Annotated in this window: 52 protein-coding genes, 1 tRNA gene and 1 pseudogene (1 of these 54 running past the window's edge); 15 read left to right on the forward strand and 39 right to left on the reverse strand. The window is 38.7% G+C overall.

Annotated features, from left to right (window positions below):
- Positions 1–401, forward strand: a pseudogene (locus OS138_RS05240) (LysM peptidoglycan-binding domain-containing protein); the annotation flags it as partial.
- A gap of 371 nt (positions 402–772) precedes the next feature.
- Here the strand turns inward: OS138_RS05240 and OS138_RS05245 are convergent.
- A tRNA-Leu gene (locus OS138_RS05245) sits at positions 773–856 on the reverse strand.
- Positions 857–1382: 526 nt separating this feature from the next.
- On the opposite strand from OS138_RS05245, the gene OS138_RS05250 reads away from it, so the two are divergent.
- The gene (locus OS138_RS05250; RefSeq protein ID WP_325069769.1) at positions 1383–1883 is read left to right on the forward strand and encodes a GNAT family N-acetyltransferase; all 501 of its coding nucleotides are present in this window, start codon (positions 1383–1385) and stop codon (positions 1881–1883) included.
- Positions 1884–2072: 189 nt separating this feature from the next.
- Here OS138_RS05250 and OS138_RS05255 read toward each other — a convergent pair whose 3' ends face one another.
- Positions 2073–2417 (reverse strand): metal-sulfur cluster assembly factor, encoded by a 345-nt coding sequence (locus tag OS138_RS05255; protein ID WP_002289113.1) that lies wholly within the window; start codon positions 2415–2417, stop codon positions 2073–2075.
- Positions 2418–2570: 153 nt separating this feature from the next.
- Complete coding sequence (locus OS138_RS05260; RefSeq protein ID WP_002289114.1) at positions 2571–3491, reverse strand: YitT family protein; 921 nt, start codon at positions 3489–3491, stop codon at positions 2571–2573.
- Between the two features lie 186 nt (positions 3492–3677).
- On the opposite strand from OS138_RS05260, the gene OS138_RS05265 reads away from it, so the two are divergent.
- Positions 3678–4169: a YajQ family cyclic di-GMP-binding protein gene (locus OS138_RS05265; RefSeq protein WP_002289115.1), complete on the forward strand. Its 492-nt coding sequence runs from the start codon at positions 3678–3680 to the stop codon at positions 4167–4169.
- A 23-nt stretch (positions 4170–4192) separates the two neighbouring features.
- On the opposite strand, the gene OS138_RS05270 is transcribed toward OS138_RS05265, so the two are convergent.
- The gene (locus OS138_RS05270; protein WP_325069770.1) at positions 4193–6568 is read right to left on the reverse strand and encodes an ATP-dependent DNA helicase; all 2376 of its coding nucleotides are present in this window, start codon (positions 6566–6568) and stop codon (positions 4193–4195) included.
- 325 nt (positions 6569–6893) lie between these two features.
- Here OS138_RS05270 and OS138_RS05275 point away from each other — a divergent pair, with 325 nt between their 5' ends.
- The 8 genes from OS138_RS05275 (at position 6894) to rpsT (ending at position 13383) form a co-directional block, all read left to right on the forward strand.
- Positions 6894–7520: an MBL fold metallo-hydrolase gene (locus OS138_RS05275; RefSeq protein ID WP_325069771.1), complete on the forward strand. Its 627-nt coding sequence runs from the start codon at positions 6894–6896 to the stop codon at positions 7518–7520.
- 22 nt (positions 7521–7542) lie between these two features.
- The gene (locus tag OS138_RS05280) at positions 7543–8247 is read left to right on the forward strand and encodes a histidine phosphatase family protein (RefSeq protein ID WP_002339351.1); all 705 of its coding nucleotides are present in this window, start codon (positions 7543–7545) and stop codon (positions 8245–8247) included.
- Positions 8248–8438: 191 nt separating this feature from the next.
- A complete protein-coding gene (locus OS138_RS05285; protein ID WP_002298973.1) occupies positions 8439–9272 on the forward strand; it encodes an undecaprenyl-diphosphate phosphatase in 834 nt (277 codons plus the stop codon).
- 196 nt (positions 9273–9468) lie between these two features.
- Positions 9469–11397 carry a heavy metal translocating P-type ATPase gene (locus OS138_RS05290; RefSeq protein WP_325069773.1) on the forward strand — a complete coding sequence of 643 codons (1929 nt, stop codon included), beginning with the start codon at positions 9469–9471 and terminating at the stop codon, positions 11395–11397.
- A gap of 137 nt (positions 11398–11534) precedes the next feature.
- Positions 11535–11990: a DUF441 domain-containing protein gene (locus OS138_RS05295; RefSeq protein WP_002289123.1), complete on the forward strand. Its 456-nt coding sequence runs from the start codon at positions 11535–11537 to the stop codon at positions 11988–11990.
- A 79-nt stretch (positions 11991–12069) separates the two neighbouring features.
- Positions 12070–12198: a hypothetical protein gene (locus OS138_RS05300; RefSeq protein ID WP_002295511.1), complete on the forward strand. Its 129-nt coding sequence runs from the start codon at positions 12070–12072 to the stop codon at positions 12196–12198.
- Between the two features lie 261 nt (positions 12199–12459).
- Positions 12460–12729: a hypothetical protein gene (locus OS138_RS05305; protein WP_002289125.1), complete on the forward strand. Its 270-nt coding sequence runs from the start codon at positions 12460–12462 to the stop codon at positions 12727–12729.
- A gap of 399 nt (positions 12730–13128) precedes the next feature.
- Positions 13129–13383 carry a 30S ribosomal protein S20 gene (rpsT, locus tag OS138_RS05310; RefSeq protein ID WP_002292188.1) on the forward strand — a complete coding sequence of 85 codons (255 nt, stop codon included), beginning with the start codon at positions 13129–13131 and terminating at the stop codon, positions 13381–13383.
- An 86-nt stretch (positions 13384–13469) separates the two neighbouring features.
- On the opposite strand, the gene holA is transcribed toward rpsT, so the two are convergent.
- The 23 genes from holA to pdhA form a co-directional block, all read right to left on the reverse strand.
- Positions 13470–14516: a DNA polymerase III subunit delta gene (gene holA, locus OS138_RS05315; protein ID WP_325069852.1), complete on the reverse strand. Its 1047-nt coding sequence runs from the start codon at positions 14514–14516 to the stop codon at positions 13470–13472.
- A gap of 37 nt (positions 14517–14553) precedes the next feature.
- On the reverse strand, positions 14554–16827 hold the full coding sequence (locus OS138_RS05320; RefSeq protein ID WP_325069775.1) for a DNA internalization-related competence protein ComEC/Rec2: 2274 nt from the start codon (positions 16825–16827) through the stop codon (positions 14554–14556).
- On the reverse strand, positions 16820–17359 hold the full coding sequence (locus OS138_RS05325; RefSeq protein ID WP_002295503.1) for a ComE operon protein 2: 540 nt from the start codon (positions 17357–17359) through the stop codon (positions 16820–16822). The genes OS138_RS05320 and OS138_RS05325 overlap by 8 nt, the downstream gene beginning before the upstream one ends.
- Positions 17360–17494: 135 nt before the next feature.
- Entirely contained in the window at positions 17495–17713 is a 219-nt protein-coding gene (locus tag OS138_RS05330) for an esterase (protein WP_002295502.1), read from the reverse strand.
- Positions 17710–17922: an SGNH/GDSL hydrolase family protein gene (locus OS138_RS05335; protein ID WP_325069776.1), complete on the reverse strand. Its 213-nt coding sequence runs from the start codon at positions 17920–17922 to the stop codon at positions 17710–17712. Before OS138_RS05335 ends, OS138_RS05330 begins: the two co-directional genes overlap by 4 nt.
- A 148-nt stretch (positions 17923–18070) precedes the next feature.
- A complete protein-coding gene (locus OS138_RS05340; RefSeq protein ID WP_325069777.1) occupies positions 18071–18799 on the reverse strand; it encodes a helix-hairpin-helix domain-containing protein in 729 nt (242 codons plus the stop codon).
- A 158-nt stretch (positions 18800–18957) separates the two neighbouring features.
- Entirely contained in the window at positions 18958–20001 is a 1044-nt protein-coding gene (locus OS138_RS05345) for a SepM family pheromone-processing serine protease (RefSeq protein WP_002295493.1), read from the reverse strand.
- On the reverse strand, positions 19991–20482 hold the full coding sequence (gene coaD, locus OS138_RS05350) for a pantetheine-phosphate adenylyltransferase (RefSeq protein WP_002295492.1): 492 nt from the start codon (positions 20480–20482) through the stop codon (positions 19991–19993). The genes OS138_RS05345 and coaD overlap by 11 nt, the downstream gene beginning before the upstream one ends.
- Positions 20479–21039 carry a 16S rRNA (guanine(966)-N(2))-methyltransferase RsmD gene (rsmD, locus tag OS138_RS05355; RefSeq protein ID WP_325069778.1) on the reverse strand — a complete coding sequence of 187 codons (561 nt, stop codon included), beginning with the start codon at positions 21037–21039 and terminating at the stop codon, positions 20479–20481. Before rsmD ends, coaD begins: the two co-directional genes overlap by 4 nt.
- Before the next feature lie 129 nt (positions 21040–21168).
- The gene (locus OS138_RS05360; RefSeq protein WP_002295490.1) at positions 21169–21507 is read right to left on the reverse strand and encodes a YlbG family protein; all 339 of its coding nucleotides are present in this window, start codon (positions 21505–21507) and stop codon (positions 21169–21171) included.
- The gene (locus OS138_RS05365) at positions 21491–21937 is read right to left on the reverse strand and encodes a YlbF family regulator (RefSeq protein ID WP_002298984.1); all 447 of its coding nucleotides are present in this window, start codon (positions 21935–21937) and stop codon (positions 21491–21493) included. Before OS138_RS05365 ends, OS138_RS05360 begins: the two co-directional genes overlap by 17 nt.
- Positions 21918–23042 (reverse strand): CAP-associated domain-containing protein, encoded by a 1125-nt coding sequence (locus OS138_RS05370; protein ID WP_002295486.1) that lies wholly within the window; start codon positions 23040–23042, stop codon positions 21918–21920. The genes OS138_RS05365 and OS138_RS05370 overlap by 20 nt, the downstream gene beginning before the upstream one ends.
- 20 nt (positions 23043–23062) lie before the next feature.
- Entirely contained in the window at positions 23063–26491 is a 3429-nt protein-coding gene (locus tag OS138_RS05375; protein WP_086300114.1) for a pyruvate carboxylase, read from the reverse strand.
- 25 nt (positions 26492–26516) lie between these two features.
- Complete coding sequence (locus OS138_RS05380; RefSeq protein WP_087625752.1) at positions 26517–27680, reverse strand: FtsW/RodA/SpoVE family cell cycle protein; 1164 nt, start codon at positions 27678–27680, stop codon at positions 26517–26519.
- Between the two features lie 2 nt (positions 27681–27682).
- Positions 27683–27985, reverse strand: coding sequence for a YlaN family protein (locus OS138_RS05385; protein ID WP_002298990.1), 303 nt, complete (start codon positions 27983–27985; stop codon positions 27683–27685).
- 113 nt (positions 27986–28098) lie between these two features.
- Positions 28099–29871: a DNA helicase RecQ gene (gene recQ, locus OS138_RS05390; protein WP_325069779.1), complete on the reverse strand. Its 1773-nt coding sequence runs from the start codon at positions 29869–29871 to the stop codon at positions 28099–28101.
- 260 nt (positions 29872–30131) lie between these two features.
- Positions 30132–31961 (reverse strand): translational GTPase TypA, encoded by a 1830-nt coding sequence (gene typA, locus OS138_RS05395; protein WP_002288735.1) that lies wholly within the window; start codon positions 31959–31961, stop codon positions 30132–30134.
- 167 nt (positions 31962–32128) lie between these two features.
- On the reverse strand, positions 32129–32896 hold the full coding sequence (locus OS138_RS05400; protein ID WP_002295483.1) for an inositol monophosphatase family protein: 768 nt from the start codon (positions 32894–32896) through the stop codon (positions 32129–32131).
- Positions 32897–32901: 5 nt separating this feature from the next.
- Positions 32902–33177: a UPF0223 family protein gene (locus OS138_RS05405; protein WP_002292206.1), complete on the reverse strand. Its 276-nt coding sequence runs from the start codon at positions 33175–33177 to the stop codon at positions 32902–32904.
- Positions 33178–33338: 161 nt separating this feature from the next.
- Positions 33339–34745: a dihydrolipoyl dehydrogenase gene (gene lpdA / locus OS138_RS05410; protein ID WP_002289686.1), complete on the reverse strand. Its 1407-nt coding sequence runs from the start codon at positions 34743–34745 to the stop codon at positions 33339–33341.
- A gap of 7 nt (positions 34746–34752) precedes the next feature.
- Positions 34753–36396 carry a dihydrolipoyllysine-residue acetyltransferase gene (locus OS138_RS05415; RefSeq protein ID WP_002300399.1) on the reverse strand — a complete coding sequence of 548 codons (1644 nt, stop codon included), beginning with the start codon at positions 36394–36396 and terminating at the stop codon, positions 34753–34755.
- Between the two features lie 24 nt (positions 36397–36420).
- Positions 36421–37398 carry an alpha-ketoacid dehydrogenase subunit beta gene (locus tag OS138_RS05420; RefSeq protein ID WP_002289688.1) on the reverse strand — a complete coding sequence of 326 codons (978 nt, stop codon included), beginning with the start codon at positions 37396–37398 and terminating at the stop codon, positions 36421–36423.
- Positions 37399–37400: 2 nt separating this feature from the next.
- The gene (gene pdhA / locus OS138_RS05425) at positions 37401–38510 is read right to left on the reverse strand and encodes a pyruvate dehydrogenase (acetyl-transferring) E1 component subunit alpha (protein WP_002289692.1); all 1110 of its coding nucleotides are present in this window, start codon (positions 38508–38510) and stop codon (positions 37401–37403) included.
- Between the two features lie 161 nt (positions 38511–38671).
- On the opposite strand from pdhA, the gene OS138_RS05430 reads away from it, so the two are divergent.
- Positions 38672–38929, forward strand: a complete 258-nt coding sequence (locus tag OS138_RS05430) for a hypothetical protein (protein WP_016628355.1) — start codon at positions 38672–38674, stop codon at positions 38927–38929.
- Between the two features lie 41 nt (positions 38930–38970).
- On the opposite strand, the gene OS138_RS05435 is transcribed toward OS138_RS05430, so the two are convergent.
- The 5 genes from OS138_RS05435 to chvE form a co-directional block, all read right to left on the reverse strand.
- Positions 38971–40395 carry an aminotransferase-like domain-containing protein gene (locus tag OS138_RS05435; protein ID WP_325069781.1) on the reverse strand — a complete coding sequence of 475 codons (1425 nt, stop codon included), beginning with the start codon at positions 40393–40395 and terminating at the stop codon, positions 38971–38973.
- A gap of 134 nt (positions 40396–40529) precedes the next feature.
- Positions 40530–41507 carry a GMP reductase gene (guaC, locus tag OS138_RS05440; RefSeq protein ID WP_002287992.1) on the reverse strand — a complete coding sequence of 326 codons (978 nt, stop codon included), beginning with the start codon at positions 41505–41507 and terminating at the stop codon, positions 40530–40532.
- A 256-nt stretch (positions 41508–41763) separates the two neighbouring features.
- On the reverse strand, positions 41764–42969 hold the full coding sequence (gene mmsB, locus OS138_RS05445) for a multiple monosaccharide ABC transporter permease (protein ID WP_325069783.1): 1206 nt from the start codon (positions 42967–42969) through the stop codon (positions 41764–41766).
- Position 42970: 1 nt separating this feature from the next.
- Complete coding sequence (gene mmsA / locus OS138_RS05450; protein ID WP_002287995.1) at positions 42971–44497, reverse strand: multiple monosaccharide ABC transporter ATP-binding protein; 1527 nt, start codon at positions 44495–44497, stop codon at positions 42971–42973.
- A 53-nt stretch (positions 44498–44550) separates the two neighbouring features.
- A complete protein-coding gene (gene chvE, locus OS138_RS05455) occupies positions 44551–45639 on the reverse strand; it encodes a multiple monosaccharide ABC transporter substrate-binding protein (RefSeq protein ID WP_325069784.1) in 1089 nt (362 codons plus the stop codon).
- A 219-nt stretch (positions 45640–45858) separates the two neighbouring features.
- Here chvE and OS138_RS05460 point away from each other — a divergent pair, with 219 nt between their 5' ends.
- From OS138_RS05460 to OS138_RS05470, 3 genes are read left to right on the forward strand one after another with little or no spacing between them, the layout of a single operon-like run.
- Complete coding sequence (locus OS138_RS05460; protein ID WP_325069785.1) at positions 45859–46875, forward strand: ABC transporter substrate-binding protein; 1017 nt, start codon at positions 45859–45861, stop codon at positions 46873–46875.
- 13 nt (positions 46876–46888) lie between these two features.
- A complete protein-coding gene (locus OS138_RS05465; protein ID WP_325069786.1) occupies positions 46889–48340 on the forward strand; it encodes a sensor histidine kinase in 1452 nt (483 codons plus the stop codon).
- Positions 48333–49901 (forward strand): response regulator transcription factor, encoded by a 1569-nt coding sequence (locus tag OS138_RS05470; protein ID WP_325069787.1) that lies wholly within the window; start codon positions 48333–48335, stop codon positions 49899–49901. The genes OS138_RS05465 and OS138_RS05470 overlap by 8 nt, the downstream gene beginning before the upstream one ends.
- A gap of 129 nt (positions 49902–50030) precedes the next feature.
- On the opposite strand, the gene OS138_RS05475 is transcribed toward OS138_RS05470, so the two are convergent.
- The 7 genes from OS138_RS05475 to purL form a co-directional block, all read right to left on the reverse strand.
- Positions 50031–50945, reverse strand: a complete 915-nt coding sequence (locus OS138_RS05475) for an aldo/keto reductase (protein WP_002288005.1) — start codon at positions 50943–50945, stop codon at positions 50031–50033.
- Between the two features lie 122 nt (positions 50946–51067).
- Complete coding sequence (purD, locus tag OS138_RS05480) at positions 51068–52342, reverse strand: phosphoribosylamine--glycine ligase (RefSeq protein WP_325069788.1); 1275 nt, start codon at positions 52340–52342, stop codon at positions 51068–51070.
- Between the two features lie 15 nt (positions 52343–52357).
- Complete coding sequence (gene purH / locus OS138_RS05485; RefSeq protein WP_325069789.1) at positions 52358–53893, reverse strand: bifunctional phosphoribosylaminoimidazolecarboxamide formyltransferase/IMP cyclohydrolase; 1536 nt, start codon at positions 53891–53893, stop codon at positions 52358–52360.
- Entirely contained in the window at positions 53890–54468 is a 579-nt protein-coding gene (purN, locus tag OS138_RS05490; RefSeq protein WP_325069790.1) for a phosphoribosylglycinamide formyltransferase, read from the reverse strand. The genes purH and purN overlap by 4 nt, the downstream gene beginning before the upstream one ends.
- Positions 54465–55517 carry a phosphoribosylformylglycinamidine cyclo-ligase gene (purM, locus tag OS138_RS05495; protein ID WP_002306859.1) on the reverse strand — a complete coding sequence of 351 codons (1053 nt, stop codon included), beginning with the start codon at positions 55515–55517 and terminating at the stop codon, positions 54465–54467. Before purM ends, purN begins: the two co-directional genes overlap by 4 nt.
- Positions 55518–55539: 22 nt before the next feature.
- On the reverse strand, positions 55540–56979 hold the full coding sequence (purF, locus tag OS138_RS05500; protein WP_002299010.1) for an amidophosphoribosyltransferase: 1440 nt from the start codon (positions 56977–56979) through the stop codon (positions 55540–55542).
- Positions 56964–57671: the 3' end of a phosphoribosylformylglycinamidine synthase subunit PurL gene (gene purL / locus OS138_RS05505; RefSeq protein WP_325069791.1), read on the reverse strand. It continues 1515 nt past the right edge of the window; 708 of the gene's 2223 nt are visible here — the last part of the coding sequence; its start codon lies off the right edge, out of view; its stop codon occupies positions 56964–56966. The genes purF and purL overlap by 16 nt, the downstream gene beginning before the upstream one ends.

Genomic DNA, 57671 nt, shown 5'->3' on the forward strand with positions numbered 1-57671 from the left:
GCTCTGCACAAGCAGCTGCTGAACCTCAAGCAGCCGTTCAAGAAGCACCCGTCCAAGCTGAACCTGTTCAAGCTGAACAACCTGTTGTACAAGAAACGGTTCAAACGGAAACACAAGCAGCGCCTGTTGCTGAAACACAACCTGCTCCTGCTGTAACAGAAACTGCTGCTACTCCAGCAAGCACAAGCTCTGCAAAAGAATGGATCGCACAAAAAGAATCAAGCGGTTCTTACACAGCAACGAACGGACGTTACATCGGACGTTACCAATTAGATTCTTCTTACTTAAATGGTGACTACTCTGCTGCAAACCAAGAAAGAGTAGCAGAACAATATGTTACTTCACGTTATGGTTCTTGGGAAGCGGCGAAAGCATTCTGGGAAGCAAACGGTTGGTACTAAGATTCATTATTTGAACGTTTAAACACATTCAAAATATAGTAAGAGGTCATGCGATTTATTCTTTCGCATGACCTCTTTTTGAGTTTAAGTTTAGTCTTTATTCCTTAACTATCGTTTGCCAGTATTTCTTGTATCAGAATCTATAAATCTACTATTTGAATCAATCTATTAGGTTTTAAACTGTCCCACCTTCACACAAATTTTTTTTGATTTATTTGAATCTGGTTCCGTTGTTTAAAATTTTTCCTATATTCTTTTAGATAATATGTTATTTTCTTTCTCATCGCTCCAGGTGTACCTTCTCTTTATAAAAAAAGATATCAACAGAGAAACTCCGTCGATATCTTTTTTCCTTCTCAAAAAACAAATTATGCGGCTAAGAAGACTCGAACTTCCACGAGGTCACCCTCACTAGCGCCTGAAGCTAGCGCGTCTGCCAATTCCGCCATAGCCGCATCACATCTTTTAGTTTAGGATTACATGTGTTTTTTGTCAAGAACATATTTTGTTCTTTTTCATTTCTGTACGCCCTCCCTTATGCCATCTACACAAATAATTCATCCGAGCAATTCCATCATCTATTGAGGGTTGGTGAAAAAATCTGTTTTATCCATATTATCGATTTCAATGTTAAACGAACGACTCTGGGATTAGTAACTATTTTATTTTTTTCTTCATTTCTTTTTTCCTCTTTTTCTCGATTCAGCTATCTTCTTTCATTTGGATATTGATTATTTCTTCTGTTGGTTACTATCCTTCTGGAATTCTAGACGCTGAAGTAATTCACGTTTTCTTTCTTCTAGAGATCATAAGTAACGAATGAACGAACTTCAAATAATTTTTTTATTGTAATTCATATTTATATTGTTCGATGATTCTTAATACGATATGACACAATAAATAAAAATAGGCATGGCTATTTACAACAATAGTGCTATAGTAGAAAACAAATGAATAAGGTTACTTAAAGAGGTGAATACGATGAAACTGATCAAACTATGGGAAGCAGATTTAAAGAAAGCTTATCAGCTACAAACTAGCTTTGGACCAAATGAGAATGGATTTATCAACAATGCTTATAGCTATACATTTGCTGAATTTTTAGATTATGTAAAAAAATGCGAAAAAAAGTCTTTAGGAATCGATCTTCCTGAGAGTTACGTTCCCGCAACCGTCTTTATTTTAGAAAGTGATGAACATGAGTATGTAGGAATTTTTAATTTGCGCCATAAACTGAACGAAACATTAAGAAACGGCGCTGGCCATATTGGTTACGGCATCTCCCCTAATTATCGTAAAAAAGGATATGCCACACAAGGATTAGCATTAGTACTACAAGAGGCAAAAAAAATCGGCATTGATGAGGCACTTTTGTCTGTAAATAAAAAAAATCTTGGCAGTCTTAAAGCACAACAAAAAAATGGGGCTGCGATTTATCGTGAAGATGAGAAAGAATACTATACGAAAATCAAACTGATGTAAAAAAGAAGGATTCCAAAAGGAAAGGGATTTGAATGTCCTTTATCAATAGAACACATTTATTTAATTAACTTATAATATAGCAGACAAAATTTTATAAACAAAGAAACCTTTTATCTCTTTTCTTCTAGAAAGGATAAAAGGCTTTTTTGTTTTTCCTATTTGCTTCTCATAGCTAGTCAGCCAAGATTTCTATCGTATCCCCAGCGCAATCCGTGCATAACGGCTCATCTTATCTGTCGTCCATGCTGGATACCAGACTAGTTTGACTTCTGCTTTCGTTACTTCTGGCACTTCTTTTAATGCGTCATGGATAGATTCTGTTAAAATATCTGCTAATGGACAGCCCATAGTTGTTAAAGTCATCTTAATGACTGTTTCTCCATTTTCAGGATTGAATTCTATATCATAAATCAAGCCTAAATTGACGATGTCGATTCCTAATTCAGGATCAATCACCATTTCCAAGGCAGCAAGAATACGTTCTTTGATTAGTTCTATTTCTTGTCCAGACCGTTCTTGGTTTGCTTCGCTCATCGTACGACACTCCTTAACACGATTTTTATTTATCATACTCTTTTTTTAGCTGCTTGTAAATGAGAATTTAGAAGGAAGATTCTCGTTTAAATTTATAAAAATGTTCTTATTAGATGTAATAGATTAAATTTATTCTAAAATAAACCTGATTCCTCATTTTTTTTGTGAACGATTTTTTATTTCTGGCAATACGCCAGTTGTTCGATACATTTTTTGTTCGTTTTCATTTGCAAACCGGCCAAATACTGAATGAGTTGGTAAAATATTGATAAATGCATCGTCGTCGATTTCATGAACGATCTGATCAAGATCATACATTTCGTAGCGGGTGATGACCATCATGATCATGTTCCCTTGTTTTTTTGAATAGCCACCGACAGACGGCAGTAATGTCATTCCACGTACCATCCGTTTTGCTAGTTCTTCTGTTACCTCTTCTGGCTTGACGGTAACGATCATTGCTGTTACTTTTTGATGACTCGTGTGGATGGCATCAATTACTTGAGTCATTGCATAAATGGAAATAATCGTATACAAGGCACTTTCCCAGTTAAAGAAGAAGCCTGCGATGACTACAATGATACCATTTAGAATCAGCATGTAGTTTCCGACTGTTTTTCCAGTTGTTTGTGAAAGTACAAGAGAGATGATATCCATCCCACCAGTTGTAAAGCCCATTTTTAAAGATAATCCTACGCCAAGACCTAATAAAACACCGCCTACTAGGGCATTCATCAAAATATTATCAGTGATCTGTCCGACTGGAAGCAGCATCGTCATCACCGATACACATACAACATTCACAAAACTAAGGATCGTTGCTCGTTTTCCTACTTTGAGAAACCCTAATACAAACACAGGGATATTCAAAAGAAAAATAAATGTTCCTGTGTCTATCTTGATATGAAACCATTCATATAAAAGCGAGGAAATGATTTGAGCGATCCCATTCATCCCTGCAGAAAAGACATTGGCTGGAATCAAAAAATAATTTAAAGCGACCGCAGCGGTCAATCCGGTTATCAAAATAACCACTATTTTCTTTAATCTTTCATTTTTATGATACGCAGTCATAATTTTACTCACAAGCACCTCTCCCCTACTTTGGTATTCCAAATGTAAGAATAACAGTTTATCTATTAAAATAAAATACTTCGAACTCAAATGAGAAGAATTTTAGCAAACAGGTAAGAATCTGCCCTAATCCTATGATAAGATAGATGTATGGTAAATATTTATATGTATATCAGGAGGGTTCCTATGGCAAAAGATGCTAGCTTCGACATTGTATCAGAAGTCAATACAGAAGAAGTAAAAAATGCGATTCAGCAAACAACAAAAGAATTGTCCAATCGCTTTGACTTCAAGGATTCTACAGTAGAAATCAAATTAGAGAACAGCAATCTAGTTGTATTGAGCGATGATGATTTCAAAATCGAACAGATCAAAGATGTATTATTTGGTAAGCTGATCAAAAGAAATGTGCCAATCAAAAATATCCATTTTTCCGAATCAGAACACGCTCTAGGTGGCAAAGCTCGACAAACTGCCGATTTGGTCAACGGAATCGATCGTGAAAACGCGAAGAAAATCACTACAGCTATCAAAAATGAAAAACTGAAAGTAAAAGCACAAATCCAAGAAGATCAGATTAGAGTGACAGGTAAGAACCGTGATGATCTACAAGCTGTGATTGCTTTATTACGTAAACTTGACTTACCAATCGAGTTGCAATTCACTAACTATCGTTAATCAAAAAACGAGGCTGACGTCTGTCATTCCTCGTTTTTTTGATTTACTGCTTCTTTTGATAACCAAAAACGCTGTATTCCTTCTTCCAATTCCCCAACACTTCGTACTTCTCTTGCTGTTTGCCAATGTTGTGGGAATAAACGTCGATAAGAAAAACTAGAAAATCGTTGATCTGCCAATACAACGATTCCTTGATCCGCCATGCCACGAATCACTCGACCACCAGCTTGCAAGACTTTGTTCATTCCAGGAAGCTGATAAGCGTAAGCAAATCCAAGGTGTTCCTTCTCATCATAATATGATTTGATCAGTTCCTGCTCATGATTCATCTGCGGCAAACCTACACCTACGATCATACTGCCGATCAATCGGTCCCCTCTCAAATCGATTCCTTCTGAAAAAATCCCGCCAAGTACGCAAAATCCAATCAATGTTTCAGCGGGATTTGTTTGAAATTTTGTTAAAAATCGTTCGCGTTCTTCCTCATTCATGTCCGTTTCTTGGATTAGCACATTGCTGTCGGGATATTGCTGTCTGAATGCTTCCACCGCAAGATCTAAATATTGATAAGAAGGAAAGAAAACGAAATAATTCCCGACCTTTCCATCAGCAAAAGCATGAATCGTCTCTACTAATTTTGCCAGACTGTGTTCCCTTTTTCGATAAGTCGTCTCTAGGTAATTTGCGATGAAAACTTGCCGGTTTCCTTCTGGGAAAGGACTCGGCAGTTTGTAAGCCAGACTTTTTTGTCCCCCCAGTGTTTCCTGATAATAAGAGAGTGGTGAAAAACTAGCAGAAAAAAGAATACTGCTTTTTCCTTTATCCAACGACTGCTCAAGAAACAAGCTTGGATCAATACAAAACTCTTTTACTATCAGATCGCGATACGTTTTTTCGACTGTTGTTTCGTAGTGATCATCATAAAATTCACTGACCTTCAAAAAATGAAGCAAATCAAAATAATAAGGAAGCAATTGTTCTTGTGATGGGTGCTCAGGAAATTCTGCCAGCCATTCTTTAATTTTTTCGCTTAATTGATAACCTGCCTTTACTAAAGATTCAGCCGGTGCTTTTTGATGATGATAATCCCAATGATCTTCTTTTGCTATTTCTCGGATCGAATCAAATTCTTTTAATAGTTTGTTGAAACGGCGATGAAGTTTTTTGAATTCCTTTGGTATAGCTTCCTTACTTTGTTTCGTTTTTTCATAAGATAGTTCTGCCGAATACATATCTCGGGAACGATTCACCAAATTATGTGCTTCGTCAATCAAAAACAGATAGTCCTCGTTTTTTTCATCTTCAAAAAAACGTCTTAAATAAACAGTTGGATCAAATAAATAATTGTAATCCCCAATGATTACGTCACACCAGATACTGACATCTAATGATAGTTCGAAAGGACAAAGTGTATGCTTTCTTGCATAAGTTTCGATGACTTCACGAGTGATCTGATTCTCATGATTCAAAAGATCCCATAAACCTTCATTAATCCGATTGTAATAACCATTGGCATATGGGCACTGATCTGGATTACAGGTCGTCTCATCTAAAAAGCAGATCTTGTCTTTCGCCGTCAAAGTGACACTTTTTACTTCAGCTCCTGTATCTTTTAATGCTGTCATAGCATCTTCAGCTACTTGTCTAGTTATTGTTTTAGCCGTTAGATAAAAGATCTTTTCTCCCTCTTCTTCCCCTACAGCTTTCAAAGCGGGGAATAACGTAGAGATTGTTTTTCCTGTTCCGGTAGGTGCTTCTACAAACAATTTCTGTTTCGTACGGATCGTTTTATAAGCAGCTACCGCTAGTTCACGCTGACCTTTCCTATACTCATCATGGGGGAATTTCAAAGCCATCAAAGAGGCATTGCGTACAGTGCGCCAGTTTTCTTGAAAAACAAGCCATTCTTTATAATCTTCAGTCAGCTTTTTAAAAAAAGTTTCTAACTGCTCTCTTGTCTGATGTTCAACCTTTCTCGTGATCACTTCTTCTGCCGTCTGGAAGTAAGTCAATTGCAGATTTATTTCTTGTAAATCATGTTCTTGACTATAGATATAGGCATACACCCTTGCTTGATGAAAGAAAAGTTCCACTTGTTCTGGTTCTAAATCTTCAAATCGTGGTTCGGAGGTTTTGATTTCATCTATATAATAAATACCGTCTCTTTTGAAAATACCGTCTGCACGGCCTTCAACGATCAGGTGATATTCATCTAATTGAACTGTTGTTTTTAAAAAGACTTCTTTTTCATAGTTTTCTCCCGCATCTTTTTGGAGCTTGCGGTGGATTCTCGCTCCTTCTAATGCAGTATGGTTACTTTTTTTACGATTGTCGATACTTCCACGTCGCAAAATAAATTCTACTAAGTGCCGCACAGATATTTTTGACTGTTTGATCATTTCCACCACCTCTTTCTCTCTAAGATTACCTGAAAAAACCTAGTTTAGCAAAAAGAGCTCTCTTTCCAAACATAAAAAAACACCCTGCTGATTAGGCAGGGATATAGGATATAGAATTTGGATTTTTGGATGAATCTAATGTAACAAGGACATATTAAAATGCTATGAAAACTTACTTTCCTTCTCTTTAGAATATCCAAATACTTTTCATATATTCTGATAATTCAGATAAGTAAAGAGAAATAAGTACCTGTTTTTGTTTCCTAGCAATGAATGCGTTATACTAATGGATGAAAGAAGTTTTGGCTATCAAGGAGGAATGCACATGCATATCGAAAGTTTAAAAACAGGAATGATTGAAGAAAACTGTTATTTGGTCTACAACGAAGAAGCACTTTTGATCATTGACCCTGGAGAAGATGCGGAACGAATCAAACAAGAAATCAAAAAAACAAACCAACAGCCGGTAGCGATTTTGCTTACCCATACCCACTACGATCATATCGGTGCAGTGGAACCTTTACGCGCGTATTATCAAATCCCAGTTTATGTCAGCCCACTAGAGCAAAAATGGCTAGGTGATCCGATTTTGAATCTTTCTGGACTCGGTAGACATGATGATATTGCTGATGTTATTGTCTCGCCTGCAGAATATGAATTTGAAATGAAAACTTATACTTTAGGAAACATGTCTTTTCGCGTCGTCCCTACCCCAGGGCACTCTATAGGAAGCGTCAGCTTTATTTTTGATGATTTTGTCGTTTCTGGCGACGCCCTGTTTAGAGGAAGTATCGGTAGAACCGATCTGTATACAGGGAATTTAGAACAATTACTTCATAGTATTCGGACCCAGCTGTTTGTTTTACCTGATGAATTTGCAGTCTATCCAGGACATGGCGATGCAACGACGATTGAACAGGAAAAAAGGACAAATCCTTTTTTCAATCGTTAAAACGACTTAGGAGGAGAATAAAATGACAGAAACTACACTTTATATCGTACGACATGGAAAAACGATGTTCAATACAATTGAACGAGTGCAAGGCTGGTGTGATACACCCCTCACAAAGCAAGGACAAGAAGGCATTCATTATTTAGGTCGCGGGTTAAAAGATGTCGACTTTTCATTTGCTTATTCTAGTGACAGTGGTCGTGCAATCGAAACTGCCCGTATTATTCTAGGAGAACATTCTAAGGGAAAAGAAATTCCTTATTTTATTGAAAAAAGGATTAGAGAATGGTGTTTCGGGTCTCTTGAAGGTGGATATGACATGGAAATGTGGGGTGTGATCCCTCGTGTATTGAATTTTAAAACATATGATGAAATGTTTACCACAGAAGTTTCTTTTGAACAAATTGCTAATGCTGTATACAACTTAGATACCGCTGGGTGGGCGGAAACTTATGAAACATTGCGAGACCGTGTATGGACAGGATTTGAAGATATCGCCCATCACTGCGAAAAAAATGGTGGTGGAAATGTTTTAGTCGTATCTCATGGTTTGACGATCGCCTTTTTGCTTAATCTGATCGATCCTAAACAGCCTGTTCGTGCTGGGCTTTTAAATGGCAGCGTAACAAAGGTCACTTATGCAAACGGTCGATTTTCTATCCACGGCATCAATGATACGTCTTATATCGATAACGGGAAAACACATAGTCGCGACTCGTTTCTATAATGGGGATATTTTAATTTTTACCAGAGAATCATAAAAGGCAAAGTCTGAACGAGGGCTTTGTCTTCTTTTTTCTCTTCGTGTACTTATCTGCTTTATTTCTCAAGTTTTTCTTAATATTAAAAAACAGATTGGGTTTCTCAAAAAATAACGGTATACTATAAGATGTATCTTAATTGGGAAGGAAGGAATTTATGTTTTTTGCAAATATTATCAAAGCAGTGATTCTCGGTATTATTGAAGGAATAACGGAATGGCTGCCCATCAGTAGTACTGGTCATTTGATCCTAGCAGATGAATTCATCAAACTGGATGCCAGTTCACAATTTATGTCGATGTTCAATGTCGTTATCCAATTAGGGGCGATCTTGGCTGTCGTCGTTCTTTATTTTCACAAGTTAAACCCATTTTCTCCAAGTAAATCAACGGTAGAAAAAAAAGATACGTGGACACTTTGGTTTAAAGTGATCGTTGCTTGCATACCAGCCATCATCATTGGTTTGCCTTTGGATGATTGGTTAGAAGCAAATTTCCACAAGTTCTTACCAGTTGCCATTGTTTTGATCGTTTACGGTATTGCCTTTATTATTGTCGAAAAACGCAACAAAAACAAAACACCTCGTTGGACTTCTCTGAATGACTTTACGTACCAAGCAGCTCTTCTTGTTGGGTTATTCCAAGTCTTGGCACTTGTTCCCGGAACATCCCGTTCTGGCGCAACGATCCTAGGAGCTATCTTGATTGGTGCTTCGCGTTTTGTCGCTACAGAGTTTTCATTTTTCTTAGGGATTCCTGTCATGTTTGGCGCAAGCGGCTTGAAGATCGTCAAATATTTAGCTGAAGGGAATTCATTCAAAATGGAAGAAACTGTTGTTCTTCTTGTAGGAACATTCGTATCTTTTGTGGTTTCTGTCTTAGCTATCAAATTCTTACTAAGCTATTTGAAGAAAAACGACTTTACCGCTTTTGGCTGGTATCGTATTATCCTTGGTATCATTTTGATTGGTTATTGGTTTATTGCAATGTAGAAAAAACCAGAACACTTCTCTTATTTGAGAAATGTTCTGGTTTTTTATTTTCTTTAATAATAATCATTATAAATAATAAAAACAACATCAAGCTTAATCACCAAATGATAACCATTATCGTTCTCATTTATCCGTTATTATTATCAATTACATTTTTATTATGCTATCCTTGTTTTGACAAGGAGGTCTGATAACGATGACTAATCAGAAAAAAGCTTTTGCAGCAACAATCGGCTGCCTTTTATTTATGATCTTCGGTTTTATCTTCGACCGATTCTCTCTTACCATCACCCCACTTTTTTATATCAGTGCCATTATCATCGGTGGATACAAACAAACATCGGAAGGCTTGAAAGAATTGTGGAATGATCGGACACTGAATGTGGACTTATTGATGGCTTTAGCTGCTATTGGTGCCTGTTTGATCGGTAATTATTTTGAAGGAGCAATGTTGACATTCATCTTTTGTTTAAGCGGTGCATTAGAGGAATACACAACTAATAAAAGTCAAAAAGAAATTACTGCTTTGATGAATATTCAACCACAAAAAGCCCAATTATTAAAAGAAAATGGACAAATGCAAGAAGTAGATGTTTCTCAACTAAAGGTGGATAACTTGGTATTTGTCGCTAAAGGAGCAGCTGTTCCGATAGATGGCTTTTTAGAAAGCACACAGGCAACGATCGATGAGTCTGCATTAAGCGGTGAATCTGTGCCTGTAGAAAAATATTTAGGCGATGAGATGTATGCAGGAACGCTGAATCAAGGAAATCCCATCACGATTCGAGTAACAAAAACGAGTTCCGAAACTGTCTTTGCTAAGATTATCCAATTAGTAGAAGAAGCGCAGAATACGCCAACTCAAACAGCTTCATTTATCGAAAGAATCGAAAATAATTATGTAAAATTGATTTTGCTTGCTGTTCCTCTAATGATCCTTCTCCCCCACTTTTTCCTAGGTTGGAGTTGGGATGAAAGCTTTTATCGAGGAATGGTATTATTAGTTGTGGCTTCTCCTTGTGCGCTTGTCGCATCTGCTACACCAGCTTCTCTAGCTGCTCTTTCAAATTCTGCAAAAAATGGGATTTTAATCAAAGGCGGTATCCATTTAGAAAAGCTTTCTGAATTAAAAGCGATTGCCTTTGATAAAACAGGAACGCTCACTAAAGGAAAACCAGTTGTAACTGACAGCTTTTTCTTTGATGAAAAGGATTTGGCACAACAACTTCTTGTTGCTATGGAACAAAAAACGACGCATCCACTTGCTCATGCGATTTTGCAATATTTTGATTGCACAATACCTGAAGAAATCCAATACTTACCAATAGAAGAAATTACTGGTTTTGGATTACAAACTACCCATTTAGGTGCGCAATGGAAAGTTGGCAAGCACGCATATGATCCTGAGACGATGATAATCAGCAAAGAGATTGCGGAAATGATCGAACGTTTAGAAAGTCAAGGTAAAACCGTGATTTATCTTTCTAAAGATCAGCAGTTAATTGCTGTTTTAGGTCTGCTAGATATTCCAAAAGCAAATGCCCAACAAGTAATTTCCTACTTTAAATCCCAAAACATCCATACAAGTATGATAACTGGCGACCATTCTGGCACAGCAAAGGCCATTGCTGAACAAGTAGGGATTGAACATTACTATGCAAGCTGTACTCCGGAAGAAAAAACACAACTAGTCAAAAAAGAGAATGAACTTTACCAAGTAAATGCGATGGTTGGTGATGGAGTCAATGATGCGCCTGCTTTAGCAGCCGCTTCTTTAGGTGTCGCTATGGGGCAAGGGACAGATGCCGCTATGGATATCGCAGACATCGTCTTAATGAAAAGCGACTTAAATAAATTTGTCTACAGTCATCGGCTATCTTTAAAAATGCGGCGGATCATCAAACAAAATATTATTTTTTCGATTCTTGTTATTCTCTTGTTGATTGCTTCTAACTTCCTGCAATTTTTAAATCTACCTCTTGGAGTTGTAGGACACGAAGGAAGCACAATATTGGTTATTCTGAATGGCTTGCGTTTACTAAGACCTTTACCTGATCTTTCTGATTCTTCAAAAAAATGTAAGTCTTGTCCACTATACAAAGCGCGGCTGTCTTCTGTCAAATAAGCAAAGTGTTTTTTTATGATTTTGTTTATTTTATGAAAAAAACAGCTTATGAATAGGTCTTGAAGGATGAATTCCTACTTTTGCAACTTTCTAAAAACATGTTATGATTGTTTCGAAGAAAGTGAGGAATATATTTCATGGAAAGTTGGCTTTTTTTAGGAATTATTTTACTTGTAGCAATTTTAGCTAAGAATCAAAGTCTGATGATAGCGGCAGCTTTTGTTTTGATTATGAAGCTCATACCAGCCTCCCGTTCCTTTTTCCCTTGGCTGCAAGGCAAAGGAATCAATATTGGGGTGACGATCATCACAGCGGCTATTCTAATCCCTATCGCAACAGGAGAAATTGGTCTACGTGATCTATTAGAAGCCTTTAAATCCCCTATTGGCTGGGTAGCTGTTTTTTGCGGTGGGCTAGTGGCTGTCTTATCTTCCAAGGGTGTAGGATTGATTGCTTCTGATCCACAAATCACTGTTGCACTTGTTTTCGGCACGATTTTAGGTGTTGTCTTCTTAAGAGGAATCGCCGCCGGACCGGTCATTGCTTCTGGTATCACTTACTGTATCTTACAAGTATTTGCTTTAGGAAAATAGAACAAATTTTGTCTATTTTAGGAGATTCTTAACACCCCCAATTTACTGATCCGTGATATACTGACAACGAGGTGATACAATGTTCGAAAAATTAAAGTATTTCATAGGAACAATCGGCTGGTTTCTTCTAGCGGTACTTTTGATTCTGGGCTTAGCTTATCTATTATTTCCTGATTTGATACAAAATGTGTTTGATACTGCTTTTTGATTGACCTATTAAAACGATATAGGGGATGCTCCTGCGATGCAGGGGCTTTTTTTAATCAATGTTTTGTAATAATTTAGGCCGTGCCAATGAGACTTCCTATAGAATTTGATGCTCTTTTTTCTTTTTGGCTCTTCTGCTCTTTTTTGTTATACTAGATTACAGTGGACAAAAGAAAGAATGATCGCATCCACTTCAACGAATATCAAAATGGAAGAATTAGTGCCTGTTTTCAGGTTACTTTGAAAAGAAAGGAAGACGCTTGTGGAAACTTTTGAAGGTCTTTTAATTGATACGTACGTTTTACAAGAACAGCCAATGATGCTGACTGGGATTAACTTGCAGCTTGAGGACCGTGTGATCAATGGCCTGCTTAAAGATCGCTATTTGGCAAAATATATCTTACGTTTGCCCCTAAATAAATATGTGCTGGAAGTAAGTGGCAAATGGAACCGTCGGAACCAGTTGGTCATAAAAAAAATGTTGATAAAAAATATCGATGAATACATTAAAATAATCGGTACACCAGAATAGCCTTTACTGATCAAAGGATACTGGTTATAAAATAACTGCAGTTTCTTAATAGAAAAACAAAGAACAACAGGGAATCGTATCCCTTTTCAAAAAAAACTTTGCAAACGGTTCTCTTTGTTATATAATAACTTAGTACCAAACATTCCCATTCAAACTTTGTTTAAATAGATAAATAAAAATCTAGTTTGGTTTGACGCTATTGCCTCCCACAATAGCGTCTTTTTGATTTTTTTCAGCTTGTACTATCCGTTTTTACTGAAAAAAAATCCTAATAAAAGACTGTTAAGGAAAAAAACTTGTCATGTTCATATTGCAAAGCACGCTGCCTTTAGGTATAATAATGAATGTTGAATTATGCGGTAACACGCGTAAGAACTTAAGTTATCGGAGGTGAAACTAATGCCAAACATTGAATCTGCAATCAAACGTGTTCGTACAAGCGAAAACGCTAATGTGAAAAATTCATCTCAAACAAGCGCTATGCGTACTGCAATCAAAAAATTTGAAGATGCTGTAGCTTCAGGTGCTGACAACGTAGATGCGTTATATAAAGAAGCTGTTAAAGCTATTGATATGGCTGAATCAAAAGGTCTAATCCACAAAAACAAAGCTAACCGCGACAAATCTCGTTTAAGCAAAAAAATCGCTAAATAAAAGATCGGCTTCGGCCGGTTTTTTTATTTGTCAAAAAAGGACAAAAACAAACGACCTTCCCGCATGCTTTGTCCTCGTCTTTCTTCTTATCGATTTCTTAACAACTGCCCTGTGCGCAAAACGAATAGTTGAAAACTTAATTCTTTTTCGATTTGTCCTGTTTTGATTTGATAATCCATCTCAACTAATTGATCAAACAACTGTACCAGCAAATGTTCATCGAATTTTTTTACTTCCTGCATGGCAAGTTTTACACGATATGGATGGATTTTCAATGTTTCAGCAATATTTGCCTGCTGATAACCAATCTTTACAAGAAATTTTGTCTGTAAAAATAAACGTAATTGAGAAATCAAAATCGCATTGATTTTGATTGTTTCTTCCCCTTGCATAACTAAATCTTCGTATAAACGCAAAGCTTGTTCCGTCTTCCCTTTTAAAATATATTGGGTCATGTCAAAAATATTATGTTCTAACGTTTTAGGAACTAATTCTTCTACTTCTCTTACCGTGATTTGCTGTTGATTTTGTCCATAAAGGACCAATTTCTGTAACTCTCTCATCATTTTGGATAAATCTAAGTCGGTCAACCTCAAGAATAAATCAATTGCACTTCGTTCCATTTTGATTGAGGAATTCTCTAAGGTATTCATCAGATATTGACGTACTTCTTTTTCATTCAACTGTTGGACATTGACGATGATTGCTGTTTTTTTCAATTGTTTCGTTACTTTTTTCCGTTCATCCAACTTTTCATATGGCGCAAAGAATACTAATACAGTCGATTCTAATGGTTCTTTCAAATAAGCCGTCAATAAATCAGTATTTTGTTCGATTCCATTGTTTACTTTTTCACCTGTTAAAAAATAAGGATTCTCTACGAATACTAACCGTTGATCTCCGAAAAACGGCAACGTCTCTGCTTCAGCTACTACCTCATCTAAACTTGCATTTTCCATGTCAAAACTTAAAAAATTTAAGTCATCTTCGCCCTCTAATTGGATTTTTTTGACAATTTCTGTCCGAACTTGATCTTGGAGAAACTTTTCTGTTCCTAAAATCAAGTAACAAGATGCAAGTTTTTCTTTACGTATTTTTTGTAACTCTGCTTGTATACTCAAATTACTCACCACTTTCAAAAATTATCCTACCATGAGCAGATGAGAATTACTAGTCTATCATTGTTTCCACTAGCCCATGAGGATGAAAAACTGGATGCCAGCGATAGGTGATCATTCCTTGTTGATCCGTTCGCCATGTTTTTATCTGATTTTCTTCTAGTGTCTCCAATACTTCGCTGTGCGGGTGACCATAACGATTATTTACGCCGCAGGATATAATCCCATGTTTTGCTTCAATATGGGAAAGAAAATCTGTGTTACTTGACGTACGGCTACCGTGATGACCTAATTTGACTACATCGGCTTTCAGATTAGGATAAATCAAAAGCAATTGTTTTTCCATTGCTTGATTCAAATCTCCTAAAAATAAAAAGCGCCTATTGTTATATTCCATCCATAGACCAATCGAATCTTCATTTCTTCCCTCTCCCTTTTCAAAAGGAGTCAATACATAAAGATCATAATAACCGCTGATCCTGTCCCCATGTTTGATTTCAATGATCTCAGTACCATTTTTTTGAGCTTCAGATAAATGCCTTTGTAATGGCTCATTTCGTCCAGCGCCCCAACCGATATAAATTTTTTTGATAGTAAAATGCTGAGATAACGTGGGTAATTCTCCCACATGATCCGTATCGTCATGTGTCAAGATGAGTTTATCGATTACACTTATCCCCTGACCTTTTAGATATGGAACGATATTTCTTTCAGCAGGAGGACGTATCATACCTTGCGCCCACTTTTCTCTTTCAAAGTGTAACTGACCTCCAGTATCGATCAAAATCGTTTCTTTTCGAAAAGGACTTTGCAAAAAGATACTGTCTCCTTGACCGACATCGATAAAAGCGATCGTTGAAGAAAAGCGTAAAAATGGCAAAGTCAAAAAAATAAAAGAAAAAAGACCAACATAAAACAAGTGTTTCACAGGTTGTTCTTTCAACCTATCCGTACAAATCAGTAATCCAAAAATATACATCCCAGATAGCACAAGGGGCAAACGTCCTATAATGAGAGACGACCCTGAAGAAAAATCGATTATTCGCTCAAATAAGATTAATCCCTCTTCTATCAGCAAAAGTAAAGTTTCCGGCAGCCAGCGATTGAAGAGTGTGAGAAATAACACACCAGGAAGAAAAAGAAACTTGAATACCGGTGCAATCAGTAATGTAAAAAGACTACCTAAAATAGGCCACTCATAAAAATGCCATACAACCAACGGCATCGTGATCATAGTAAACAGGACGTGAGAGGCCGTTTTTTTCAACCAATCTCCATCAAAAGAAATCAGGATAAACAAAAAACTCATGAAAAAACTAAGCTGTCCACCCGCATGAAAAAGAAATCGAGGATCAAATAGTAAAAGAAGCCAAAAGACAACTGCAAATAAGTCCATGGTGGAATAATGCTTATTCAGCAATTTGACTAGCAATCGCAATAAAAACAGCAAACTAGCACGCAAAACAGAAATAGAACTTCCTGCAATAGAAACATAACAGATAGTTAGTAGACTCAACGGAATAATACTGACGTGTAGTGGCCATCCGATACGTCGAAATAAATAATACAGCCACCCTAAATAAAATTGGATGTGTAGACCCGATAGACTGAACAGATGCAGCAAACCACTCTCCCTAAAAATTTCTTCTGATTCTCTGAATCCTGCATCTTTATAGCCCCATAATAAAGAATTAATATATACACTTGTTTTTTGCGGAAATTCAGATTGGACAAAGGAGATAAAAGATCCTCTTTTTCTCTGAAGCCAGTTTCGCCAGTGATTTTGCATGGTGATCTGTTCAATCTTTTGAATTTGGAACCGTCCAGAGATTCTATGGTTCCTGAAGTAAGCTTCTTGGTCAAAATTATAAAGATTCCGCTTTCTTGCTGGAGAAATGAACTCGCCTTCAGCAGTCAATTCTATTCCCTTTCCTCGGAAGTTAAGCCATGTTTTCAATTCTGCTTCTGTGTTTACTTGATAAGAAAGCTGGAGCTTTTGTTTATTCTCTGATAACCTTCCTTCCATTGTCAAAAAATTACCATTTGCACGAATCGTATCTGTAAATACAGTAATTTGCGCAGATGTTGTTTTTTCCTCTAAAAATGAATACTCTTGTAGCCTATAAGAAATGGATACCGTTATGCTACACAAAATACACAAGTACGCGATAAAACGTCCTTCTTTTAGCGAAAACCATAAAAAAATTCCGGCAAGAAGCAAACGATAACCCCAATTGTCAGTGTAATACAACAAACAGATAATCATCGACGTAATTGCCGGAAAAATCAACCGATTTCGAACATGCCTTTCTAAAACGCTAGACATGTTTTCCTGTTAATTCATTTTGAAGTTTTGAAAAATGCTGTGAGTCTAAAGCAACTTGGTGTACAGATACACCTAATTGTTCGATCAACGCTTGGGCATAAGGATCATTTCGATAGTCATGGAGATAATTGATCCCTTTCACACCAGCTTGCAACAAAGCCTTTGTACAGGCCAAACATGGAAAATGTGTGACATAGATTTCTGAACCTTCCGTCGGGATACCAAGTTTTGCACACTGTAGGAGTGCATTCATCTCTGCATGGATCGTTCGCAAGCAGTGTCCATCCACGACGTAACACCCTTCATCTATGCAGTGGACATCTCCACTGACTGCTCCATTATAGCCGCCAGCAATGATCCTTTTTTCTCGAACGAGTGTCGCTCCTACTTCTAAACGTGTACACGTACTACGTAAAGATAACAGTACTGCCTGAGCCATAAAATACTGGTCCCAAGGAATGCGTTCATTATGTGACTTATCAGTAACTTTTTCTTTATTCGTATCGCATGCTTTTGAAGATTTTTCTAACATGTTTTATATTCCTCCGTTTTTTCAAGTTGATTAAAAAGTACTCATTGCTTAAACAAAATATTCTTTAAATATAACGAATCATCCTGTCTGACAAAAGATCCTACCCTTCACTGCCGAAATGAAGTCCGTCATCCATTAGCCCATTATAAAAATTCTTCGAATCCATTTGTTCAAGAAATTCCGTATAAAAATCGATACTTCACAATCATGGCGTTTTGCTACTTCTGTGAGAACAGAGATATATTCTTTGATCAACTTGTTATTCCGATATTTTTGTTTTGTCTCATCGACTGCTGGTGGCGTGATAAAGAAAGCATGATCAGAACTATAGTCTTTTTTCAGCTGAACTATCATCCACTGCAGATTTTTTGGTACGTTTCTTTAGAAAGTTGTTTATGCTCTGCTAGATCATTCGTCCCAATGAGAATAAGTACTTTATCTGCTGTATAGCTAAGTACATCTTTGACAAAGCGTTCTCGTAGAGCTTGACTGTTATTGCCGCTGACAGCCGTATTCATAATATGAATCCCAGATATTTTATTTTGGAGATAGACATTCAGCATTGGTTCTTTTAATGTTTCTTTGCGAACAATTAAGCTATTTCCTATCCAAAAATACTACCTCCTCGTCCTGCCAAGCTCTTAAAATTGGATTATTCTTAGTATCCATTAGCGTCCTTTTATTGCTCGTGCCAGTCGATTTTGAATCATTCTATTTAATTGTAACGAAGTTTTTTAGTTTTTCAACTGTCTTTTCACCGATACCAGAAATCTCCTGCAGGTCTTCCACTTTCTGGAAGGATCCGTTTTCTTCTCTAAATCGAATGATTTCTTGCGCTTTGACTGATCCGATCCCAGGAATCTGCTGAAGTTCTGATGGAGTGGCTGTATTGATATTTATTTTGGGAGGCTCGGAATCTGCTGTAGGCTGTTTTCCTTCCGAGGATGCCAACTGATCAAGATGTTCTGGCAGCTCTTCACCTACAGCAGGGATATATAGGACTTGCTGATCTTCTATCTTCGCAGAAAAGTTGATTCGATCGCTATCCGCTTCTTCTAATAATCCACCTGCACGCTTTAGTACATCATAGACCCGTTCTTCTGAAGAAAAGGAATAGATACCAGGCTCCTTCACACTTCCTTTGATATCGGTGTACATGACCTTTGGACGAGCATCCTCTTCTACATCGTTTCCTTCAGCTGATGGATCTTCTCCACTGGAACTAAACGGAGAAAGTATTTCTTTTGCAGCAGTCTCTTCTGGTTCTCTATAAAATAGCAGATTTGATAATAAAAAACCACTTGCGATACAAAAGATAAGAACTAACATAGACATCCAAATGATCAATTTGGGTGAAGCTAGTATTTTCTTGCTGATTTTTTCTATCATTGTTCTTTTTCCAAAGAATGACCAGTAAAAATCATTCATTACTCCTTTCATTTGAAATTGAAGAAACAGTGAGCTCTGGCAAAATCGTCCCTTCAACATCTAATTACGTCAATTTTTTCTTTTGTTTTTATTTTTATCGTGAAGATTTTTGACGAAAAAGAGGGGGTGTGACAGAACTCGTGTCACAACCCCTCTTTAATTATTTAGTTTCATTTCATTTTCTCTAGATAGTCAAGCGCTTCTTGTACTGTTTTTACTGGTACGATTTTCATTGAGGAATTCAATTTTTTAGCGGCAGCTTTTGCTTCTTCGTAGTTGGTTTTTATTTCAGGATATTCTTTCTTAACATCGTCTGAAATCGTATCATCTGGTGCAAAGAAAATCTCTACGCCAGCTTTATCCGCACTTGCCACTTTTTTATCGATTCCTCCGATTCGGCCAACTTCTCCTTCACTATTGATCGTTCCAGTTCCTGCAATTTGCTTACCATGACGCAAGTTTTTACCAGTGACTTGTTCATAGATTTCTAAAGTGAACATCAATCCCGCTGATGGCCCACCGATAGAGCCAGAATTAATACGAACATCTGTATCTGATTCGATCTCGGTATGGTCAGTAAGCGTGATACCTATTCCTGCCTTTTTATCTGTTGGTAACTCGATCAGATCACCAGAAGCTGTTTTTTCTTCACCATTATGCAAATAACTGATTTCGATTGTTTGTCCAACTTTTTGGCTTTTTACATAATCCATAAATGCTTCTGTACTTTGAAAGCTTTTCCCGTCTACTTTTGTTACTGTATCTCCAACTGAAAGCTTGCCAAAGAAATTCGATGTTTTCTCTACACTCATGACATATACGCCTTTGAATTCCATTTTATAAGGCTTGTCTGCAAGTTTTAACGCTTGTTCGATTGCTGCATTTTGGGAAGAATCCATATAATACTGCTGCATTTGATTATATTCTTCATTTGTCGCCCCACCAGTCAATTCTTCTTCACTGATCAATTCTTCAAAAGGGGTCATTTTAGCTTTTAAAGCTAAGAAACCTGTAGCTTGCCTGATACCAACAGAGGTAAGAGAGAAAGAACCAGAACCTTTGTCTTCCTTATCATTGACCGTAATTAGTTCTTTCAGATCGATCGTGGCTCCCGGTGATTCTACATAATACGGCAAGGGAACTACTACAAATCCAATGATCAACATTCCAAATATGATAATTAGTACTGTTTTCAACCATTGTTTAGCTTTCATTTGATTCACGCTTTCCAGCTAAAGCTTCGTTGATCACTGGCGGTAAGTAGCTGCTCACATCTCCGCCAAAGTGCAGTACTTCTTTTAAAATACTGGAACTCACGTGACTATATTCTGGTTTTGCCAATAAGAAGACAGTTTCCAATTCATCATATAGATGATGATTCATCTGAGCAATCTCTCGTTCATATTCAAAGTCTTTGATACTTCGTATGCCTCTGATCAACGCATCTGCACCAATCTCTTTTGCTGTTTCTACCGTCAATTGATTTTCTTGATGCATGACTTTTACATTAGGAAGATGAGAAACAGCTTTTGTGATCAATGTCATTCTTTCTTCTGGGGGAAACAAACTTTTCTTTGAAGTATTGATAAAAACACCAATTACTACCTCATCGAATAATTTAGCCGCACGTTCCACCGTATCTAAGTGACCTTTTGTAAAAGGATCAAAACTTCCTGGGAATAATGCACGTTTCATTGATTTCCCTCTTTTCTATAGATAGTTACGGCCGTTATGCCATAAATCTGTTTTCTTATTTGATGGAATCCAGCCACAGTTTCTGGCAATTCGACTGTTTTATCCGTTTCGCATACGATAACTGCGGTTTTAGAAAAAAGTCCCAGTTCTTCCATTTTATGGATTTGATCGATTATTTTTTGTTTTGCATATGGCGGATCAAGAAACAAGTAGTCGAATTGTTGTTTCTCCTCTGCTAGCCGTTCGATTGCTTTGTCCGCATCAAGTTTTATTGTGGTAAATTTCTCTGGTTCTTTCGTAATTTCGATGTTTTCTTTGATGATTTTTAGCGCTTGGTAATTTTTGTCTACGCATACCGCATGACTGCAGCCTCTAGATACTGCTTCGATAGCTAAACCACCGCTTCCTGCAAACAGATCCAATACTGTCTCTCCATCAAAATATGGTCCAATCATATTGAATATGGATTCTTTTACTTTATCTGTAGTTGGTCTGGTGTTCGCCCCTGCTAAACTTTTTAAACGGCGCCCGCCATAATTTCCTGATATTATCCGCATCTACTCACTCCTTAGAAATGGTACTGGTACTAGTATACCAAAAAAAAGACAAAAAAATACTTGGACAATGATCAAAAATCGATCGTTATCCAAGTTATTTTTTATTTAAAAACTGCTCATAAGAGATTTTTAAAGATGTTCAGCTAATCGGATTTCTGTATTTAGCTCTTCGATTTCGAAACCTTCGTCTTTTAATACTGTTTTGTTTCCTATTTTTTCGGCAAAATTCATTTCGATATCCGGTCGGTAAGAACGTTCTACGTTTCGAACAAAATGTAATTTACGGATTCGTTCTTCTGTTTCTTCAAATGTCTCTTCATTTAAGTAAAGCACGACATATTTCATTCTTCTTGAGACATAATGCAACAAGCCGAACTTTTTCAGATTCTTTAATTGTTTTAAGCTGTAGACCCATACGATCAGCCCGCGTCGTTTTGTTATTTCAAATTCACTATTGTCTAATTGCATGACAATTACCTCCGCATCCAAAGTGTTTTTTCGTTTCAAAAAACGGGCTACCTGCATCTACTTTGATTTCATTAGAAACTTCTTCGGCAAGTACTTGGACAATTTGATCCAACAGACTTTGCAGCTGTGTTTCACTATATCGGAAAGCTGCAACATGCTCATCCATATCAAGCTGTCTTTTTGCTTTTCGAACAGCTCGTTTTTTTTCACGATAATCAGGTGCATACTCACCATATGCCGCTACATTTTCAAATGCTTCTTTCTTAGACAAGAACGCTTCTTTCAACTGGCAAACTTTTGCAGATTCTTCCATTGACTGTTTATGTTCAAGATAAGAAGCCATCGTTTTACTCTTTTTTATCATTTCAGCGACTCGGAGGCATTGATCCTCCAGTTGAAACAGCTCTTCGTTAACGATCACTGCTATCACTACTTTCTCCGTTTTCTTCTTGCAATAAGACTAACATATTTTCTTTAGAAAAAGCAATGCCTACAGAATCCGTTCCCGGGTCCATGAAACGGTCATGGTTGTAAGGATCGCTGTACCAATATAAAAACGAAAAAGTAGCGTCGATCGCCGGATGAATAAATAGCCCACTAGTATTTTCTAATTTTTGTTTACTGATTAACTTCTCCAATTCATCATTCGTCAGTGAGAATTTCACTGTCGTTTGAGCACTGCCTAGCGATTTTTGCCAATCAGCCATACGTTCCTCTGACAATATTTCCTCAGGCCTTGTCAAAAAATCATGTAGTAGCAGCTGACTGTGGTTTTGAAAGGCAAGTGTTTGATTGTATATGGGAAGTTCGTCTTCTCTTCTAAGCATATTTAATAAAGTCGTACTTTTTCGTTCTTTAACGCGATTGATTGATTCCCAATCAGCCGATTTATCTGCTTGATAATGTGGAAGGCCTTCACCAAACACTTGATATGGCAATAGTTTCAAAAGACTATCTTTATCTAAATACACAACTGAAAATAGGCCGTTTGTTGTTTGATCAAAAAATAAAATAGCAAAAGTGTCGTTATCAAAAGCAATTAGCGGACGGTAATTCATATCCTCTTCCATTAGTTCGATTCCAACTTCTGTATCATGGTACTCAAAAGTGAAATTAGTATAGATAGTAGTGATTTTCGTAAGATCTTGCATCGTCATCCCTAAATAAAACGGCGCGATATCAGCAGGCCCTGTTTGCAGTACTTTAACAGTTGTGACTCTGCTGTCTTGGATGTTCGCTTCAAATGTGAGATGACTAGCTTTATTTTCATAATATCTTGTTTCAAAACCAAATCCGCTAGTTAATCGATCATAGGCTTGGCCAAAATCCTTTTCCAGCTGATCGATCGGTTTTCCGATATAAGTAGAAAAACCAGTTGCTTTAAGCTCCTGGTATTTCCACGTTGTCATTTGATTTGATATTTGTTGATCAGAGTTTTCCTTCACTTCAAGTTTTGGCGGAAACAAGACTGGTTCCATGTAGAATGCCACAATAACTAATAGCAGAATCAGCCAAAACAAACCCAGTCTTTTCATGTTTCCCCACCTTTCGCTTATTATTTCTCAGTCACTTCAATCAAAAGGTCACCAGACGAAATAGTGTCTCCTGAAGACACATATACATGTGCGACTTCTCCGTCAAAACGAGCTTCGATGGCCGTTTCCATTTTCATCGCTTCAGTAATCATCAACGTATCACCTTTTTTAACGTTATCGCCTTTTTTCACTAATACATCCAAAACAGAACCAGACATCGTTGCTCCAATTTGTTCTCGGTTTGTCGGTTCAGCTTTCAATCGGGTTTGGACCGTACTGATGATCGAATTATCTTTGATAGTGATTTCACGTCTTTGTCCGTTCAAATTGAAGAACAGTACGCGATTCCCTTCGATATCGGGTTCTCCGATTTCATCTAAACGAATGATAAGCGTTTTTCCGCGTTCGATTTGTACATTGATTGTTTCACCCAAACGTATACCTTGGAAAAATGTTGGTGTGTCCAGTAATGTAACATCGCCAAATTGATTATATGCTTTTTGATAGTCCAAAAAGACTTGCGGATACATCAAATAGCTTAATACTTCGTCTTGTTTTGGTTCATAGCCGATTTTTTCTGCCAATTCTTTTTTTACTTCGTTGAAGTCGACTGATTCAGCCAAAAGACCTGGACGTTCATTCAATGCAGGTCTGCCTTTAAGAATAATCTTTTGCAATTTTTTAGGAAATCCGCCAACGGGTTGCCCTAGTTCTCCTTGGAAGAAAGTCACAACAGATTCAGGGAAACTTAGTGTTTCGCCTTTTTCATAAATATCTTCTTCTGTAAGATCATTTTGGACCATAAATAGTGCCATATCTCCAACTACTTTAGATGATGGAGTTACTTTAACGATATCGCCAAACATCAAGTTGACAGTATGATACATTTGTTTGATTTCATCCCAGCGATGACCTAATCCGACAGCTTTTGCCTGTTGCTGTAGATTCGAATACTGTCCTCCTGGCATTTCATGCATATATACTTCTGTTTCAGGAGCATTCAAGCCGTTTTCAAACGGTTTGTAATACATGCGCACATCTTCCCAATAATGGTTTAATTTCTGTGCATTTTCAATCGTGATTTCTGGCAGCCGTGGACCATTGACCAGTGCATAATACAAGCTGCTCATGCTAGGCTGACTAGTATTCCCACTCATTGCACTCATTGCCACGTCAACGATGTCTACTCCTGCTTTTGAAGCAGCAGAATAAGTGATGATTCCATTCCCGCTGGTGTCATGAGTATGCAGATGGATTGGCAGATCTGTCGTTTCTTTCAATTCACTAATCAAACGATAAGCTGCCTGCGGTTTAAGCAGCCCAGCCATATCTTTGATTGCAATGATATGCGCACCCAGTTGTTCTAGTTCCTTTGCCATGTCTTTATAATACTGAACATTGTATTTTGCCCGACTTGGATCGTTGATATCGCCAGTATAGCAAATAGCTGCCTCTGCGATTTTACCAGTATCCCGTACAGCTTGGATACTTTTTTCCATTTGTGGAGTCCAGTTCAAACTATCAAAGATTCGAAATACATCGATTCCTTGCGCTGCTGCTTCTTTGACAAATTCCACCAATACATTGTCAGGATAATTAGAATACCCAACGGCATTTGAACCTCTGAAAAGCATTTGCAGCAACGTATTAGGCATTAAAGAACGAATTTTTCTCAACCGTTGCCAAGGATCTTCATTCAAAAAGCGGTAAGCCACATCAAATGTTGCTCCCCCCCACATCTCACTTGAAAAGAGTTCAGGAAGACCTTCTCCAGTCAAACGTGCAATCTGCTTGAAGTCCTTTGTCCGAACACGAGTTGCTAGCAGACTTTGATGAGCATCTCTAAATGTCGTATCCGTCAGCAATAAATTTTCCTGGCCTTTGATCCATTCGACCAAAGCATCGGCACCCTTCGCATCTAATACATTCTTAGCCGTTACGTAATCAGTTCTTGTGATTAGATCTTTAGGCATACGTGGTTCTTCATAAAATGGTTTTTCGCCACTTTCGATACCTGGAAAACCATTCACAGTAATTTCACCGATATATTTCATCGTTTTGTTTCCGCGGTCTCGTAGTCGAGGAAATTCAAATAATGTTGCTGTACTATCAATGAAGGTTGTTTTTGCATTTCCTGATTGGAATTCAGGATGTGTGATGACATTGAGCATAAATGGAATGTTTGTTTTCACTCCACGGATTCTAAATTCTTTCAAGCAACGTTCCATTTTCTGAATGGCTGTTTCAAAAGTAGCACCATGCGTACATACTTTTACTAGCAATGAATCAAAATACGGTGTCACTACATAGCCCGCGTAAGCATTTCCGACATCCAGACGTACGCCAAAACCACCAGGTGAACGATACGTATCGATTTTCCCTGTGTCTGGTAAAAAGTTATTCAACGGGTCTTCTGTAGTGATTCGGCATTGAATGGCTGAACCATTTAATTTAATTCCTTCTTGCTGAGGCAATCCGATTTCTTTATGCAGATCCAAACCTTGAGCAATCAACAGTTGCGTTGTTACGATATCAATATCTGTAATCATTTCTGTGATCGTATGTTCCACTTGGACGCGAGGGTTGACTTCGATAAAGTAAAAATCATCTCCTTCAACAAGAAATTCTACTGTACCTGCGTTGACATACCCGACATATTTCATCAATTGGACAGCTGCCTGGCAGATTTTTTGACGTTGCTGTTCATTCATAGAGACACAAGGCGCTACTTCTACTACTTTTTGATGACGGCGCTGAACAGAACAATCTCTTTCAAAAAGATGGATGACGTTTCCATGCGTATCCCCGAGGATCTGTACTTCGATATGCTTAGGATTAGCGATGTATTTTTCAACATACACTTCATCACTACCAAAGGCTGCTTTTGCTTCGCTTTTCGCACGTTCGTAGCCCTCTCTTGCACTCTTTTCATCGTGAGCTACACGCATGCCGCGTCCGCCGCCGCCTAGAGCTGCCTTGATCATAATCGGATAACCGTATTGTTTCGCAAACTCCAAGGCATCGTCTATAGAAGCGATTGGTCCATCTGTGCCTGGAATCGAAGCAATCCCTGCTTCGATAGCTGCAGCTTTTGCTTTGATTTTATCTCCAAAAATATCTAAATGATGCAGTTTGGGTCCAACAAAAGTGATGCCTTCTTCTTCGCACCGTTGCGCAAAATTCAAGTTTTCCGACAAAAGACCGTAACCCGGATGAATGGCGTCAGCTCCGCATTCTTTCGCGATAGAAATGATCCCTTCAATATCTAGATACGCATCAATCGGTTTTTTTCCTTGTCCTACTAAATATGCTTCATCCGCTTTGAAACGGTGTACGGAATATTCATCTTCTTCTGCATAGATTCCAACAGTTTTAATTCCTAATTCTGTACAAGCACGAAATACACGTACAGCGATTTCACCCCTGTTAGCAACTAAAACTTTTTTCATCGAACCACTCCTACATCTTTTTTTATTATAAACCTAAGCTCTTGCGTTTTTCATCCGCACTGATGTTGAGGACAAAGCCGACACAAATCGAAAGCATCAGCAAACTGGAGCCTCCTTGACTTAAAAATGGGAACGTGATCCCTGTCAAAGGAATAACACCAGTGATTCCTCCAAGATTGACAAATACTTGGATCAAAAACATTGCGCCGATCCCTATGCACAAAAGCGAATTGAACGGATCTTTTGAACGGATACCTACAAGGACAATGCGCACAATCATAAAGAATAGCAACGCTAATATCAAAATCCCCATAATCACTCCAAGTTCTTCCACTACGATTGCATAAATAAAATCGGTTTGTGCTTCTTGTAAAAATCCTTTTTTCTGGATACTGTTACCTAATCCCCTGCCAAATAGTCCTCCGTTGAACATGGCATAGTAGCCGTTGACTAGTTGATGCCCTTTATTTAATTCGTCTGAGAAAGGATTTTGGTAAATAGCAAATCGATTATAGATATACTGTAAACGTCCAGGTAAGATCTTTCCGTTTGTGATATTGATCAGCCAGATCGTAAAAGTACTTAAACAAAAGCCTCCTACTCCTACAATCAAAGTATACACATAATTGACTCCGCTGGCTAAAAGCAGAACCAAAATAATCAAAAAGATAACTGCCGCATTACCAAAATCGGGAAGAATAGCGACTAATGCAGTAAGTCCGATAACCATTGCAAGTGGACGTTTCACAGTCCCAAGAAAATCTTTTTGTACACTGTTTTGTCTTTTAGATAAAGTCAGAGACAGATACCAGATAGAAATGATTTTTAGGTATTCGGCAGGTTGGATCGTGAATCCTGCAATTTGTAGCCAACCTTTCGCCCCATTGATCTCCTTACCGAAAAACACAACAATCAGCAGCAAAATCGTCAAAACTGCGATGGCTGCCATGATCAAACGCTGGTTTTTCAAAACATCTGTTTTCATTTTATAAAGTAGTGCGATAGCAATCAAGCTAAGCACCCAAAAAATACTCTGGTTAATGACTGATGCGGACGGATTTTGTCCGTTTTCTAATAATAGATACGACGTAGAACTATATACCATGATCAACCCCAATACACATAAAATTAAATAGGGAATCAAGATGCTATAGTCTAATAGATGCCTTTTTTTCACTTTCTTAGGCAAGTCTATTCCTCCTTGCCAACTTCTTTTTTATCATAATTTTCTTGGTAAACCTCACTATATAACTGATTCAATTCTCGTTCTAGCTCACTTAACATCAGCTGACCCTCGTTCTTTCCGATTACTCCTATACGGACAGCAAAACCGACTTGCCGGGAAAAGCCGTACATCTGTGTATCTACCACTTCTTCGAAGGCTTTGCATTGTGAGATACAGAGACTGTTGTTTTGATTTCGGATTAATCGTTTGATCCGTTCTGCTTCATCATTTAATACTTGGATCGCAAGTTTTTTCGACAAAGAATCCATCTGTGCTTACCTCCCATTCTAATTCCTTAATTATAACATATTTGATTTTCATAAGAAGCAAAAAAAACAGATTTAACCAGTTGTTTTTATTCATTTTTACGTATTCGTTCTTTCTACTTATCCAGAACGTTAGAGTCCGCATTTTTTATCCGAGATAAAAAGGCTTCGCCATATTTATCAAGCTTGCTTTGGCCAACTCCTTTTATCTGAAGCATCTCCAATCTGCTTGATGGACGTATTCGGCTCATTTCTTTCAATGTGGAATCTGAAAATACGACATACGGGGGAACGCCTGCTTCTGATGCTAGATCCGTTCGCAGTTCCCGCAGCACTTCAAATAGTGTATCGGTTTCTTCATCCGATAGCTGCTGAACTTTCTTGGGTTCCTTTCGATAAACAGATTCTTGTCCTTTCAATACTTGTATCCCTCTTTCTGTTACTTTCAAAACAGGATACTCGCCATTGATGGTCAGAAGATAGCCATTCGATATCAAATATTCAATTAACTGCATCGTTTCTTTTTGCGATTGGTTTTTCATCAGTCCATAGGTAGATAAATGTCCAAAACCTAAAGCTTGCAACTTTTGTTCTTTCGATCCTGCTAAGACTTTCATCAGCATTTGTTTACCATAGTTCTCACCCATACGTTTTAAGCAAGAAAGAACCATCTGTGCTTCTGTCGTTACTTCTACTATTTCTCTGTCATCTAAACAGTTACCACAACGGTTGCACGGACTGCTTGTCTCGCCAAAATAGTTTAGGATGTATTGCTGAAGACAGGACTCAATATACACGTATTCTGTCATCGCTTTTAATTTTTCATATTCTTTTTGCTTTTGCCCTTCTTCTCTTTGGGACTGCTGGATAAAAAACTTTTGGACTTGGATATCTTGAGGAGAGAAAAGCAGAATGGCTTCGCTGGAAAGACCATCTCTTCCCGCCCGACCAGCTTCCTGATAGTATGCTTCTAGAGAGCCAGGAATTTGATAATGGATAACAAAACGGACATTGCTTTTATTTATACCCATACCAAATGCATTTGTCGCTACAATCAGCTGCAAGCGATCATATAAAAAGGCTTCTTGCATTTCTGTTCGCTCATTCTCATTTAGACCACCATGATATCTACCCACGGAAAAATCGAATTTTTTAAGCAAATGATAGAGACGGTCTACTTCTTTTCTCGTTGCTGCATAAATGATACCAGATTGATTTTTGTTGATCTTTAAATATTCGATTAGATATTGTTCTTTTTTTTGATCTTTAATTACTTGAAATCGTAGATTTTCTCGTTCAAAACCAGTCTGAATATGGTTGTTTTCTGGAATTTTTAAAAGTCTTTTTATGTCAGCAGCTACTTGCACAGTCGCTGTAGCTGTCAAAGCAACAATTACAGGACGATTTGGCAGTTGATCTAGCTGGTTCGCCATCTGTAAATAACTTGGGCGGAAATCATGCCCCCACTGAGAGATACAATGTGCCTCGTCAATAGCGATCATACGGACGTTCCATTGCTTCATTGCTTGGATAAAATCTGGCATGATAAAACGTTCAGGAGCGATATAAAGTAAACGGTACTGCTGTCTATCGATTTCTTGGAAGCGTCTAGCTGTTTCGTAACCATCTAACGAGCTATTGATAAAAGTGGCGGGTATACCTAATTGATTCGCCGCGTCCACCTGATCCTTCATCAAAGAGATTAAAGGGGACACAACCACAGTAAGCCCATCTAATAGTAAAGCTGGAAGCTGGTAACAGATTGATTTCCCACTTCCGGTAGGCATGATTCCTAATACATTTTCCTGATCAATGACTTTCTGGATAATTTCTTTTTGACCAGGTCTAAACTCATCATAGCCAAAGTATTGTTTTAATAAGTCGTTCATCTTCCCGCTCCTTTCTCTTGCCATTTTACTTCGATTTTCTTCGAAGGACAAGTTGATCTCCTTTCGTGAAACATTATCTTATTATGAAACAAAAACTCTCTAGAAATAAGTTTTTTAAACGTCTTTTAAACATCTTTTGGCGTATTTTCTGAATTTATGTCCATTGACAAAGATGACTTCTCCACAGAAAAGAGTTGGACAAAAAAAGAAACCAGCTATTTTTTATAACAAGCTGGTTTCTCTCTTCATCCTTTTACAGATTATTTTTTCTTTTTAGATGCTTTTTCACGAGCATTTTTCTCTAAAATTTGTTTTCTCAAGCGAATGCTTTCTGGTGTTACTTCGCAATATTCATCATCATTCAAGAATTCCAAAGATTCTTCCAACGTCAATTGTTTTGGTTTTTTGATGACAGATGTTTGGTCTTTAGTAGCAGACCGTACGTTTGTCATTTGTTTTGCTTTCGTGATGTTGACGGTCAAATCATTATCACGGCTGTTTTCCCCGATAATCATTCCTTCATATACTTCTGTACCTGGTTCTACGAAGACTGTACCGCGTTCTTCGATACTCATGATAGAATAAGTCGTTGCTTTTCCTGTATCGATCGAAACAAGCGCCCCTTGGTGACGTCCGCCAATTTGACCAGGAAGCATTGGCAGATATTGGTCAAAAGTATGGTTCATGATTCCGTAACCACGTGTCATTGAAAGGAATTCAGTTGAATAACCAATCAAACCGCGGGCAGGTGTTAAGAATGTCAAACGGATTTGTCCGTTTCCTGTATGGACCATATCTTGCATTTCACCTTTACGTAAGCTCAAGGACTCGATAACACTACCCATATATTCTTCTGGTGTATCGATTTGCACGCGTTCAAACGGTTCGCATTTTACACCGTCGATTTCTTTTTCAATAACTTCTGGACGAGATACTTGCAATTCGTATCCCTCACGGCGCATGTTTTCAATCAAGATAGACAAATGCAATTCTCCACGACCAGAAACTGTCCATGCATCTGGAGAGTTTGTTGGTTCAACTCGTAAGGATACATCTGTTTGAAGTTCTGCCATCAAACGTTCTTCAATCTTACGAGCGGTTACGAATTTACCTTCTCGACCGGCAAATGGTGAATTATTAACTAAGAAAGTCATTTGCAATGTTGGTTCGTCAATGTGAAGGATAGGTAACGCATCTTGATGATCCACAGGAGTAACTGTTTCACCGACAAAGATATCTTCCATACCTGAGACAGCAATCAAGTCTCCAGCTTTTGCTTCTTGAATCTCTAGACGTTTTAGTCCAAAGAAACCAAATAATTTCGTTACACGGAATTTCTTAACTGTTCCGTCTAATTTAATTAATGCTACTTGGTCTCCTACTTTGATTGTTCCTCTAAATACACGTCCGATTCCGATACGACCTACATAATCGTTGTAGTCAAGTAATGAAACTTGGAATTGTAATGGTTCGTCGCTGTTATCGACAGGAGCAGGGATTTTTTCAATAATTGTATCAAAAATAGGTGCCATGGTTGGTTCTTGATCTGCTGGATCATCTGACAAGCTTGACGTACCATTTAGTGCAGATGCATAAATCACAGGAAAGTCTAACTGATCATCATCTGCTCCTAATTCGATGAATAGTTCAAGAACTTCATCTACGACATGCTCAGGACGAGCAGAAGGTTTGTCAATCTTGTTTACGACAACGATTGGTGTGATATGTTGTTCCAATGCTTTTTTCAATACAAAACGTGTCTGAGGCATTGTTCCTTCATACGCATCTACGACCAACACAACGCCGTCAACCATTTTCATGATCCGTTCTACTTCGCCACCGAAGTCCGCGTGTCCTGGAGTATCCATGATGTTTACGCGAATTCCTTTATAGTCTACAGCTGTGTTTTTGGCTAAAATCGTGATACCACGTTCTTTTTCTAGCGCATTTGAGTCCATCGCACGTTCTTGCAATTGCGTATGTGCGTCTAATGTATCTGATTGTTTTAATAGTTCATCAACTAATGTTGTTTTTCCGTGGTCAACGTGGGCAATAATTGCGACGTTACGGATATCGTTTCTATAATTCAATGTAACTAACTCCTTTTTTATTGGTTCTTTATGACAGGGCAAATTTTACTCGACTGCTAATTATAGCAGACTTTTTTCATGAAATATAGTAAAATGTTTTCATTTTTTCGAGAAAATTAATCTTTTGCCCGTTTTTATCATTTTTGTGAATGATTTCTACCTTTTTTTCAGCCTTCTTTTTTCAAAAGGTCTGCGATTTCTGCATATGCACAAGAAGTCCCTGCTAAATAGTATTCCCTTTTTTCAAATGTCAAAGGAGTACCAAAAAGACCGCTTGTTACCATACCAAACTCTTCCAATAAGACATTTCCCGCTGCATAATCCCAAGGGCTAAGGTTTGAAATATAAGCAATGTGGTTTCCTTTCAAGATTGCCACTAGTTCAAGACCAGCGCATCCGTACATACGTGTCCCCATGCTGCTTTCCGCAATTTCTCGGATTCCATATTTATTATGACCGAAAAGATAACTATTCACACCAAGTAAGCCTTCCGATAAGGATTTATTTGCTGGTCTAGGCAATGGCTCATCATTTTTATAAACGCCTATTCCTTTTCCACCCCAAAAAAGTTCATTTCTCATCACGTCATAAATGAAACCAAGCTTTCCAACGCCGGATTCATAAACAGCGAGCATAATACAAAAATTTTCCCCTTCAATCACAAAATTCAAGGTGCCATCAATAGGATCGATGATAAAGACTCTTCCATCGAGATCCGATAATTGATTACACCCTTCTTCTTCTGCCAATATTTTTGCCTCTGGATCAAAGGAATGGATTTTTTCGATTAGAAAATTCTGGATGTTTCGGTCGACATTTGTCACTAGATCCGTTCGATTTGATTTTTGCGAGATCGTTAATGTTTGTTGAGAAGATTTGATTTTCTCACCAGCTTCTTCAAGCCAGGACTTGATATGATCAATCATCTGTTCCATTTATCTCACCCGTTCATTCTCAAAGTTTTGTTTGGATTTTTTTTTGCTTGCTGCACTGTACGATATAAAGAATAACCGGAAGCTTTTTCAAATTCCCGTCCCAATCGTTTTTCCTCACCAATGGATTTGACAACAGTTTTAAACTGCTGATAAGTCTTCAAAAAAGCTTCATTGTTTATCCCTTTTTCATTCGCACGTTCCAGATCTTCCCACATCTTCATTACAATGACCATTTCGTCTGTTGTCCAATCTAAATCAAGTGGATACTGATATTCTTGCATCTTCAACTCTCCTATTTCATATTCCTCTTCAGTGTAGCATAGGAAGTGGTAATAAACCAAGAAGTTGTCATATTTTTAAGTTTACATAATAATATTATTGATAATTCTAAAAAACAAAACGCAACTGATTTTTCAGTTGCGTTTCGCCTGTACTATTCAAATCAAATATGGATTGGTAAACCTAATGCTAATTCCGAAGCATCCATGACGATTTCGCCAAGAGATGGATGCGGATGAATCGTCAAGGCGATATCTTCAGCATTCATTCCTGATTCGATGGCTAAAGCTAATTCAGAAACCATATCACTTGCGCCGACTCCACCGATTTGCGCCCCAATAAGCACGTTATCTTCAATCGTCGTGACTAAACGGATGAATCCTTCCGTTTTACCTAGCGATAATGCTCGACCGTTCCCTGAGAATGGGAATTTATATGCTTTCGCTTCGATACCTGCGTCTTTTGCTTCTTTGATCGTCATACCTACAGAAGCCAATTCCGGATCAGTAAAGGCAACTGCTGGCATTGCTTTATAATCTACAGCTACTTTTTTGCCAGAGATTGCTTCAGCAGCGATTTTTGCTTCGTAACTAGCTTTATGCGCTAATGCCGCCCCTGGAACGATATCACCGATGGCATAGATATTAGGTACGTTCGTACGTCCTTGTTTATCTACTGTGATCAATCCACGTTCTCCTACTTCGACACCCGCTTGTTCTAAGCCCATATCATCCGTATTTGGACGACGTCCTACAGTGACCATCACATAGTCAGCAGTAACAGATTCTTCTTTCCCGTCCACTGCATATTTCACTGTCACACTGTCACCGTTATCGACTGCTTCTTTTGCCATCGCATTCGTTACGACTGTTACACCTTTTTTCTTGAAATCATCTTCTACTAATTTTACGAGATCTTTTTCGTAAGTTGGTAAAATTTGTGGTGAGCCTTCAAGGATCGTTACTTCTGCTCCTAAGTTTGCGTACGCTCCGCCCAATTCGGCACCAATCACACCGCCACCGATGATCACAAATTTCTTAGGTACTTCTTTCAATGCTAATCCGCCAGTAGAATCTAACACACGTCCGCCGAATTTAAATCCTGGAATCTCGATTGGACGGGAACCTGTTGCAATGATTGCGTTATTGAACGAATAAGTTTGAGCTGAATCTGGATGAATGACGCGTAGTGTGTGATCATCTACGAAGAACGCTTCGCCTTCGATTGTTTCAACCTTATGTTTTTTTAATAGAAAACCAACACCAGAAGTCAACGTATGGACAACTTTGTTTTCTTTCCATTCTTGTGTTTTCGCAAAATCTAGTTTGACATTTTCGCTAGTTACTCCAAACATTTCGGAATCTAGTGACTCTTGATAATGGTGTCCCGCAGCTATCAATGCTTTTGAAGGAATACAGCCGACGTTCAAACAAACACCGCCAATATACTCTCTTTCAATGATTGCTACTTTTTGTCCCATTTCAGCAGCACGGATGGCAGCTACATAGCCGCCAGGTCCCGCACCGATTACAACTGTATCTAATTCTACAGCAAAATCTCCAACTACCATTTGTTTATCATCCTTCCATCATTAATAGCTCTGGATCAGCTAAAAGACGTTTGATATTGTTCATTGCTTGTTGCGCAGTTGCTCCATCTACGATACGGTGATCAAAACTTAGTGATAGTTTCATCACACGACCGACAACGATTTCGCCTTCAGCGTTTACGATTGGTTGTTGCGCAATCGTTCCTACACCTAAAATAGCTACTTCTGGATAGTTGATGACTGGTGTAAACCAACCGCCACCTACAGATCCGATATTGCTGATCGTAATTGTTCCATTGCGCATATCTTCTGCAGATAGTTTGCCGTCATGAGCTAATTTTGCTTTCTCATTGATTTCATCTGCAATAGCAAACATTCCTTTGCGGTCTGCATCTTTTACATTTGGTACATATAATCCGTGATCCGTATCTGTTGCAATACCGATATTGTAGTAATGTTTATAAACGATTTCTTGGTTTGCATCGTCAATAGATGCATTTAATACTGGGTATTTCTTAACAGTCGCTGTTAAAGCTTTCACGACATATGGCAAGAAAGTAAGTTTCGTACCATTTGCAGCAGCTACTTCTTTGAATCGTTTCCGATTATCCCATAGTTTAGACACTTCTACTTCATCATGCAATGTCACGTGTGGAGCTGTATGCTTACTATTGACCATTGCTTTAGCAATAGCTTTACGTGTTGGTGTCATTGCTACACGCTCTTCCAAATCTCCTAAGTTGGACTTGAATGGTTTTGCTGGTTCAGCGGGTTTGCTTTCTGCTGCAGGAGCTGCTTCTTTCGGAGTTGCCGCTTCTGGCGCTTCTGATTTCGCTGGTGCGCTGCTTGGAGCTCCTGCCAAGAAGTTTTCGATGTCCTCTTTTGTTACTCTGCCACCTTTTCCAGTTGCAGTTACTTGTGAGATATCTACATCTTTTTCACGGGCAAATTGACGAACAGATGGCATAGCCAATACACGTTTATTTGGATCGGCAGCTTCAACGACACTTGCTGAACCTGATGTTTCCACTTTTTCTTTTGGTGCTTCAGCTGATGGCGCACTAGTTGACGGTGCACTATTGTGTCCAGGAGCATCGATTTCTACTAATACATCCCCAACATTTGCTACAGTGCCTTCTGGAACAATCACGTTTTTAACTGTCCCTGTGACAGGTGACGGAATTTCTTCTACTGATTTGTCATTTTGAACTTCTAGTAATGTATCATCTTCATTGATCGTATCTCCTGGTTTGACGAACCATTTGACGATTTCACCTTCTGCGATTCCTTCACCGATATCCGGTAACTTAAATTGGAAGACTCCTTCGCTTGACGATCCAGCTGATTCTGTATCAACAGTGGGTTCAGCAGCCGGTTTAGCTGGAGTTTGGGATTCTGCGGCTACACCACTGTCCCCTTCATTGTCTTCGTGTCCAGGAGCATCGATTTCTACTAATACATCCCCAACATTTGCTACGGTACCTTCTGGAACAATCACATTTTTAACCGTTCCTGTAACAGGTGACGGGATTTCTTCTACTGATTTGTCATTTTGAACTTCTAGTAATGTATCATCTTCATTGATCGTATCTCCTGGTTTGACGAACCATTTGACGATTTCACCTTCTGCGATTCCTTCACCGATATCCGGCAATTTAAATTGATAAGCCATGACTTTGTTTCGTCCCTTCTTTTCTTAAAATTCCGCGATTTCTTTTACTTTGTCTTCGATATCTTTTGCATTTGGCAACCAGACATTTTCTGCTTGTCCAAATGGGAAGACTGTATCAGGTGCAGAAACTCGTCCGATTGGGGCTTCTAATGAAAGGATAGCGCGTTCTGAGATCTCAGAAACTACTTGCGCGGCAACGCCCGCTTGTCGTTGTGCTTCTTGGACAACAACTACGCGACCAGTTTTTTCCACGGATTGAATGATCGTTTCTACATCTAATGGCGCAACTGTACGAAGATCAATGATTTCAACAGAGATATTTTCTTTTGCAAGATTGTCTGCTGCTTTGATTGCTTCACGCACCATTGCCCCGTATGTGATAATAGATACATCTGTTCCCTCACGAGTAACTGCTGCTTTATCCAAAGGAACTTCGTAAGCTTCATCCGGCACTTCTTCTCGGAATGAGCGATATAGTTTCATGTGTTCTAGGAAAACAACCGGATCGTTACTTCTAATAGAAGAAATCAATAGTCCTTTTGCATCATAAGGGTTGGAAGGAATCACTACTCGAATACCAGGAGACTGAGCGATCAAACCTTCTAAATTATCCGAATGCAATTCTGGTGTATGAACACCGCCACCAAATGGCGAACGAATTGTGATGGGTAGATTTCTAGTGCCGCTCATTCGATATCTTGTACGAGCCATTTGAGCTACTACTTCGTCCATTGCTTCGAAAATAAAACCAAAGAATTGGATTTCAGGAACTGGACGAAATCCTTCTAACGCAAGACCGAAACTCAATCCTGCGATTCCAGATTCAGCTAAAGGAGTATCGAATACTCGGTCTTCTCCGAACTTTTCCTGCAATCCTTCAGTTGCCCGGAAAACTCCTCCGTTTTTCCCAACATCTTCACCAAAAACAACGACATTCTCGTCATTTTCTAGTTCAAGTGCTAAGGCATCTGTGATTGCTTGGATCATTGTTTTTTGTGCCATGATTATTTCGACTCCTTCGCTTCATAAATTGCAATTTGTTCTTTGATTGATTGTGGAGATACTTCGAACATGTTTTTCAAGAAATCTGAAACCTTTTGTTTTGGTACTTTGTCGGCTTCAGCAATAGCTGCTTTGATTTCTTCTTTAGTTGCTTCGATGACTTGTTCTTCTTTTTCTTCAGACCAAAGTCCTTTTTCCGTCAAATATTTTCGGAAGCGGATCAATGGATCTTTTTTCTGCCAATCGTCATCTGTGTCTTTTGTACGGTAGCGGGTTGGATCGTCACCAGATAGTGTATGTGGTCCATAACGATAAGTCAGTGTTTCGATTAGGACTGGTCCATTTCCACTGATCGCCCATTCCCGTGCCATTTTAGATACAGTATATACTGCAAGCGGATCCATTCCATCGACTTGAATACCAGGAATCCCAGCTGCGACAGCTTTTTGTGCAAGTGTTTTTGCTGCAGTTTGTTTTTCACGAGGTGTAGAGATCGCATACCCGTTGTTTTGGATATAAAATACGGCATTTGCATGGTAAGCGCCAGCGAAATTGATTGCTTCGTAAAAATCACCTTGTGATGAACCGCCATCACCAGTATAAGTGAAGACGACATTTTTCTTGTTTCGTTTCTTCAAACCTAATGCAACACCGGCTGCTTGTACATATTGTGCACCGATGATGATTTGTGGTGGTAGAGCTTTCAATTCTTCCGGATAAGAATTACCTGCAGCATGTCCTCTAGACCATAAAAAAGCTTGAGATAAAGGTAAACCATGTTTTACTAGTTGAGGTACATCCCGATAACCTGGAAGAAGAACATCTTCTTTATCAAATGCATAAGCACTAGCCAGCTGACTTGCCTCTTGTCCGGCAGTTGGTGCAAAAAAGCCTAGGCGTCCTTGGCGGTTCAGCGCTGTTGAACGTTGGTCTAATACACGAGACCATACCATATGAGTCATTAATTCAACGAGTTCATCATCGGATAAATCAGGTACTAAATCTTTGTTAACTACGTTTCCATCTTGATCAAGTGCTTGATATACTGGGAAATCTGCATTGACTTCATCTAGCAGTGCTTGGAAGTCGATCGGTGCTTTTTTGTTTGCCATTTGTCACACATTCCTCTCTCATCTATAAGAAAATCTCTTCATTCTGCGATTGAAACAGCGAATAAAACTGTATCACTATTTAACCGTCTTCATTAATAAATTATCATGGATTTATGAGAAATACAAGCTAAAAGCACAAATTTTCACGATGAAAGGAAATTATGCCAATCCGCATATTAACAGCATTAGTGAATAAAATCACAATAAGGAAAGCGTTTTATATTTCATCTGCATTTTTTCTATTTTCTAATCAAACTTACAACCATCTGTTTCTATTTAGAAACGTTGGTGTTATACAGTTTTGTTGCAAATATTTATTTTATTTACACATCGTGAACGGACGTACAAATAATGGTTTTTTCTTAGTTTCTTTATATCGTATTCTTTTTCCGAAAAAAAAGAAACAGCTTGAAATTTAAATCCAAGCTGTTATATTCTTTAATCTATTTACTTTGTGAAATTATTCTGTTAACCACTTTTCTAGAATTTTCATCTTCGAATAAAACAACGGTATTTGGTTTTCATCCAGCCTACTGTAATTGATTCTGATTCCATTTATATCTTGCCCAAAAAGTAGACTTGGTGCAATTCCAAGACCCATATCTACTACTTTTTCTGCTAGTTCGGGGTCTAGTTTTTTCCCATCCCAAGTAATCCAGGCATAGTAACCACCTAAAATTGAATGAAGCTTGAAAAACGATTGTGAATCTCCCCAAGCGCTTATCAGTCGGCTTTTTTCTTTCAACTTTTTTCTTACATCTTGCATTTTCAAATCAATTGCTTCATCAAATACATTAGCCACTGTGATTTGTGTAAGGATATTCATCGAAAACTCCATCATTTCTTGCGCTTGAGCTAGTTGCGAGATAAAAGTCTCAGGTCCTATCACCCAACCGATTTTCGTTGTTTTTCCTAAAACCCTTGATAACGAACCGACGTATAACACATTATCCGGATCAATCGTTCGTATAGGAAGGACTTCTTCTTGGTTTAGAAATGAAAGATCCGTAAATACATCGTCTTCAATAATTGGAAGCCGATACTGTCGACACAATTCTACTAGCTTTTCTCGTCGTTTTTGACTCATCACTTTTCCTGTAGGGTTTTGAAAATTCGGGTTGATAAGCACTGCTTTCAATTTATTTTTATGGATCGATTCTTTCAGTTTTTCTAAGTCGATCCCTTCTTCATCCATCGGTATCCCAAATAAACGCGTTCCTGAAGCTTTGAAAAGAGGTAATCGGTAAAAAAAAGAAGGTGACTCTACAGCTATCCCCTCACCAGCTGAAAGAATCGTTTGTAAAATCAAAAAGATTGCTTGCTGACCGCCACCAGTCACAAGAAGCTGGTTGGGGGAAAATGCCAATTCAAATTTACTTTCCAAATACCGTTTGATTTTGTTACGTAACGGAGTATAGCCTAAAAGATCCATTTCTTTTTCTTCCGCTAAGATTTCTTCAAGAGAATAAGAAGGAAACTCAAAATTCGGCAAAAGCTCATCTGGCATCTCGCTAGCGTATAAATCAAGAAACGATGTTTTTTGGATCTGCTTTGCTTCTCTTATTTTTTGCTCATACCAGTCCGTCTGCTCATAACGAGGAGAGATCATTTGCCGCCAATCGATTCTTGGGACAGCGAATTTCCCCCATTCAGTCTGATTAACAAACCATCCGCTGCCACGTTTGCTCGTTAGTACCCCAAGCTCCCTAAGCTCTTCCAATGCACGGACAACGGTGGAACGATTCACACCAAAAAGTTGCCCTAGTTTTCGTTCTGATTCAAGTTGACTTCCAGGATTGATCCTTCCGTTTTCGATTTCTCTCATAATCTGTTCCATGATTTGACGATAAATCGGTCCTTGTTTTTTCTCTACTTTTTCCCACATAAGCTTCTCTTTTCTATTGTCTATTTTTTCTTTTGATTTTACCGAATTTACGAGAAAAAAGAAAAGCTTTTTTTGCAAAACATAAAAAACAGAAGGTTCTGTTATGAACCTTCCGCTGATATTTTACTCATTATTTAGATCGTATCTCCATTAAAAATCGAATTTTTCACGATGACATAGTCAACTTTTCGAATGGCTTCCAGATCTCTTCCTCCAGCATAAGAAATAGATGATTGAAGGTCTTGTTGCATTTCCACTAGTGTATCTTTCAAAGATCCTTTATGCTGGATCCAGATTTTCTTTCCTTCAACATTTCGTTTTTCGCCTTTTTGGAATTCTGAAGCAGAACCAAAGTATTCTTTATACACGATTCCATTTTCGACTTTTGTTTCGCCAGGAGATTCCTCGTGACCGGCAAACAATGAACCAATCATGACCATTGTCGCACCAAAACGGACAGATTTTGCAATATCGCCATGTGTTCTGATCCCACCGTCAGCGATGATCGGCTTGCGAGCTGCTTTCGCACACCATCTAAGAGCTGCCAGTTGCCAGCCTCCAGTTCCAAATCCTGTCTTGATTTTTGTAATACATACTTTTCCTGGACCAATCCCGACTTTTGTTGCATCTGCGCCCGCATTTTCCAATTCACGGACGGCTTCCGGTGTACCAACATTACCGGCAATCACAAAAGTTTCAGGCAAATATTTTTTAATATGCTGAATCATATCAATAACTGAGTTAGCATGTCCATGTGCGATGTCGATAGTGATATAATCAGGATTTAGCGATTCTTCTGCCAACTTCTCTATAAAGGAATATTCCTCTTTCTTGACGCCAACACTGATTGAGGTAATCAATCCACGCTTTTTCATTTTTTTGATAAACGGAATTCGAGCTGCTTCATCAAACCGATGCATGATATAGAAATAACCATTTTCCGCTAAGAATTCTGCAATCGTTTCATCAATAATCGTCTGCATGTTGGCAGGCACTACTGGCATTTTGAATGTATGTTTACCCAATGTGACCGTTGTATCACATTCAGAACGGCTATTTACGATACATTTATTAGGAATTAATTGAATATCTTCGTAATCAAATACTTTCATTACATTATCCTCCTGATGTTCACATCCAGCAAAACACGAACATTATTAATTTAATCAAGGCTTTTTTTAGCGCCCTATGTAATTTAACTCAATTAAGCGAAAAAATCAAGAGCAAAAAGAGAATTTATACGAATGGTAAAAAAACACACATTATTTTTAGTCTAAACAAACGAAACAATGAATGTTCGCTTTTAGCGAAAAAAAGACTGTGACAAACGTCTTGTCACAGTCTTTTTTCTGAATAAACGGTGTTCTCCTACGCTGTCCGTTTTTTCTTGTTATACAAGTCTAATACAACGGCTAAAAGCAAGATCAACCCTTTGATCGCCTGCTGCCAATCTACCCCGACGCCTAAAATCGACATGCCATTGTTCAATACACCCATGACCAAGCCACCGACAATCGCACCCATGATTGTTCCAATGCCGCCGGAAGTCGAAGCACCACCAAAATATACTGCCGCCATTGCATCCAGTTCCATCGATGTACCTGCTTGAGGTGTTGCCGCATTCAATCGAGCAGCTAAAACTAATCCAGCTAAAGCTGCCATGACTCCCATGTTGACGAATACCCAGAACGTGATTCGCTTTGTTTTGATCCCTGATAGTTCAGCCGCTTTTCGATTTCCGCCCGTCGCATAAATCTGTCGACCTGCTACTGTTTTATTTGTCAAAAACCCATATGCTGCGACGATCAAACCGAGAATGATTAAAATGATCGGATATCCTTGATAAGAGGCAAAGATATAAGTTATCCCTAGTACAACGACTGCTGTAAATACCGCCTTTACCAAGAAAGCTGCTGGAGATTCCACTTCAAATAAATGATTTTTCCGACGATTTCTTGTTCGCCATTGTCCAACAACTAACACGACTGTGATGATCATTCCTAAAATCAATGTCAAGAAGTGAAGGCTGCTTCCTTCGCTTAAGTCTGGTAAATAACCCGTAGACATTTTTTGGAAAACAGCTGGAAAAGGTGCTAGAGATTGGCCTCCTAGAACAACTTGTGTCAGCCCACGAAACATCAGCAATCCTGCTAAAGTCACGATAAACGCCGGTATCCCTGCATAAGCTACCCAAAAACCTTGCCATGCGCCGATCAGCCCGCCTACTGCAAGACATGCGATAACTGTCATCCACGGGTTCATTTGGCGATTGACCATCATCATGCCCGCAATTGCACCAACAAACGCCATCACTGACCCTACCGACAAATCCACATGACCTAAGAGCACCACTAATAACATCCCTGCAGCTAGTACTAATATATGACTATTTTGCAAAACAAGGTTAGTTATATTCAATGGACGCCAGAAAATACCATCCGTCATCAATTGAAACGCAATAAGTAGTCCCGCTAAAATGATCACCATGCTGTAGCGACCAAAAAGATCAGCTGCTCTACTTTTCAAATTTAGTTTTTTCTCTTTTTTGTCCGTAAGATTTTTTGCCTGTTCCAACTTAACCCACCTCTTCTTTCGTCATTAATTTCATCAAGACTTCCTGATCTGCATCTTCTCGCGAGACTTCTCCTGTAATACGTCCTTCGTTCATCGTATAGATTCGATCACACATCCCTAATATTTCAGGAAGTTCAGAAGAGATAAGACAGACAGCTTTGCCATTTGCTGCCATTTCTTCGATAATCGTGTAGATCTCATATTTTGCCCCAACATCTATCCCACGGGTTGGCTCATCCAAAAAAAGAATATCGGGTTGTGTCATCAGCCACTTGGATAAAACGACTTTTTGCTGATTCCCACCACTAAGACTACTGACAATTTGATGGATGGAGTTTGTTTTTATACGCATCTTTTTCCGGAAATTTTCTGCCTCAGTTACTTCTTTTTCTTTATCTAATACTCCTTTTTGACTTATTTTATCCAAACTGCTCAGCGTCACGTTTTCCCGAATATCCATCAGCAGATTCAGTCCTAAAGATTTTCGGTCCTCCGAGACATAAGCGAGTCCGTTTGCAATGGCTGAAGGAACGGTCTTAACTGATATCTCTGCCCCTTCCTTTAATATACGTCCGGATATCTTGCTTCCATAAGAATGTCCAAATAGACTCATAGCGAATTCAGTTCTGCCCGCTCCCATCAGTCCAGCTATTCCTACAATCTCTCCTTTTTTCAAATGCAAGTTGATGTGGTCGTTTATGATTCGCTCATGATCAAGAGGGTGATAGACCGTCCAGTCTTCTACTTTAAAATAAACTTCTCCAATATCCGGTTTTCTTTCAGGATAACGATCAACTAAATCTCTGCCCACCATCCCGCGAATAATATGCTCTTCGCTGATCATTTCATTTTCTAGTGTCTCAATCGTCTGTCCATCCCGTAAAATGGTGATTCGATCTGCGATATCCACGATTTCATTCAGCTTATGTGAAATAATGATGGAGGTTACACCTTGCTCTTTCAACTCTCGGATCAATCTCAGCAAATTCGCGCTTTCTTCTTCATTCAATGCAGCGGTAGGCTCATCCAAAATCAACAGACGGACGGATTTTGATAATGCTTTAGCTATTTCAACTAATTGCTGTTGCCCTACGCCAATCTGGGATACTAGAAGATTCGGGTCGATAGACAAACCGACTTTATTCAGCAGTTCATACGTTTTCTTTTCTGTCAGTTCCCAATCAATCACGCCTCTTTCTGCTTGTTCATTTCCGAGAAAAATATTCTCTTTTATTGAAAGATAAGGACTTAGCGCTAATTCTTGATGAATGATGACGATGCCTTTTTCTTCACTATCTTTCAAATCTTTGAATTGACACAGCTTTCCATCATAAAAGATTTCCCCGTCATAGGAGCCATATGGATACAAGCCGCTCAAGACATTCATCAATGTTGATTTTCCCGCTCCGTTTTCTCCGCACAATGCATGGATTTCCCCACGTTCAATCATCAGATTCACGCAATCTAACGCTCGGATTCCAGAAAATTTTTTGGTGATATCTGCCATTTTTAAAATACAATCCGCCATAATTCTTATCCTCTCTCTGACTTAGATCTCTTTAGTTCCTTGTTTGGTTCCTCTTAATTTTTCAGATCGGATTCTTTATAATAATCTGTGTCGATCAGCTCTGCTTGATAATTATCTTTATCGACAGATACTGTATTTGCTAAATACGTAGGGACAGTTTTCACCCCATTATCATAAGTTTCAGTATCATTGACCGGGACCTCTTCTCCATCACTGATTGCTTTGATCATTTCAATCGTATTTTTTGCTAAGATACGTGTGTCTTTAAAGATCGTTTGTGTTTGTTCCCCGGCAATGATCGATTTAACGCCAGCAACTGTCGCATCTTGTCCAGTAATCACAGGTAAAGGTTTACTTTCACTCCCATACCCCACGCCTTTTAATGACGAAATGATCCCTAAACTTATTGGATCATATGGCGACAAAATAGCATCCAATGTTTGGTCAGTATAATTTGCGCTTAACAGATTATCCATCCTTGATTGCGCCGTAGAACCATCCCAGCGAAGCGTAGCGATTTGACTGAAACTCATCTGTCCAGATGGCACGACCAACTGACCGTTGTCCATATATGGTTGTAAAACAGACATCACTCCGTTGTAATTAATTAGTGCATTGTTGTCGTCAGGCGAGCCACCAAATAATTCAATCGTGAATGGTCCTTTTCCTTCTTTCAATCCTAAGTGCTCTTCAATATAAGCTGCTTGCGATACACCTACTCCAAAATTATCAAAAGTCGCGTAATAATCGACATTTTCTGAATTCATCAGTAAACGATCATAGGCGATCACCTTGATATCTGCTTCTTTTGCTTTAGCTAACACATCAGTTAAAGCCGAACCATCGATAGAAGCAATCACAAGTGTATCTACCCCTTTTGTAATCATATTTTCGATTTGTGCTACTTGATTTTCTACTTTATCTTCTCCATATTGAAGATCTGTTTTATAACCCAGTTTTTCTAATTCCGAGACCATGTTGTTCCCATCAGCGATCCATCTTTCTGCTGATTTGGTCGGCATAGCGATTCCTACATACCCCGTACTATCATCTGCAGATCCTGAATTGCCACACGCACTTAATAGAATGCTTGCGGTCAAAATAGCGATACTCCCAAGAATCTTTCCAAATTTGTTTTTCATTTTTTATCCCCCATTCCAATTGATACACCGAGTATAGCTAATAAAGAAAGCGTTAACATTGATTTTTTTATGGGATTTACTTTAAATTTTTTAGGTGTACTTTTTTTGTCTTGGATTTTTTTAAGTTTCTTGGATTTTTTTCGATTGATTCCTTTTGACTTTGATTTTCCCTTTTATCTGATAAGATAGTACTAACAAATCCAGATGGAGTGATTTAAAGTGAAACGTGTTTTATTTTTTTTAGCCCTTGTTGTAATCGCTTACCAAATGATGGGGTGTACACCTAATACAAAGGAAGCACCTGACCCACTAGTCGTTGGTTTTTCGCAATCAGGAACGGAGAGTAGCTGGCGGAAAAAGCATACTGAATCAATTATCACTTCCCTTGAAAAAGAAGATTACCAAGTTCTCTACCGAAATGGTTACATGAATCAGGAACGGCAAATCCAAGATATACGGACGTTCATTGCCTATAAAGTGGATATGATCATTTTTACTCCTTTGCAAGAATCCGGGTGGGACTCTGTATTAAAAGAAGCAAAGCGAGCAGGGATCCCTGTCATACTTGTCGACAGACATATTCAAACGAATGATCCCGAGCTTTTCGTCACCCACATTGGCCCCAGTTTCAAAGCAGAAGGAAATCGGGCGGGTTTATTTGTCAGCAATCACTTCACAAATTCAAAGAAACAGGAAATCAGAATCCTAGAACTTGCTGGTTCAGAGAACTCCACACCGACCAAGCTACGCTCCGAAGGATTTTTGGAATCAATCAATCGTAAACCAACCCTAAAAAAAGATGGAACCATCGACCATAAACCTCCGATGACTATTGTTCACCGAATTGTCGGTGATTTTATTCGGATGAAAGGAAAAGACCAGATGAAACGATATTTAGAAACAAATGATTTATCCGAAATCGATGTATTATACAGCCATAGTGATGAAATGACTCACGGTGCTTTAGCTGCGATAAAAGAAACATCGGTTAAACCTGGAAAAGATTTGATTATTGTAACGATTGATGGACAAGAAGATATGATCGAGAAGCTGCGGTCAGGAATCGTCAATTGCGTAGTCGAGTGTAAACCTGATGTCGGCTGGTATGTAGCCAATACCGTTACTCGTTATTTTGGAAATCTTCAAACAGGAAAAACATTACCTAAAGATATTTTTATTTCCGAGACTGTCTTTTCCCAACAGAATATGACTAATATTCCAACCAGAAATTATTGACTGGAGAAGTATCATGACGAAAAGTTTAAGCATTAAACAGATTTTTGCCCAAGCAAACAAAGCCATGCTTCTATTTGCTGTTATCCCTTTATTACTTAGCATACTGTTATACTCACAACAGCTTTTGATTTATCAACAAACGATCGCAAATATTCAAAAAGCGGATGCAATTGCTTTAAAGGTTGACCAGAGAGTTTTGGAAAGTATGTGGGACCTGATTTCTGGCCAAGTAAGCGTGGATGAGTTTAAAAAAGAAAATATCCTAGAAGAACTTAGAAATGATATTCGACAGATCAAAAGTAATACGAATACGCTTAAAGAAATCAGTACGTTAGATGTGTCTTTGCGTACGATCGATACACTGGAAGATTATCAAAACGAGCTGATCAATAATATCTTGGCAAAAAATTTTATGGATACCAATGAAGAGATCATCAATCAGGTAGATTCTGTCACTCAACTGCTGTCAGATATCTTACAAGATTTTGTTCGTGTGGAGATCGACTTAGCAAGCAAAAAAAATACGACACTTGTCCGCTCGCTCATTCTATTAACAATAGTGGAACTTGGAGTTCTTAGTACCATTTTTTTCTATGCGAAAAAGAATCGTCGCTTTTTAGAGAGAAAGGTCCAAGAACCGATCAATCAGCTGATCGAGATGTCAGAACAACTTTCTTCAGGGAACCTTGGCTTTCGTTTAACCCTGCCGGAAACACTGGAATTACAAACACTTACCGCTAGCATGAATAAAATGGCGGAAGATCTAAACCAGTCTTTACGGGAGAACGCTTTGAAACAATACCATTTAGCACAAAGTGAAGTTCGTGTATTGCAAGCTCAGATTACTCCCCATTTTATTTATAACAGTTTGGATGCCATTATTTCTTTGATCGAACAAGACTGCTTTGAAGAAGCTCTGACTATGACCCATGCACTTTCCGGCTTTTTTCGTACGTCTTTAAGCAAAGGACAAGACTGGATTCCTCTTGAAAAAGAAATTAGCCATATCAATGATTATCTAGTCATCTTAAAAATAAGATACGGCCATATGCTTGACTATAAGATCGATGTACCAGAAACACTTTTTCCTGTTTCTATTTTAAAAATGATCTTGCAGCCATTGATTGAAAATGCTGTATACCATGGAACGAAGTACGTCCGTCACAAAGGATTTATTCGTATTACCGCATGCAAAATCGATGAGATGATCCAATTCAAAGTCACAGACAACGGGATTGGCATCCCTGCAGAAAAACTGGCAGAAATACGTAAAGAGTTAGCCAAAGGTATCGATTCAGATTTCAGTATCGGCTACGGACTTTACAACGTAAACAAGCGTCTCCTTCTTTATTACGGAAATGATCAAAAACCTATCACGATTGACAGCAAATACCGAGAAGGAACAACTGTCACACTGATGATCCCTCTATCTCCCAAAACAATTGGAGGAAACAAACATGTATAAAGTTTTTATCATCGAAGACGAATACCTCATTCGCAATAACTTGCGGGAACAAATAACTGTCCTTGGTTCTTATTATCCAATCACTTATGTCGGCGAAGCTGGAGATGGTGAGATGGCACTGTCTTCAATTATCGACTTACAGCCCGACATCATTCTGACTGATATCCAAATGCCTTTCATGGACGGGTTGACTTTTTCAAAAGAAGCAAGGAAACTACTTCCTTGGACTCGTCTCATATTTATTAGCGGATTCGACGATTTCGATTATATGAAAGGAGCAATCCAGGTACAGGCAGATGATTATCTGCTTAAACCGATTAAAAGTAACGAATTGAAACAAGCAATAGAAAAAGCAGTAACTGCTTTAGATTTGCAGCAAAAAGAAACGCACACTTCTTCTGATCTTGTTTTCGAATTGAAAAAAAATCATTTCTTGAACGGTTTGTTCAAAGGCTCACTTACGATCAGTGAAACATTGAAACTTGCTGAATCTTTCAATCGCTCTTTAGCAGGGAAAAAAATGACCGTATTATTAGCAGCAAACCAAGTCAGTACAGACTTTGAAGATTACGCTCATCTCAGTGATTATTTGAAGTTTTTATTTAGGGAGAATCAACAAGTGATCTTCTCTGCTGTTTCCTCTCGATTCATCAAATTTTTAATAGTTGATTCTCTTGAAGAAAATGTGATCGAGACCAGTTATCAGGTAGCCCAAACGTTGGTCCATGAATTAGAAAAGGGACAAAAAAATAATTTTTCTGTCGCCATTGGTCCTGTCGCAGAAAGAATCAGCGAATTACCTGCATCTTTTGAGATCACGCAGATGATACTTGAAACCGCCAGTTCCCTTAAAGATCAAATTATCAGCTATGAGGATTTGATTCAAGAAGCGAAACTTCCAGTTGATTCTGTCTTTTACTTTGATCTCTCACTTGATTTGTCTTCATTATCGAAAAACGAAGTATCTAAGTACATCGAACACTTGACGAAACCACAAGGCACACCAACTCGAACACGATTATATCGTTTATTTGTCTTGACTAAGCTACTCCAGCATGTCTGCCTGAAAGAAAAGGAAATCCCGCAAGAAATGGTTCATTGCACATCCACCAGTCAACGCTTAGCAATCAGCGCCGACGACTCGCTTTACCGTTCGACAGTTTATATGTTCATTTCTTTCTTAACTGCTCTGCCCTCACAGCCTTCAAGGAACAAATATCAGCCAATTTTGAACCATGCATTGGATTTTATCAAAGAAAATTTTACCGATCCAGATATGTCCTTAACTTGGGTCGCTCAACAAGTTGCATTAAGCCCCTCTCATTTCAGTACGATTTTTTCTCAATCGTTTAACCAAACATTCATCGATTATCTGACAGAACAAAGAATCGAATTAGCAAAAAAATTATTGCAGCAATCAGACTATCGTATTTCAGATATTGCTTTTGAAATTGGTTATAATGACCCTAACTATTTCAGTTATTTATTTAAGAAAAAACAAGGGATTTCTCCAAAAGAATATCGGACACAGCTTTTCCTTAAAAACAAAAATAACCAATAAACGAAATCCGTACAATGATACTCTTTCCATTTGCAATTAAAAAAGACAGAATATCTTGAAGCTGAAAACAGCTTTCAAGTTATTCTGTCTTTTTAATTTATAGCCCTTTTGACCTGCTTATGACAATCTTTAAGGTAAAATGTTTCCAGCAGCACGGTACAATTCGTACCAATCTTCCCGAGACATATTAATTTCTGAAGCTTGAGCGATTTCCTTGATTCGCCCTACGTTCATCGTACCGGCGATCACTTGCATATTGGCTGGATGGCGTAAAATCCAAGCAGAAGCCAAGCCAGTTGGTGTCGTTTGATATTTAGCTGCTAGTTCTTCTAATGTTTGGTTTAATTCAGGGAATTTTTCGTTCCCGATAAATACACCTTCAAAAAATCCATACTGGTATGGTGACCATGCTTGGATCGTCATATCATGCAATCGGGAATAATCAAGTACACTACCGTCATGATCGATACTTGCTTCATCTGTCATATTGACATGAATCCCTTGATCGATCATTCCAGTATGTTTCAAGCCAAATTGCAGCTGATTAGCTACTAATGGTTGACGAACATATTTTTTCAGCAATTCGATTTGCATTGGTTTTTGATTGCTGACGCCAAAATAACGAACTTTTCCTGACCGTTCCAATTCATCAAACGCTTCAGCTACTTCCTCTGGTTCTACCAATGTATCTGGACGATGAAGAAGTAAAGCATCCACATAATCCATTTTCAGACGGGTCAAACTTTTTTCTACAGATTCAATGATATGTTTTTTAGAAAAATCGAACATCACACCTGGAACGATTCCACATTTTGTTTGGATGAAGAGATCTTCTCGTTTGATTGATGTTTTTGCTAGAGCATCTGCAAAGATTTCTTCACATTCACCGTTTCCATAAATATCTGCATGGTCAAAAAAATCAATGCCGTTTTCATAAGCTGTCTCAATCACTTTTACTGGATCTTCCGCATTGTTGATACGCATACAGCCTAAGATCACTGCAGCTGCTTTCTGATCAGAAGTACCTAATTGAATTTTTTTCATCTGAACTCCTCCTTATTTATATACACAACAAAAGTGTACCACACTCTTTATGAAAAGGCTTCACTAAAATCGGCGCTTCCGACTATATTTGTTGTATTTTTTTATAAATGGAAGCAGCTGATTTACTTCACGACCAGTTCGCTATTGGCAGCTTTTTCTCCAATATCTGTACGATAAAATGTTCCATCTGTCGTTTTATCCATTAACGCGGTATAGATTTTTTCCTGTGCTTCTTTGATCGTCTCACCGTATGCTTCTACTAAATAAAGACGTCCTCCTGCTCCAACTAGTTTGCCGTTATTTGAGGAAACTCCAGCATAGTAAACAGAAAGCTCTTCTTCCGGAAAATCTGGTAGAACCATTCCTGTCTCATATTCTTCGGGGTAACCGGCAGCTGCAACCACAACGCCTACATTGCATCCTTCTTGCTGCCACTTTAACTCTACTGCACGATTCTCTAATAAATCATCGATTACTTGCGCAAAGTCACTCTTCAACCGAGAAAGAACGACTTGCGTTTCAGGATCACCGAAACGCGCATTGAATTCGATCACTTTTGGTCCTTCCTTCGTAGCAATCAAACCCGCATATAAAACACCCGTGAAAGAGCGTCCTAGTTCTTTCATTCCCAAAGCCGCTGGTTTTAAAACTTCTTCCACAGCTTTTTCAATCATCTTTTTTGAAATTTGCGGTACTGGTGAATAAGCACCCATTCCGCCTGTATTTGGCCCTTTATCGTTATCAAATGCCCGCTTATGATCTTGCGAAATGACCATCGGATACACCTTGGTATCACGGACAAACGCCAAAAGGGAGAATTCTTCTCCTGCCAAAAACTCTTCTACGACGATTTTTTTGCTGCTATCCCCAAATCGATGCTGGTTCAACATTTGTTCTGCCGCATCCAGCGCTTCCCTCACTGTGGTAGCCACGACTACACCTTTCCCAGCTGCTAAGCCGTCCGCTTTCACTACGATTGGCGCACCATTTTCTTTGATATACGCTGCTGCTTTTTCGTAACATTCAAAACTTCTGGATTTAGCTGTCGGGATTTGATAAGTATCCATTAATTGTTTAGCAAAACTTTTCGAACCTTCGATCAGTGCTGCTGCTTTTGTCGGACCGAAGATTTTCAATCCTTCCGCCATAAAATCATCGACGATCCCATTTAACAAAGGAACTTCAGGACCAACGATACTCCAATCAATAGCCTCTTTCTTAACAAAATGGATTAACGCTGAATGATCTTGTTCACTGATAGCGACACAATTGATACCATCTTTTGTCATCCCCGGATTTCCTGGCGCACAATACACCGTATCCACCTTCGGACTGGCTAAAAGTTTTTTACTTATTGCATGTTCACGACCACCTGCACCGATTACCAAAACGTTCATTTATCCGACTCCTCTCTAATGTCTAAAATGCCGAACATCAGTAAAGACCATTGCTAGATCGTATTTATTCGCCATATCAATAGAATCTTGGTCTTTGATGCTTCCTCCTGGCTGAATGATTGCTTTTATACCATGTTTGGCTGCATATTCAACCGAATCATCCATTGGAAAATAAGCATCGCTAGCTAAAACTGCACCTTCCATTTTCTCTTGCGCTTGTTCAATCGCAATTTTTACTGAACCGACTCGATTCATCTGCCCGGCTCCGATTCCTACTGTCTGACGTTCGTTTGCCAGTACGATCGCATTAGATTTCACATGTTTGACAGCTTTCCAAGCAAACGCTAATGCTTTTGCTTCTGCTGGAGTCGGCTTACGTTTTGTCACGACTTTCCACTCTTCTTCATTTTCTATTGCCAGATCTTGATCTTGTACAAGAAGTCCACCTAAGACTGAGACCGTTTCTTCTCGATTTTGATTTTCTTCCTGCGCAAAGTCTACTGTCAGTAATCGGATGTTTTTCTTTTTTTGCAGTAATTCCAAAGCTTCTTGTGTATAAGAAGGGGCAATGATGATTTCTAGAAACAGCTTATGCATCTGTTCTGCTGTTGGCAGATCTACTTCTCGATTCAAAACGATGATCCCACCAAAGATTGAAACAGGATCTGCTTCATACGCTGCTTCCCACGCTTCTAAAATCGTAGATGCTGTCCCAATACCACAAGGATTCATGTGTTTCAAGGCGACTACCGTTGGCTCGTCATATTCCTTCATGATCCGTAGCGCAGCATCTGCATCTCGGATATTATTATAAGAAAGTTCTTTCCCATGGAGTTGTTTTGCTGCTGCGATCGAATATTTTTCCAGAAGAGCGGACTGATAAAAGGCAGCGGCTTGATGGCTGTTTTCACCGTAACGAAGCGTTTGTTTTCGTTCATACGTAAGTGTCAATTTTTCCGGTTCTTTTTCTTCCACCCAATCCGTTAAGTATTGAGCGATCAGTGCATCATATGCCGCAGTATGACGAAAGACTTTTGCCGCTAGTTTTTGTCTGAAAGAAAGTGAAGTATGCCCATACTGACGTAATTCTGAAAGTACTTCTTCATAGTCAGATGGATCAACAACAGAGGTGACAAATTCATGGTTTTTTGCTGCACTACGGAGCATACTAGGACCACCGATATCAATGTTTTCAATAGCTTCTGCTATTTCGACATCTGGTTTCATAATCGTTTCTTTGAAAGGATATAAATTGACACAAACAAAGTCGATTGGTTGGATATTTTCCGTTTCCATTGCCTCCATATGGCTAGGGAGATCGCGTCTTCCTAAAAGACCACCATGGATTTTAGGATGAAGTGTTTTGACACGGCCATCCATCATTTCAGGAAACCCTGTCACTTCTTCGATCGAAAGCGTATTGATCCCAGCTTGATCCAACGCATGCTTTGTTCCTCCTGTTGAAATGATTTCTACTCCTTGTTCAATCAAACCTTGGGCAAATGCTACAATCCCAGTTTTATCTGATACACTGATCAATGCTCTTGTCATTTCAGATAGCCTCCATTTTCAATAATTTCACTAATCACTTCTGGATAGATTCGATGCTCTACTCTATGGATTTTTTCTGCTAAAGAATCGAACGTGTCCTCCTGTTCAATTCTCACTTTTTCCTGCCGGATGATTGGTCCAGTATCTACACCTTGGTCGATATAATGAATTGTGACACCCGTTTCTTTTACTCCAGCTTCAAATGCATCACGAATGCCATGCAAACCAGGGAATGCAGGTAAAAGAGATGGATGGATATTGATGATTCTTTTATCATAATTTTCCAGCAATACTGGTCCAATGATTCGCATGTATCCAGCTAATACAATCAAATCGATCTTTTTTTCTTTCAATTTATGCAAAATTGCTTCTTCATACTCTTTTTTTGAATCAAATTCTTTAGGTGAAAAACAATCTGCCGGTACACTCAACGCAGTTGCACGTTTCAAAACATATGCTTCAGGCTGATCACAAAACAACCAGTCAATCGAAGCTTCCAATCCTTTTTTCGATAGATAATCGGCTAGCGCTTGAAAGTTGCTTCCGTTTCCAGAAGCAAAAACAGCGATTCTCATCGTTCTTCTCCTGTAAACACCACACGATGTTTTTCTTTGGCGATCACTTTCCCGATTTCATAAACTTTTTCGCCAGCTTGCTCAATTTCGTGTACTATTTCTTTTACTTTCGATTCTTCGACTGCCAGGACCATACCGATGCCCATATTGAAGATTTCATACATCTCCATCTCAGGAATTTCACCATATTTTTGTAAACAGCCGAATATTGGAAGAATCGGCCATGAGCCAAGTTTGATTTGTGCAGCCATAGATTCTGGTAACATTCGCGGGATATTTTCTACAAACCCTCCACCAGTGATATGTGCAGCTCCTTTTATTTTCTTTTCTTTGATCAGCGGAAGCAAGGAAGAAACATAGATTTTCGTTGGCTCAAGCAATTCTTCGCCAAGTGTTTTTTTCAATTCTGGCAGTTTTGATGATAAAGAAAACTGCTGCTGCTCAAAGAAAATTTTGCGAACAAGAGAGTACCCATTTGAATGAATCCCACTAGATGCTATTCCAAGCAACACATCTCCTGGGTTGATCGTTTCTCCTGTCAATAATTGAGATTTTTCAGCTATCCCTACAGCAAATCCGGCTAGATCATAATCATTACCTGAGTACATACCAGGCATTTCAGCTGTTTCTCCGCCAATCAGCGCCATATTTCCTTGAACACATCCATCTGCTACACCTTTTACTACATTTTCCAAACGTAACGGATCATTTTTCCCCGTTGCTAAGTAGTCTAAGAAATATAACGGCTCTGCGCCTTGTGCTAAGATATCATTGACACACATCGCTACGCAGTCGATCCCGATTGTATCGTGTTTGTCTGCTTCGATTGCCACTGCTAATTTCGTCCCCACACCATCGGTCCCCGAGACAAGGACTGGCTCTTTTAATTGAAAGACCGATAAATCAAAACAACCGCCGAATCCTCCTATAGCGCCCATCATACCTAAACGTTCCGTTTTTTTGACATGCTTCTTGATCCGTTCTACTACTTCATATCCAGCTTCGACATCTACGCCAGCTTTTGCGTATGCATTTGCCATTGAATTCATATACTCCCTTCTTGGTCTGCTTTTAAAAGAACGATACTTTTTCTTTTAGCGATTCCTGATACTTTTCTTCATAGTCATATAACGGCGTTGGATAATCTCCGTTGAAATAAGCCATACACAATCCTGAATACGGGCCATCCTTTTTCAGTCCAATCGATTCGATCAGACCCTCTTCACTTAAAAATCCTAAAGAATCTGCACCGATACATTCTTTGATTTCATCAATCGTGTGATTTGCCGCAATGAGTTCTTTACGCGTTTGAATATCAATCCCGTAAAAACATGGATATTTCAAAGGAGGAGAAGCAATCCTCACATGGACTTCTTTTGCTCCTGCTTCTTTCAAAAGATGGACGATCCGTCTGCTTGTCGTACCCCGAACAATTGAATCATCGACCATAATCACCTTTTTACCTTCCACTACTCCTCGTACAGCAGATAATTTCATTCGAACACCTTGCTCTCTTAGCTCAGGCGTTGGCTGGATAAATGTTCGGGCAATGTATTGATTTTTTACTAATCCGATTTCATAAGGGATTCCACTAGCTTCCGCATAACCGCTTGCGGCTGACAAAGAAGAATTAGGTACGCCGACGACCATATCTGCTTTTACTGGCGATTCTTTCGCTAAATTCCGTCCCATATTTTTCCGTGCAGTATGCACATTGATCCCTGCGATGTTTGAATCTGGTCTGGCAAAATAGATATATTCCATCGAACAAATGGAAAGCTGCGTATTCTTCGTAAAGCAATCAATCTGGATTCCTTCGTCATTGATAATCACTATCTCTCCAGGCTGGACATCTCTTATAAAACGTGCCCCGATAACTTCTAATGCACAAGTTTCCGAGGCAATCACGTATGCTCCGTTTTTCATTTGTCCGATTGCTAATGGACGAAAACCATTTGGGTCCAAAGCGGCAATCATTGCCGTTTCTGTCATTAATAAATAGGCAAATCCACCTTTGACTTCATTTAAAGCACTTTTCAATTTATTTAAAAAATCTGTTTCTTCACTTCGTCGGATCAAATGCATCAATATCTCCGTATCGGAGTTGGAATGGAAGATCGCCCCATTTTCCTCTAACTCTTTTCTAAGTGAACGAGCATTGATCAAATTGCCGTTATGCGCTAAGCCGATCGACTGATCATGAAATTTGAATAGAAAAGGCTGAATATTGTCCACACTTCCATTGCCTGCTGTTGCATAACGTACATGTCCGATTGCAGCTTCTCCTGTTAACTGCTGCAATTTTCTTTGATCTTTGAATACCTCAGAAAGTAGACCCAGATCTCGATGACCCATAAGCTTTCCTCGATCATTGGACACGATGCCCGCACCTTCTTGTCCTCGATGCTGAAGACTATGGAGCCCGAAGTATGCCACACTAGCGGCATCCGGATGACCCCAAACGCCGAAGATCCCGCATTCTTCATTTAAACTCTTCACTTCATAAGACATACGATTGCATCCTCCCAGCACTTTCTTGCTACTGCAGTTTCTATTTTGATCTGACCGTCAGTTGCTGAAATTTCGATTATCGCTTCATCCGTCACCTTACCTGCTAAAACAGCAGCATCTCCCATCATTTCTTCGAATCGTGTCTTATTTTCCGGTGCGACTGTCAACACAAATCTTGATTGAGTTTCTGCAAATAATTGAGCAGAGGACAATTCAAACTGTACAGATATCCCTAGCTGATGTTTGAAAGCTGATTCTGCCAGTGCAATTGCCAAGCCACCTTCTGAACAGTCATGCGCACTTTCAATCAATCCGTTTTGGATGGCTGTCAATACTAACTCTTGGTTTCTCTTTTCAATGGATAGATCAAAGTTTCGGATCACACCTTCGATTCTTCCAAGCTGCATCTTTTGTAATTCACTGCCATCAAAATCTGCAAACGTCTTACCTAATATATAGATTAGATCCCCTGATTTTTTGAATTCCTGAGTAGTGATATGTTTATGATCCTCAATCAATCCGACCATACCAATCATTGGTGTTGGATAGATTGCTTGACCATCCGTTTCATTATATAAAGAGACATTTCCTGAAATAACAGGAGTTCCTAACGTTTCACACGCAGCAGCAATTCCATCAGCTGAAGTCGATAATTCCCAAAAAACTTCTGGTTTATCAGGAGAACCATAGTT

Source organism: Enterococcus sp. E5-37, from assembly GCF_035726925.1.
Taxonomy (GTDB): Bacteria; Bacillota; Bacilli; order Lactobacillales; family Enterococcaceae; genus Enterococcus_B; species Enterococcus_B faecium.

Bases quoted from the DNA above. Each gene is read 5' to 3' on its own strand.
- OS138_RS05250 (WP_325069769.1), top strand. From the start codon at position 1,383: ATGAAACTGATCAAACTATGGGAAGCAGATTTAAAGAAAGCTTATCAG.
- OS138_RS05255 (WP_002289113.1), bottom strand. From the start codon at position 2,417: ATGAGCGAAGCAAACCAAGAACGGTCTGGACAAGAAATAGAACTAATC.
- OS138_RS05260 (WP_002289114.1), bottom strand. From the start codon at position 3,491: ATGACTGCGTATCATAAAAATGAAAGATTAAAGAAAATAGTGGTTATT.
- OS138_RS05265 (WP_002289115.1), top strand. From the start codon at position 3,678: ATGGCAAAAGATGCTAGCTTCGACATTGTATCAGAAGTCAATACAGAA.
- OS138_RS05270 (WP_325069770.1), bottom strand. From the start codon at position 6,568: ATGATCAAACAGTCAAAAATATCTGTGCGGCACTTAGTAGAATTTATT.
- OS138_RS05275 (WP_325069771.1), top strand. From the start codon at position 6,894: ATGCATATCGAAAGTTTAAAAACAGGAATGATTGAAGAAAACTGTTAT.
- OS138_RS05280 (WP_002339351.1), top strand. From the start codon at position 7,543: ATGACAGAAACTACACTTTATATCGTACGACATGGAAAAACGATGTTC.
- OS138_RS05285 (WP_002298973.1), top strand. From the start codon at position 8,439: ATGTTTTTTGCAAATATTATCAAAGCAGTGATTCTCGGTATTATTGAA.
- OS138_RS05290 (WP_325069773.1), top strand. From the start codon at position 9,469: ATGACTAATCAGAAAAAAGCTTTTGCAGCAACAATCGGCTGCCTTTTA.
- OS138_RS05295 (WP_002289123.1), top strand. From the start codon at position 11,535: ATGGAAAGTTGGCTTTTTTTAGGAATTATTTTACTTGTAGCAATTTTA.
- OS138_RS05300 (WP_002295511.1), top strand. From the start codon at position 12,070: ATGTTCGAAAAATTAAAGTATTTCATAGGAACAATCGGCTGGTTTCTT.
- rpsT (WP_002292188.1), top strand. From the start codon at position 13,129: ATGCCAAACATTGAATCTGCAATCAAACGTGTTCGTACAAGCGAAAAC.
- OS138_RS05320 (WP_325069775.1), bottom strand. From the start codon at position 16,827: ATGTCTAGCGTTTTAGAAAGGCATGTTCGAAATCGGTTGATTTTTCCG.
- OS138_RS05325 (WP_002295503.1), bottom strand. From the start codon at position 17,359: ATGTTAGAAAAATCTTCAAAAGCATGCGATACGAATAAAGAAAAAGTT.
- OS138_RS05330 (WP_002295502.1), bottom strand. From the start codon at position 17,713: ATGATAGTTCAGCTGAAAAAAGACTATAGTTCTGATCATGCTTTCTTT.
- OS138_RS05335 (WP_325069776.1), bottom strand. From the start codon at position 17,922: ATGCTGAATGTCTATCTCCAAAATAAAATATCTGGGATTCATATTATG.
- OS138_RS05340 (WP_325069777.1), bottom strand. From the start codon at position 18,799: ATGAAAGGAGTAATGAATGATTTTTACTGGTCATTCTTTGGAAAAAGA.
- OS138_RS05345 (WP_002295493.1), bottom strand. From the start codon at position 20,001: ATGAAAGCTAAACAATGGTTGAAAACAGTACTAATTATCATATTTGGA.
- coaD (WP_002295492.1), bottom strand. From the start codon at position 20,482: ATGAAACGTGCATTATTCCCAGGAAGTTTTGATCCTTTTACAAAAGGT.
- rsmD (WP_325069778.1), bottom strand. From the start codon at position 21,039: ATGCGGATAATATCAGGAAATTATGGCGGGCGCCGTTTAAAAAGTTTA.
- OS138_RS05360 (WP_002295490.1), bottom strand. From the start codon at position 21,507: ATGCAATTAGACAATAGTGAATTTGAAATAACAAAACGACGCGGGCTG.
- OS138_RS05370 (WP_002295486.1), bottom strand. From the start codon at position 23,042: ATGAAAAGACTGGGTTTGTTTTGGCTGATTCTGCTATTAGTTATTGTG.
- OS138_RS05375 (WP_086300114.1), bottom strand. From the start codon at position 26,491: ATGAAAAAAGTTTTAGTTGCTAACAGGGGTGAAATCGCTGTACGTGTA.
- OS138_RS05385 (WP_002298990.1), bottom strand. From the start codon at position 27,985: ATGGATTCTTTGTCGAAAAAACTTGCGATCCAAGTATTAAATGATGAA.
- recQ (WP_325069779.1), bottom strand. From the start codon at position 29,871: ATGAACGACTTATTAAAACAATACTTTGGCTATGATGAGTTTAGACCT.
- OS138_RS05400 (WP_002295483.1), bottom strand. From the start codon at position 32,896: ATGGAACAGATGATTGATCATATCAAGTCCTGGCTTGAAGAAGCTGGT.
- OS138_RS05405 (WP_002292206.1), bottom strand. From the start codon at position 33,177: ATGCAAGAATATCAGTATCCACTTGATTTAGATTGGACAACAGACGAA.
- lpdA (WP_002289686.1), bottom strand. From the start codon at position 34,745: ATGGTAGTTGGAGATTTTGCTGTAGAATTAGATACAGTTGTAATCGGT.
- OS138_RS05415 (WP_002300399.1), bottom strand. From the start codon at position 36,396: ATGGCTTATCAATTTAAATTGCCGGATATCGGTGAAGGAATCGCAGAA.
- OS138_RS05420 (WP_002289688.1), bottom strand. From the start codon at position 37,398: ATGGCACAAAAAACAATGATCCAAGCAATCACAGATGCCTTAGCACTT.
- pdhA (WP_002289692.1), bottom strand. From the start codon at position 38,510: ATGGCAAACAAAAAAGCACCGATCGACTTCCAAGCACTGCTAGATGAA.
- OS138_RS05430 (WP_016628355.1), top strand. From the start codon at position 38,672: ATGCCAATCCGCATATTAACAGCATTAGTGAATAAAATCACAATAAGG.
- OS138_RS05435 (WP_325069781.1), bottom strand. From the start codon at position 40,395: ATGTGGGAAAAAGTAGAGAAAAAACAAGGACCGATTTATCGTCAAATC.
- guaC (WP_002287992.1), bottom strand. From the start codon at position 41,507: ATGAAAGTATTTGATTACGAAGATATTCAATTAATTCCTAATAAATGT.
- mmsA (WP_002287995.1), bottom strand. From the start codon at position 44,497: ATGGCGGATTGTATTTTAAAAATGGCAGATATCACCAAAAAATTTTCT.
- chvE (WP_325069784.1), bottom strand. From the start codon at position 45,639: ATGAAAAACAAATTTGGAAAGATTCTTGGGAGTATCGCTATTTTGACC.
- OS138_RS05465 (WP_325069786.1), top strand. From the start codon at position 46,889: ATGACGAAAAGTTTAAGCATTAAACAGATTTTTGCCCAAGCAAACAAA.
- OS138_RS05470 (WP_325069787.1), top strand. From the start codon at position 48,333: ATGTATAAAGTTTTTATCATCGAAGACGAATACCTCATTCGCAATAAC.
- OS138_RS05475 (WP_002288005.1), bottom strand. From the start codon at position 50,945: ATGAAAAAAATTCAATTAGGTACTTCTGATCAGAAAGCAGCTGCAGTG.
- purD (WP_325069788.1), bottom strand. From the start codon at position 52,342: ATGAACGTTTTGGTAATCGGTGCAGGTGGTCGTGAACATGCAATAAGT.
- purH (WP_325069789.1), bottom strand. From the start codon at position 53,893: ATGACAAGAGCATTGATCAGTGTATCAGATAAAACTGGGATTGTAGCA.
- purN (WP_325069790.1), bottom strand. From the start codon at position 54,468: ATGAGAATCGCTGTTTTTGCTTCTGGAAACGGAAGCAACTTTCAAGCG.
- purM (WP_002306859.1), bottom strand. From the start codon at position 55,517: ATGAATTCAATGGCAAATGCATACGCAAAAGCTGGCGTAGATGTCGAA.
- purF (WP_002299010.1), bottom strand. From the start codon at position 56,979: ATGTCTTATGAAGTGAAGAGTTTAAATGAAGAATGCGGGATCTTCGGC.